Origin of the sequence: Boseongicola aestuarii (assembly GCF_900184815.1) — a bacterium.
GTDB lineage: Bacteria > Pseudomonadota > Alphaproteobacteria > Rhodobacterales > Rhodobacteraceae > Boseongicola > Boseongicola aestuarii.
The window spans coordinates 113868-168739 of the sequence record NZ_FXXQ01000004.1 but is presented as its reverse complement, the minus strand read 5'-3'; the positions used below and the strand labels follow the sequence as shown (position 1 = coordinate 168739).

Genomic DNA, 54872 nt, shown 5'->3' with positions numbered 1-54872 from the left:
CCGTGCCTGCAAGCACCCGGTTCAATCCGGCGCAGCGGATTGCGGGCGAATAACACCGTTAAAATTCAGGGAAAACGGCCCCGCTTCAGGGGCCGTTTTTTGTGTCAGACGCCGGTGGCGGCAATCGCGTCTGCAAGGATCGGCACGGTCGCCTCGTTCAGTCCTGCGATATTCATGCGGCTGTCACCAACCATGTAGATCGCGAACTTCTCGCGCATCTCGACCACCTGTTCCGGAGTCGCCCCTAGCCGCGAAAACATTCCCCGGTGGTCGGCAATAAAGTCGAACTGATCCGAATTGGTGCGCTGGCGCAAAGCGTCCGCTAGTTGTGTGCGCAGCTTCAACATGCCGGCCCGCACATCTTCCAACTCTGCCTGCCAATCGGCCCGCAACTCGGCGTCATCGAGAATGGTCGTCACAACACGCGCACCATGATCCGGCGGGAACGAATAATTCTGACGGTTCAGAAACGCCAAGGTCGCCTGCGCCGAAGCCTTGGATTTTTCCTCAGGCGCAATCGCCATCAAAAGTCCCGTCCGCTCGCGATACACACCGAAATTCTTCGAACAGCTCGCCGCTATGATCATTTCCGGCAGTTTCGACGCCAAAAGCCGCGTGCCATAGCCATCCTCTTCCAAGCCGTCGCCAAACCCCTGATACGCAATATCGACAAAAGGCACTGCGCCCGTGCGCTCCAGCAATTCAACCACTGCGTCCCATTGCTCTGCCGTCAGATTTGCGCCCGTCGGATTGTGACAACAGCCATGCAACAGCACCAGATCACCGGACTTCACATCCTTCAGATCATCCATCATCCCGGCGAAATCGACACCGCGCGTCTCACTGTCGAAATAGCGGTATTCGCGCATCGGCACGCCCAGATACTTGATGATCGAAGGATGGTTCGGCCATGTCGGATTGGAAATCCAGATCGTCGACGCGCGGTCCGCGTATTGCATCAACTCAAGGCCCTGACGCACAGCGCCCGTGCCACCGGGCGTCGCAACAGCCGCTACCCGTCCCGCATCCACGCTGTCGGCCAGGATCAGCTTGCGCATCGCGCTGGAAAACGCAGGGTCACCCGCCAATGACGTATAGGCCTTGGTCTCCTGACTTTCCAAGATCCGCCGCTCGGCCGCCTTGACCGCGCGCATCACCGGCGTGACACCCTCGGCATTCTTGTAGACGCCGACCCCAAGATCGATCTTCGTCTCGCGCGGGTCGTCCTTGTACATCTGGACAAGCGCGAGAATCTTGTCTGCGGGTTGCGGCTTGAGATTGGTCAACATGGGTCAGATCCTTAAGATGGAATGCGCGACAGATCACGGTCGCGGGTCAGAACTCGGGTGCGATCTTCGCGCCGTACAGGCGTGAAACCGCTTTTTTGGTAGGTTTGCAAGGCGCGCGGATGGTCCAGCGTGCAGGTATTCACCGTCAATTTTTTGGCTCCGGGCCGATCCCAGGCCGTCAAGATCGCCGTGCGCAGCAGCCATTTTCCAAGCCCGCGCCCGATCGCTTCGGGAACCAGTGCGAAATAGGCAATGTCCACAACGCCATCACCCTTGTCTTCCAACAGGAAAAAACCGTGCGGCCAGCCATGCCCGTACAAAACATACAAAGACATCGCATCCGCCGTCAGCCATTCCTGAATTTCGGCGTGCTCGCGCTTGTGGATATCCTCCCACGCATAATCCCGCCCCACGGCATCATAGAGCGACAGGAAAAACCAGACCGGAGGCTTTTCTGCTTGCATCAGAGACACTTGCGCGCCCACCGGAAGATGAGGCCAATCCCAACTCGGGCGCTTGTCCATCTCGAGATAGGTGACCGTATAGGCGACTTCGGTGCCGGCGCACTGACGCGTCATCCGGTTTCGACCTTCAGACCGTGATACATGCCCCATTCGGACCACGAGCCGTCATAGAGCGCGTGCTGCCGATGCCCCATGCGCTCCAGAGCCAGAGATAAAACGGCAGCCGTAACGCCCGATCCGCAGGTCGTGATCGCCGGTTTGGCAAGATCAACACCGGCCGCCTCGAATATCTGGCGCAATTCCTCGACCGGCCGCATGGTCCCGGCTTCCGTCAGGAGAGACTGGAAATGAACGTTCTTCGATCCCGGAATATGTCCGGACCGCAGGCCTGCGCGTGGCTCGGGTGCTTCGCCCTTGAACCGCGCAGGCGCGCGCGCGTCGATGATTTCGTGATCCCCCAGCTTAGCCGCCGCCGCCACTTGCGTGACATCTCGCACAAGGTGGTTCTGGCGGGTCACAGTGATATGACGATCTCGCAAGATCGGGGCCATATCCTCGGTCGGGCGGCCCTCGGCGATCCACTTTGGATACCCGCCGTCCAGAACCGCAATGTCCGTCTTGCCCATCAGCCGGAATAGCCACCACACACGCGCCGCCGAAAAGAGCCCCGCGCCGTCGTAAACCACAACCTGATGTCCGTCACCGACACCCATCGCCCGCATCCGCGAGATAAACTTCTCAACCGGCGGCGCCATGTGGGGCATTTCCGAACGCTGATCGCTGATCTCGTCAATATCGAAAAATCGCGCGCCGGGAATATGGCCGCGCTCGTATTCCGATTTCGGATCGCGCCCGGATCCCGGCAAATACCACGATGCATCGAACATGCGCAGATCGGGATCTTTCAGGTGCTGTTCCAGCCAGTCTGTGGACACAAGAGTCTGCGGATCGTCGGTCATCTCTTCCCCCAAGGAATGGTCTCGCTTTGTGCTACGCCTGCATCCCGCCCTTGGCAAGGTTTGGCCCCTCGAAGTCGAACGCTTGACCATACTTCTCGCCCGCGCAATCGTGGCTCCCAGAGTTCGGAAAGGGACGTGATGATACCTCAGACGATGCGTGGCGTACAACTTACGGCACACGGCGGCCCCGAAGTTCTAATCTATAATGCGCAGATTCCAACACCTGTTCCTGCCCCCGGCGCCGTCCTGATCAAAGTCGGAGCGGCCGGGGTGAACAACACCGACATTAACACCCGTGTCGGTTGGTATTCCAAAGGCGACAATGACGCCGACGACGCAAGCTGGGCCGGACAGCCACTTCGTTTCCCCCGGATTCAGGGCATAGACGCCTGCGGCCAGATCGTGGCTGTCGGGACTGGCGTTGACCCGGCCCGCATCGGCGAACGCGTTCTTGTCGAACCCTGCCTCTACGAGCACGACGGCCAGACGCTCGAAACCCCATGGTTCTTCGGCTCGGAATGCGACGGCGCATTTGCCGAATACACAACCGTGGCGGCGCGCCATGCACACCCGGTTTACAGCACCCTTTCGGACGTCGAACTGGCCTCGTTTCCTTGCTCTTATTCGACAGCCGAGAACATGCTGACGCGCGCAAAAGTATCAAACCGTGATCGCATTCTCATCACCGGTGCATCCGGCGGTGTCGGCTCTGCCGCCATCCAGCTTGCCGTGGCGCGCGGTGCCGAGGTCATCGCCATCACCAGCCCGGCCAATGCCGCCAGCCTCAAGGCGTTGGGCGCGGACCAAGTGCTGCGTCGCGACGACGATCCGGTGGCCGTGCTTGGCACCAACAGCGTTGACGTGGTCGTGGATCTCGTCGCCGGCCCCCAGTGGCCCCGCCTTTTGGACATTCTGCGCCCCTATGGCCGCTATGCTGTTGCAGGGGCCGTCGCTGGTCCCATTGTCGCATTGGACGTCCGCACGCTTTACCTGAAAGACCTCAGCTTTTTCGGATGCACCGCTCTGGACGCAGAGGTTTTCGGCAATCTGGTCTGGCTTATCGAAGGCGGTAAAATAAAACCGCTGGTGGCGGCGACATTCGACCTTCGCGACATCGCCAAAGCGCAAGAGGTGTTCAAAGATAAAGGCTACACCGGCAAAATCGTTCTGAAGGTCGCAAAAGACTAGCCGTTCTCGCGCAGAACGGCCCCCGCCAGATACAAAGACCCGCAAATCAGAATTCTGGCCTTCGGATCATGGGCCACGATATCTGCCATCGCATCGTCCAGCGAAGCTGCAACATGAGCTTCCAGACCCACCTCCTGTGCGGCTTCTGCCGTCACTTCCGCAGGCAAGGTCGCAGCCTCGCCTGGAATGGCAACCGCGTGCAGCGATAACGCCTGACCTGCCAAGGGGCGCAAATACCCGACCACATCCTTCGTCGACAACATCCCGCAAATCAGATGCGTCGCGCGTTTTGGCATTGCGGCCAATGTATTCGCCAGTGCTTTTCCAGCCGCAGGATTGTGTCCTCCGTCCAGCCATAACTCGGCGTCCGGCGCTCGTTCGACCAGCACGCCTTTGCGCAAACGCTGCATCCGCGCAGGCCAGAACGCCTGAGTCACAGCACCTTCGCAGGCTGCCTCGTCGAACCCGAGGTGACGCAGCGCGGCAATCGCCATACCCGCATTTCCGATCTGATGGGCGCCCCGCAAGTTCGGCATAGGAAGGTCCAGCAGGCCGCGTTCGTCCTGATAGACCATCCGGCCATTTTCCTCACCGATATGCCAATGCTGGCCATAGACAAGCGTCGGCGCGGAATACCGCATCGCTTCCTTTTCAATGACCTCCAACGCGTCTTCATGCTGTGGGCCGACTACGACAGGCACACCCTGCTTTATGATCCCGGCCTTCTGAAAAGCGATTTCGGGTATTGTCTCGCCAAGAAACTGCTGATGATCCAGATCGATCTTTGTGATGATCGTCAACGCGGGCTTCGCGAAGACATTCGTTGCATCATGCCGCCCGCCCAGACCGACCTCAAGCAAGGTCCAGTCAGCTGGCTGACGCGCAAACGCAAGAAACGCCGCGACAGTGGTGATCTCGAAATAGGTGATCGAACCGCCACCATTCGCCGCATAAACCTCGTCCAGATACTCAGTCAAAAGCTCTTCACTGATGATCTCGCCCGCGACCCGGATACGCTCGTGAAAACGCGCCAGATGCGGCGAGGTATAGGCATGTGCGCGTTGCCCCGCCGCTTCAACTCCCGCCCGGATCATGGCCTGAGTCGAGCCCTTGCCATTGGTGCCCGCGACATGGATCACCGGCGGCACGTTCAAATGCGGATCCCCGACCGCCGCAAGGCACCGCCACATCCGATCCAGAGTCAGATCAATGATCTTCGGATGAAGCGCCATCATCCGGGCAAGGATGGCGTCGGACGTATCTCGCGTCATGGGCAGCAATTCCAGCAGCGTCGGTTAAGGATGTGTAAGACAATTCCAGCGGTTTCAGCACCACGAAGGCGAAGCGACATGGTCCGAAAACGTCAGGTCTTGGTTTTCTCGTCGGACGTTTCGGCACCCATTGCCCCGGGCGACGGCAAATCCCCCATGACTGGCGGGCTCATACCCATCAACATGCGCAGAATCGACACCAACTCGACCTTCATATCCCGACGATGCGTCACCCGGTCAAGCATCCCGTGATCCAGCAGATACTCAGCCCGTTGAAAGCCCTCCGGCAGTTTTTCGCGAATGGTCTGCTCGATCACGCGTGGCCCGGCAAAACAGATCAGTGCGTTGGGTTCCGCAATATGAACATCTCCCAACATGGCATAAGACGCCGTCACGCCGCCCGTTGTCGGATGCGTCAGGACCACAATGTAAGGAAGCCCCGCCTCTTTCAGCATTTCTACCGCGACCGTCGTGCGCGGCATTTGCATGAGGCTCAAAATCCCCTCCTGCATCCGCGCGCCACCCGCGGCCGAAAACAGGATCAAAGGACGCTTCAACTTCACCGCACGTTCGGCCGCCGCGATGATCGCATTGCCGACATACATCCCCATCGACCCGGCCATGAAGCCGAAATTCTGCGCCGCCGCCACAATCGGCGTGCGCCCCATCTCGCCCTCGGCCACCAGCATCGCTTCGGCCTCACCGGTGCCGCGCTGTGCCATTTTCAGACGTTCGGGGTATTTCTTCTGGTCGCGAAACTGCAGCGGATCGCTGATCGGGGCCGGCACCGGCACCTCGACGAACACGCCTTCGTCGAATAACGCATGAAAGCGATCCCGCGGCGTGATTCCCATGTGGTGATCACAATTCGTGCAGACATTCAGGTTTTCAGCCAATTCGCGGTGGAACAGCATGGTTCCGCATTCTTCGCACTTGGACCAGAGATTCTCCGGCACCTCTCTGCGCGAAAACAGCGAGTTGATCTTGGGCCTGACGTAGTTGGAGATCCAGTTCATGCGGCGCTCGTAACCTTTATGGGTTTTCTCTCAGATAATTGGCGCGGGCGGTGAATGCAATCAGTCAAGCACTCGGCGCAAAAGCAGCCAAACCAGAACCAAGGCCCCGAGGTCGGCAAGAATCCAGGGACTAAGCTCGGACAGACGCTCGATTCCAACGGTCGAACGGAACAACCCAAGGCCGGTAATCGTCCCGTCCACCGCGATTATCGCCACGGCAATCGTGTTGTTTGCAAAGTGAAATCCCCAGCCAGCCCCGATGCTCCCGGTGCGCGCGGTCAAATCCCCTGCCAGCAGGCCGAAAAGCGAGGCAAATCCGACATAGGCCCATGCTGTCTCAGGCGGAAGGGCCGGTGAAAAATGTGCAAGCCCAAAGGCAAATGCGGGAAATGTCAGCCAGATCAACGGCCTGGCGAACCGCGCCGCAATCTGAGACTGCAGATACCCGCGAAAGAACACCTCCTCCGCACCGGTCTGCGCAGCAATCGCGAACAATGCAAAAGGCAACCAGCCAAGCCATACACTCAGCTCCATATTGCGCTCGATAGAAACATCCTGCGGACCTGGGATCACCATCAGAACCGCGGCCACGCCAAGAGTCAGAGCCGCCGCGATCACGAAGTGGCGCAGCGTGCGCGCGGCAGGCCCGGTCAACGACAGCGCGCCACGCCCATGCCAAAGCCGTGCGGCCAAAAGCGTCGAAAACCCAAGTCCCCCAACGATCAATAAGTATTTCAAAGCACCTTCTGGCGTCTCCGGGTCGCCCTGCGTCACAGCTGACAGCGCGCGCGAAACCGTAGTGTCTTCCGTCAATGACAACACCAGCGCGATGGCAAAAAGCCACGCGATCAAAAGCAGCGCCGCCGAAGCACCCCCGGCAACCAACCGCCATATCGCCGGCCTTTCGGACGCTGCGGAAATCATCGGAGCAAAGCGTGCATAGGCCATCGAAGGCTGCGCTCCCTCATACCAAAACCCAGAATGCTGCCCGAAACTAAGGCAAAATTAACCAAAACCCGTCATCCGAACTTGGAAAGGACGAGGTTCAAAATGTCCACCCTGGTGAGGCCCATCTTGAGAGGAATGGTGCTGTGGCTCCTTTTTGCGCCGACGGCACTTCTTGCCATGCACCCGGATATGGGCCCCACCAGACCATCTTTCGGCAGGTTCTCCGCCGACGGCGCAAACGATGCATGGGCGGACCACATTCGCCCGGCGACATGCAATTTGACCCATGCGTGTCCGGGCAAGTCACGCCGCCCCAGACCCGTGATTTGCCGACCCGACAAACCCTGCATCCCGCTCTCGCCAGCATGGTCGCCAAACGGCCCGCGCGCGATGAAATCGCAAAAACCGGGCGGCTTTCCGGGAATTGACGCGACGCCCCCTACGCCCATCCCAACGCCGATGTCGGGTCTCTTGCTGGCCTCGGCGCTGACCGCGATCGGTCTGGCGTCGCGATGTCGGTTCCGACGACACCGGAAATAAATCACCTGTCCACCGCAAAAATGCGCGCCAAGCCTTGCCGAGAACCGACGCCTCGCCTATCCCTCGGGACGTTCGATCTCGAGAGGCAATCCCAATGACCACATACGACAAATCCCATCTGCCCAGCCGCCACACCACCGAAGGTCCGGCCCGCGCGCCGCACCGGTCGTATTACTACGCGATGGGGATTTCGGAAGAAGAGATCAAACAACCCTGGGTCGGCGTCGCCACCTGCTGGAACGAAGCAGCGCCCTGCAACATCGCCCTGAACCGCCAAGCGCAATCGGTCAAAATGGGCGTCAAATCTGCCAAAGGCACACCCCGGGAATTCACCACGATCACCGTCACCGACGGCATCGCCATGGGCCACGAAGGCATGCGCTCGTCGCTCGCCTCCCGTGAAGCCATCGCCGACACGGTCGAATTGACCATGCGCGGTCACTGCTACGATGCGCTCGTCGGCCTCGCAGGCTGCGACAAGTCCCTGCCCGGCATGATGATGGCCATGGTTCGCCTCAACACACCCTCGGTGTTCATCTACGGCGGCTCCATCCTTCCCGGTCGCCTTGACGGCAAGGACGTCACCGTTCAGGACGTGTTCGAAGCGGTCGGCCAGCATCAGGCGGGCAACTACTCCGACGAACAACTCGCCATCCTCGAACGCGTCGCCTGCCCGTCCGCCGGGGCCTGTGGTGGCCAGTTCACCGCCAACACAATGGCTTGCGTCTCCGAAGCCATCGGCCTTGCCCTGCCCAACTCCTCGGGCGCGCCCGCCCCGTACGAAAGCCGCGATGCCTACGGCGAAGCCTCCGGCGTCGCCGTGATGAACCTCATCGAAAAGAACATCCGCGCTCGCGATATTGTCACGCGCAAATCCATGGAAAACGCTGCCCGCATCGTCGCCTGCACGGGTGGGTCCACCAACGCCGGCCTCCACCTGCCCGCCATCGCCCACGAAGCCGGAATCGACTTCGACCTCGACGACGTTTGCGACATCTTCCGCGACACGCCCTATTTCGTCGACCTCAAACCCGGCGGCCAGTACGTCGCCAAGGACCTCTACGAGGCAGGCGGCGTCCCGGTCGTGCTGAACGAATTGCGCAAGGCAGGCCTGATCCACGAAGACTGCATCACTGTCACCGGCAATTCGATGGGCGAAGAACTTGACCGCATCACTCGCAAAGCCGATGGCCGCGTCATCTTCCCGGTCGAAAACCCGATCACCCCCACAGGCGGCGTCGTCGGCCTCAAAGGCAACCTTGCCCCCGACGGAGCCATCGTGAAAGTCGCCGGCATCCCGACGCAGCACCAGCGTTTCGTCGGCCCGGCCCGCGTCTTTGAAAGCGAAGAAGAAGCCTTCGAGGCCGTGAAAGCCCGCACCTACGAAGAAGGCGAAGTCCTCGTCATCCGCAACGAAGGCCCCGCCGGTGGCCCCGGGATGCGCGAAATGCTCGCCACCACGGCAGCCCTCTCGGGCCAGGGCATGGGCAAGAAAGTCGCCCTCATCACCGACGGCCGCTTTTCGGGCGCGACCCGCGGCTTCTGCGTCGGGCACGTCGGCCCCGAAAGCGCGCATGGCGGTCCGATCGGCATGCTCAAGAACGGCGACGTTGTCACAATCGACGCTGTAAAAGGCGAACTGTCGGTCGATTTGACCGACGACGAACTAGCCGAACGCAAGGCGGCCTGGGCCGGTCCAAAGGAAACGATCTATGCTTCGGGCGCGCTCTGGAAATACGCACAACTCGTTGGATCCGCAAAGCTGGGTGCTTGCACGCATCCCGGAGCCAAAGAGGAAAAGCATGTCTACATGGACCTCTAAGGTCTGCGCTCTGGTCGCGGGGAGTCTCCTCGCGGCCTGCGGAGCTGGCGTCAGCGTGACACGGAATGCACCGATGCAGGTGCAACTGGCCGATGGCCTGATCGTCGCTGGCGCGCGTGGTTGGTGCGTGGATCAGACAACCTCCAAAGCCCGCGAAGGCGGTGCCGTCGTGGTCCTCGGAAGCTGCGCCGCCATTGCCAATAACGCGCTTCTGCCCAGCCCGCGCATCGACGGCGTGGTGACGATCTCGGTCGAAACCCCAGCGAGCGTGGCCCCGCCGGTCCGCGATGTCGCGGCGTTCCTGTCGACCGATCAGGGCCGCGCTGCCCTTGCACGCGACGGTCGCGCAGAAAGCGTCGAGCTTCTGGAAGTCGCCGCGCAGGACGACACCATTTTCCTGCATGCTCTCGACACCAGTGGCGGCCCGCTCAACACCGGCGCCGACTACTGGCGCGCCCTGTTCGACATTGACGGGCGCTTTGTCTCGGTATCGCTCGCGCCGAATGACCCCGACCAGACCAGCCGCGCACAAAGCATCGCGGCACTCGATGCGCAAATCGATCGGCTGAAAGCCGCAAACGCCCGTTAAGCCGCAAAGCCCAACCAAAGATTTTGCAGGTCAGGCCAACTGCGATCTTGCCTGCATATAGCGGCCAAGGCTACACTCGCCCCAAGATCGTGTGGCTCGAGCAGGGTACCCAACGTGTTACTGAAACTGGCAGATCGGCGCGCCCGAAGGCGCTGGAGCCGCGTCGACGGCTTTGCCAACGCGCCCGAGCCGCTCGCCCTGAACTTCATCGAAACCGAGACAGCCCGCCTGACACAACGCGTCAATCAGGCTCTGCGTGCGGCACAAACCCGCCTGTCGAACTCGCTACACGCACCCGCGAACAAATCGACCCCGACACAAACCGACTGGAACTGGCGCCCCGACCCCGGCACCGACACGATCCCACTGGGCGGCATGGCCGCTGTAAGGCCCGGAACCCGCATCACACCCGACACTGCGCTTTTCCATGACTGCCACCGCCGTGAAGTCACCTTTCTTGCGACACCGCCCGCGCATGACGCCAGTGATCTGCCGTCCACAACCATCAAAGTTCAAAACTTCGAAGGCACTTACCTCAGCCTTGCGACAGACCTTCCGAACGAAGCGCTTGCGGGCTTGTCACGACATCACATCGTGGCGCTTGATATCAGCCTCACCCGCGACTGCCCTCTGGACGCCTACGCGCGCCTCAACCTGCGTCACGGACCCAACACCGATCATATCGTCGCAAAACTGGCCGATGGAAACGGCGCGCAAAGGATCGAATTCGACCTCGGCTGCCTCCGGCTCGACGAAACCCGCCTGACACAAGCCTGGCTTGATCTCATTTTCGACTCTCCCGCCCAAAGCCGAATTACGCTCGAGCATATGGCGCTCCATCGGCGCCCCCGCGCCGAGATCTGACGCCTTCACCCTTTTTCAAATACCACCGCGGCGCCTGCAAGGCGGCGCAATCCCTACTCGCCGCGTGGAAACCTCTGGCTTTCCTCCAGAACATTCAAATCCATATGATTGCGCATGAAACGCTCGGACGCCCTGCGCAAAGGCTGGAAATCCCACGGATAATACCCCCCTTTGCGCAACGCTTCATAGACCACAAGGCGACGCGCCTGACTGGAGCGCACATCCGCGTCAAACTGCGCAAGATCCCATTGCGCATCCGCCGCGCGGCGACACCCCTCAAGCACCTCAGCATAAGCCGCCTCCGCAGCCAGGTTCACCCGCTCGTACGGATCACTTGAAACGTCAAAAAGCTGTTCAGGATCAACGAGGCAGCGTACATACTTGAAGTCCCCTTCCCGCAACGCAACAATCGGTGCAATGCTCGCTTCCGCAGCGTATTCAATCGGCACCGCACCGCCACGCGCGCCGCCGGATACCAGAGGCAACAGGCTTTCACCGTCCGTCCAGTCCGCGATCTCGCTCAGATCGATCCCTGCCAACTCCGCCAGTGTCGGCCCCAGATCCAGCGTCGACACCGGAGCCGCGATGCGTCCAGGCGCCAGTCCCGCCATCGAGATCATCAGCGGCACCCGCGCCGAACCTTCGAACATGCTCATCTTGAACCACAACCCGCGCTCGCCAAGCATGTCGCCGTGATCCGACACAAAGACCACAACCGCCTCTTGGCGGGTGTCTTCAAGAACCGTCAAAATCGATCCGATTTTGTCATCCAGATACGAGATATTCGCGAAATATCCGCGCCGCGCCCGCCGAATGTTGTCTTCGGTGATGTCGTAGCTGCGCCAGTCATTGGCATCGAAAATCCGCTTTGAATGCGGATCATGCGCCTCGTATGCCAGTGCCGGAACCTCTGGCAGCAGATGCGCGCACTCCTCGTACAGATCCCAATACTTCCGCCGCGCCACATAGGGGTCATGAGGATGCGTGAAACTGACTGTCAGGCACCAGGGCCGTGCATCACCGCCGCGCGCCAGATCGTAAAGCTTGGCCTCTGCCAAATGCGCGACCTCGTCGTCATACTCCATCTGGTTCGATATTTCCGCGACACCCGCCCCCGTCACAGACCCCATATTGTGATACCACCAGTCAATCCGCTCACCAGGTTTGCGATAGTCTGGCGTCCAGCCAAAATCCGCCGGGTAGATGTCCGTCGTCAGCCGTTCCTCAAACCCGTGCATCTGGTCCGGTCCGACAAAATGCATCTTTCCCGACAGGCAAGTACTGTATCCGGCCCGCCGCAAATGATGTGCGAATGTTGGAATATCAGCCCGAAACTCGGCGGCGTTGTCATAAATACCGGTCCGCGAAGGCAACATCGACGACATGAACCCACCGCGCCCCGGCGCGCAAAGCGGTGACGCAGTATAGGTGTTTGCAAACCGCACTGATCGCGCCGCCAGCGCCTTCAGGTTTGGTGCATGTAACCAGTCCGCCGGCCCGTCCGGAAAGAACGTGCCGGCCAGTTGGTCGACCATAACGATTAGAATGTTGGGTTGTGCCATGATGAATGCCCCTCGCCTCGCTTCTGGCGACAGCACCCTATCGGTATGGCCTGGTCAATCCCGCAAAGCGCGTTTTACAGTCGACGGACCTTTGGCAGGGCCTTTTTCGCCGGAGCATCGCCGCCCTCTGTTTCCACGCCTGCGGCAGGCGCGGCTTCTTCCGCGACCGTCTCTTCAGCCTGTGGTAAAACGGTGAAATAGTTCCCACGGAAATAGATCGATCCTGGCTCGGAATACGCCACCACATCCTCGGCCCATTCCTCCGAGAACAACGCACCAAACAGACCCGGCGCCGAATGCACCATATTGTGCATCGTTCCGATCATAATCGCGATCCCGACGACCAAAGCGGCCTTGACCGGATTGTCGCCAAGATTGTTCAGACTGAGCATGCTTCCGCGTTCCGCACGGTTTGCATCGCGCATCGTCAAGCCAGCAGCCGAATAGATGACAAAGGCCGCAACGCCCGCCAAAGCTGCATCGATGAACATCGTGAGGTCGGCGTCATTCCCAGCCAACGTGCCGCCCATCAGATGAAACCGCACATAGCGCACGACAAAAACCGCGAACATGCCCAAAAGAGCCATGCCCACCAAAGTCGCCGGATACCTGATGTTTTCCTTCCAGTCAGGTAAGACATCGACTTTCGGTCGTGCAGCCTCGATCGGCGCGCGCCGCTCCTGCATGCGATTGATGCGATCCTGAAAACCGCTGTTCGGGGTGCCTGCGCCGGGTCCGCTCATGTCAATCCGTCCTGATAAAACCGTATCGGTTCCTTCAATGGCGGCGGAAAATGGCAAAATGATGTGAAAACCTTGGCGAGACAGGCGCTACGCTAAAACCCGCCAAACCTCACAAGGTCGACGCCGCTTCCCGTCGGCGCTTCAACATCGCCTCGCGGATCGTGATGAAAGTCACCGATGTCATGATGATCAAGCCGCCCAGCAACACCCATCCGTCTACCGGCTCGCCAAACGCCCAAAGCCCCAAAAGCGTCGCCCAGATCAGCTGCAGATAGGTCACGGGCTGCGTCACGGTCACCGGCGCCGCCGCAAACGCCAGCGTCATCGTGTAATGCCCCGCCGTCGCGAACAAAGCCACCAGCGCCATCCATCCGACCTCCGCCATCGTCGGCGTCTGCCACACCGCAAAGGCAAAAGGCGCAAGCCCGATCGTGCAAAAGATCGACAACATCCCTACCACAACTGACGCCGAGACCTGCCCCGAGAACTGTTTGGCCATCAGGTAACTGATCGCAAACAGCACGGCCGTCGCCAGCATGGCAAAATGCCCGGGACTCAGCTCCCGAAACCCGGGACGCAAAATGATCAAGGCCCCCACAAACGCCAGACCAATCGCCAAAATCCGGCGCACCGCCAGCGTCTCGCCCAGAAAAAGTGCAGCCCCAAAGGTGATGTAAATCGGCGCCATGTAATTCATCGCCGTCACCTCAGCCACGGTGATCCGCGTCATCGCAAAGAACCACAGGATCACGCCGATGGAATGCGCCACACCGCGCCAGCCAAACAACACGACCTGCCGACGCGACAGACCCGCCGCCCGGATCGGCTTGATCAGCGGCGCCAGAAATACCAACCCGATCGCATAGCGCATGAACGCCGACTGAGCCGCCGGCAGGTCCTGCGCGCCGTGCTTCACCAACGCCGTCACAGCCACGAACAGCACACCCGTCACCAGCATCCAGAAGATGCCAAGGCCGGGACGGTGAATGGGCAATGCAGAGGTCGTGGTCATCGCTCGCTTATGCGCCCCTTGTCAGGCCCGCTCAAGGCAAGATCAGATAAACCGCCAAGGTCCACATCAAAGCGCCCACACAGACATCCAGCAGCCGCCAGGCACCCGGACGCGCGAAGACCGGCTGCAATGCCCTCGCACCATACCCGAGACTTAGGAAAAACGTGGTCGACGCCGCCACAGCGCCCAAGGCGAAAACCCATCGTGCCTTCCCGAATTGCGCACTGACCGACCCCAGCAGAACAACCGTATCCAGATACACATGCGGATTGAGCCAGGTCAGCGCCAGAACCGTCGCAATCGCCGCTTTCAGACTTTGTCCAGTACTCCCATCGACCGCCAGCGCCTCATCGCCCGTAAACGCTTTCCAGAATGCCAGCGCTCCATACCCCAGCAAAAATGCCGCCCCTCCCCAGCGCATCACGGTCTCGAAAACCGGAACAGCCTCGCTCAGGGCCCCAAACCCCGCAACCCCGGCAAGGATCAAAAGCCCGTCTGAAACGATGCACACCAGAACAACAGGCCCGACATGCTCGCCCCGAATCCCCTGCCGCAAGATGAACGCGTTCTGCGCCCCAATCGCCAGGATCAGAGAAAACCCCAGCGCAAATCCCGATAGCAGCGCTGTCATACCCGTCGTCCTTCACCCTTTTTGCAGCCATTGACCACGCAGGCCCACATCATGCAAATTAAAGAAAAAATATATGGATTAGTGATACTAATGTTCGAACATCCCCACCTCGCCGCCCTCACCGCGATCCTGCGCACCGGTAGTTTCGAGGCCGCCGCCGCCCACCTCTCCGTCACGCAATCGGCGATTTCACAACGCATCCGCGCGCTGGAAGACCGCGTCGGAGCCCCCGTCCTGCAACGCACCACCCCACCCAAAGCAACACCAATCGGCAAAAGACTGGCCGCCCACGCCGATGCGCTCGCCCGCCTGAATGCCGAACTTGACGCCGACCTGGGCCACGACCACGCCCTTGCACTGCGCCTTGCGGTTAACGCCGACAGTGTCGATACCTGGTTCCTGCCCGCACTTCAGGACCTACCCGACCACCGCTTTGAAATTCGCATTGAAGATCAGGACCACTCGGCCGATCTTCTTCGAAACGGCGAAGTCGCCGCCGCCGTGACCACCCGCGCGACAGCAGTACAGGGCGCCGACGTGACACCCCTCGGCGCCCTGCGCTACATCGCAACCGCCAGCCCTGACTTCAAAGCCCGGCACTTCAAGGACGGCCTCACCGCCAAGGCGCTCGCAACCGCACCCGCACTCGTGTTCAACGAAAAAGACAAACTGCAGGAGAGTTGGGCGCGCGCGGCAACCGGGCAAACTCTCACCCTGTCCGCCCACTACCTCCCCTCAACGCGCGGCTTCGTGGAAGCCGCTACCCTCGGCATCGGCTGGGGCCTGAACCCCGAACCCCTCGTGCGCGACGCCCTCAAGGACGGTGACCTCGTCGCCCTCAAAACAGAGCTACCGTTCGACACACCGCTGTACTGGCAAACCAGCCGCATCGGCCAAGGCGCCCTCGCCGCCCTGACGTCAAACGTCAGAGCGGCTGCAAAACGCCTGCTTCACCAGACGCCCGGCCCTTCACCCTTTTGAAAATACCATGGGGTGAGGCCCCGACAGGGGCCGAGGGGCAAAGCCCCTTGAATCGCTCCGTTCAGAGCTGCGCCATGATCTCGTCGGAAATCTCGAAATTCGCCGTCACGCGCTGAATATCATCGTCGTCTTCCAGAACTTCGATCAACCGGAACAGCTTTTGCGCGCCTTCCAGATCAAGCTCGGTCGTGGTGGTCGGCTTCCAGATCAGCTTGGTCGATTCTGCCTCGCCCAGGCTCGCCTCAAGCGCCGTCGACACCTCGTTCAAATCGGTATCGCCGCAATAAATCGTATGACCCTCGTCGCCACTCTCGACGTCCTCGGCCCCCGCCTCGATGGCCGCCATCATCACCGTGTCCTCGTCGCCAACCGACGCGGGATAAACGATCTCGCCCTTGCGCTCGAACATGAACCCGACCGACCCGGTCTCGCCAAGGTTGCCGCCGTGCTTGCCAAAGGTCGAACGCACAGTCGAAGCGGTGCGGTTACGATTGTCGGTCATCGCCTCGACGATCACTGCAACGCCGTTCGGCCCATACCCCTCATAGCGAATTTCTTCATAATCATCGCCCTCGCCGGCCTGGCTTTTCGAAATCGCGCGATCGATCACGTCCTTTGGAACCGAGTTCGACTTGGCTTCCTTTACTGCCAGACGAAGACGCGGGTTCTTCTCGGGGTCCGGGTCGCCCATTTTTGCGGCAACCGTGATCTCCTTGGACAGCTTCGAAAACAGCTTCGAACGCATGGCGTCCTGACGGCCCTTGCGATGCTGAATGTTTGCCCATTTTGAGTGACCGGCCATGCCACGACTCCCGATTTGATAAGATCGGCCCCTTCTAGTCGCGCGCCATACGGACCTCAAGACCGCGCGCGCAAGTTCTCTGCCAGCACAAAATTACAAACAATTTATCATAGATCTGCCTCAAATCGCCGAATCGCATCGTTAGAGTATTGGCAAGTTCACTAGTAATCCTTGTTTGGCGAGTATCTGACATGAAATCGAATTTCCTCCTGCCCGCTGTTATCCTTTCTGTCGCATCCTTGGCAGCGACCGCTCCGACGACAGCTTTCGCAAAATCACCAAGCTGCGCAGCCTTCCAGTCACAGCAGACCTGTGATCGCCATGACCGTGCCGACCGCAGAGATGCCGCCAAGAAAAGCCCCGCGCGCGCAGACGCCGCCAAGGCCGAAGCCGCCGAGAAAACAAAAGAAAAAGTTGAAGACAAAACTTCAGACAAGACTGAAGACAAGGTCGAAGAAAAAGCCACCAAGTCCGACAAGGCAAATAAGCTGGAAAAGAAAGCCGCTAAAGCCAAAAAGAACGCCGAGCGCCTTGAGAAAAAGGCCGCAAAAAAAGCCGCCGCCGCTGAAAAAGCGGCCGAGAACGCCGAGAAAGCCGCAGACCGCGCCGAAAAGGCACAAGCCAAAGCCGACAAGCTGTCCGACAAGGCCGAAAAAGCCGCGGAGCGCGCTGAAAAGCTGGAAAACCGCGCTGAAAAAGCGGCCGATACCAGCGAAACGGAAAGCTGATCCTGAACTGGCCGCCTCAGAGCGGCCAGATCACCGGGATCAGAAAGGACGCCAAAAGCCCGATGCTCAAATTCAGCGGTATCCCTACTTTCAGGAAATCGCTGAATTTATACCCCCCCGGACCATAAACCAGCATATTGGTTTGATAGCCGATAGGCGTCGAAAACGCCGCCGAGGCCGCAATCATGACTGCAATCACCAAAGGCCGCGGGTCTATCCCCAGCGCCCCCGCCAAGCCGATGGCGATCGGGGTCACTACAACGGCAACGGCGTTGTTGGTCACCAGTTCCGTCAGCACAGACGTCAGCAGATAAATCGCCCAGATAATCGCCCAGGGCGGCAAAGCTCCGAGTGAAGGCGCGACCGCGTCGACGATCATCGCCACCGCCCCCGTTGCTTCCAGCGCCGCGCCGATGGCCAGCATGGCGAAAATAAGCGCCAGAAGTCGGCCGTCGATCATCTCGAACGCCTCTTCGGCGTCCACGCAACCCGACAACAAGACAACCGCAACCGCCAGGATCGCCAACAGAAAGATCGGCGCAACTCCGAAGGCCGCCAACGCCACAATCCCCAACAACGCAATCACCGCGACAGGCGCCAGCTTGCGGCGATAAGCGCGCTCCGTCGGGTGGCTGACGTCCGCCAACTGCATATCGGCTGCCACGCGCTGAATATCGGCGGGCGCGCCTTCCAAAAGCAGCGTATCGCCGACACGCACCACAAGGTCGTCCAGCTTGCGTCCGATATTCTGCGCGCGCCGATGCACCGCCAACGGATAAACCCCATACCGCCGCCGAAGCCGCAAAGACCCAAGCGACCGGCCCACCATCCGGCACCCCGGAGTGATCAGAACTTCGACCGTGGTCGTCTCGACCGACCCAAGCTTGTCGATTGTGCGCAGTTCTTTCGACTGCTGAAGGCCCAGCGCTTCGGCCATGGGTGTGCGCAAGACAACGCGGTCCCCCGGCGCCAGTTCGACCGACTCCAGATCCCGCCGTAGCGACGCATCCCCCCGCAAGACGTCGATCAACCGTACTCCATCCCGCTTGAACATCTCCACGTCGCGTACAGGCCGACCGATCAGGTCGCTTTCCTCGGGAATGGCCACTTCGGTGAAGAACTTCATTTTCGAACGGTCCGACAAGACCATCGCCATCGAGTCCCGGTCCGGCAGCAGCCTCGGCGCGACATAGCGCAAATAGATCATCCCCCATGCCACCAGCACGACGGCCAAAGGCGTGACCTCGAATATCGTGAAGGCCTCTAACCCCTGCGCGCGCGCCACGCCGTCCACCAAAAGGTTCGTAGACGTGCCCAGCAGAGTCAGCGTGCCGCCCAGAATCGCGCCATATGACAGGGGGATCAACAGCTTGGACGCCGACACGCCCAGCTTCGACGCCAGTTGCACGAAAACCGGGATCATCACCACGACCACCGGCGTGTTCGAAACCACCGCCGAGGACAGGACCACGAACCCCATCAATCCCGCCGCAGCAGCCCAGGGACGTACGCCCGCCTGCCGCTCGACCTGGCCCGTGAACCAGCTCAACGCGCCCGTGCGCACCAGCGCGCCCATGACGATAAACATCGCTGCAATCGTCCAGGGGGCGGGGTTTGACAACACTTCCAGCCCTTTTTCATAGGGCAAAAGCCCAAGGACCAGCATCAAGGCAACACCACCGATCGCGACGACCTCGGTGGTCCATTTCTCCCATAGGAACATGCAGAACATGCCTCCCACGACCGCCAAAGCGAGAATGGCGGACGTCTCCTGCGAAAAGGTGAAAAGCGGTGTCATGTCACGTCAACTCTTGCCTCTTTCGTCCAACTCCACAAGGGCCGCGCGCGGACTGGGTTGGACCAGAAAAACCCCGGTCAGAATGACGCCCATCGCGCCCCAGACCCACACAGAATAGCTTTCGTCCAGGATCAGCATCGCCCACCCCACTCCGAACCCGGTGACCAGATAACTTACCTGAACCGCAAAGACCGGTCCCGCGCGTCCGACCATCCAGACATAGGCCGAATAAACCAGAACATGGATCGCCGATGACAGCATCAACGCGAAATCAGGCCGCCCCCAGGGGCCGCGCGGATCAATAAATTGCCCCGATGCCAAGGCAATGGGCAAAGCGATCATGGCACCGACAACCGACGCACCGTACAGCACCTCGACCGGCTCCAGACCCGCCGTCCCCCAGCGCGCCACCACATTACCCTCCAGCCCGTAAAACAAAGGTGCAATCAACGCGAGCGGGATGAACACAATAGCGGCACGTTCCGGCAGGCTCGCTTCCGGTGCCACGATCAGCAAAACGCCGAATAGCCCCAACGCCAGCCCTCCGAACCGCACCCATTGAAACCGCTCGTTCCCCATCACGATCGCAAACGGAAACGCAAACAACGGCACCAGCGACAACAGAATCGACACGACCCCGGCGGGCAAATGCCGCGCCGCCTCATAAGACGCCGAATTCGGCAGAATCGTCCCAATCATCGCGATAATCACGTAAATTCGCAATGCGGGCCGTGAGAGCGTCAAAGGACGGCCGCGAAGCGTCTGAATCACCCCCATCACCATGGCACCAATGGCCAACTGCCAGAACACCAGCCCGATATGGCGATAGCCTTCGCTTACTGCGATCTTGGCCAAAGGCTGCGTGGACCCCCATCCTGCCCCCATCGCAACCAGACATACGATCAGAAAGACGCGCTCGCTCACTCCGGTCCCGACGCCTGAAGGCGTCCACCATCACGGATCATCTGCACATCCGTCGCCTTGCCCGTGCGATCATCCGTCACCACGAACAGCCCCGACAAGGTCGCCTCGCCACTCGCAGGCTCGAACCGCCCCTTGCCCATGCCGGTCACGAACCGGCGCAACGGCTCGGCCTTGTCCATGCCGATGACCGAATTGTAGTCCCCGCACATCCCCGCATCCGCCTGAAAGGCGGTGCCGCCCGGCAGAACCTGCGCATCCGCCGTCGGGATATGCGTGTGCGATCCAACGACCATGCTGGCACGCCCGTCGCAGAAATGGCCCATGCCCATCTTCTCGCTCGTCGCTTCGCAATGCATATCCACTAAGATCGCCTGCACCATGCCGCCCAAAGGGTGCGTGCGCAGAATATTGTCGACAGCTGAAAACGGATCGTCAAAGGCGCGCTTCATGAAAACCTGCCCAAGGACCTGCGCCACCAGCACCTTGCGCCCGCCCGGAGCCTCAAAGACCCGCGATCCCACACCCGGCGCCTGTTTGGCGTAATTCACCGGGCGAATGATACGCGGCTCGCGCTCGATATAGGTCAGCATGTCCTTTTGATCAAAGGCATGGTCCCCAAGCGTCAGCACATCGGCGCCGCTCTCCAGAAGAAGCTTGGCATGATCGCCTGACAGCCCGGCCCCCGAAGTGGCGTTCTCGCCGTTGACCACGACGAAATCCGCCCGAAGGCGCGCCCGCAATGGCTTCAACCGCTCGCGGATCGCCGTCCGCCCGGACCGCCCAACAACATCGCCAAGGTAAAGAATTCGCATGACTTCGGACTATCCTTGGCCCGAAAGCAAAGCAAGCACCGTCACGAAGTCACCTGAAAGCGACGGATGCCAGTTTCCGTGACGATCGCATCCAAAGGCTGGTCCGTCGGCTCGATCGGCAGCGTGTCGGCCAATTGCGCCTCATAGGCAAATCCGACAGCGGTCACCGGCCCCTCGGGCCGCAACTTGTCCAGTGTTCGATCATAATGCCCGGCACCATAGCCCAGCCGATGACCGCGCTCGTCGAACGCCAGCAAGGGCACGACCAGAACCTCCGGGATCACTTCCGTTTCATCGGCAGGCACCTCGACCCCGAAACTGTCCGCAACCATCGCCGCCCCCGGCGACCACGCGCGGAAAATCAACGGCTTGAACCCCGTCGTCACAGGCAAACATACCTCCCTGTGGGCGCAAAGCTTCTTCAGCAGGGGGCGGGGGTCAATCTCGGTTCGAATTGGCCAGTAAAACGAAATCCGGCCCTCGGTTTCGCCCAAGACCTTTTCCAGATTTGCCAGTGCGGGTGCAGGATCAACGACCCCATGCGCCGCCGCACGCCGGTCTCGCGCGGATTTGCGCAAAGCGGCCTTGTCCATCACAGCAAAACCACGGACGCCAACCCGAGAAACGCAAAAAACCCGACCACATCGGTGACGGTGGTCACAAAGGTTCCCGAAGCCAGCGCCGGATCAATCCCGACCTTATCAAGCGCCAAAGGCACCAGAACACCCGAAAGCCCCGCGACCAGCAAATTCACGATCATGGCAACCGCAATGACAAAACCGATCATCGGAGAACCGAACCAGATCACTCCGACAATTCCCATAACCACCGCAAAGATCACGCCATTCAAAAGCCCGGCCACGGCCTCGCGTCGCACAACCCGAAACGCGTTCGACCCGGTCAGGTCCCGTGTAGCCAATGCGCGCACCGCGACTGTCATCGACTGCGTCCCCGCGTTGCCGCCCATCGAGGCCACAATCGGCATCAAGACCGCCAAAGCCACGACTGCCTGCAAGACATCCTCGAACAGGGAAATCACGATCGACGCCAGGATCGCGGTCGCCAAATTGACCCCCAGCCAAGGGAAACGCCGCTTCACGATCTCAAGAGTCGAGTTCGACAGGCTTTCATCGCCCACGCCACCCAGACGCAAAACGTCCTCCTCGTGTTCTTCGTCCAGAACCGCCATCGCGTCATCAATCGTGATGACACCGACAAGCCGTCCGTTCTCGTCGATGACCGGCGCGGTGATCAGGTGATACTGGTTGAAAGCATAAGCGATGTCGCCTTCGTATTCGACGGCATCAAACACACGGAAACTGTCTTCGGTGATGGATTGCAACGGCATCTCGCGACGCGACGACATCAAACGACCCAAAGTCACGTAAGCCGTCGGCCGGTGGCGCGGGTCGACAAGAACCACATGGTAGAATTGCTCGGGCAGATCGGACTGCGCGCGCATATGGTCAATCGCGTCCCCGACCGTCCAGTGTTCCGGCGCAATCACAACCTCGCGCTGCATCAGTCGCCCGGCCGAGAACTCCGGATAGGCCAATGCCTGCTCGACCGCGATCCGGTCCACAACGTCAAGCGCCTCAAGAACGGCCTCTTGCTGGACATCCTGAAGATCTTCAAGGATGTCGACGACATCGTCGGACTCCAGCGTACGCATGGCTTCGGCCAAAACCGACGGCTCAAGCGTTTCGATCACTTCATTGCGGATATCTTCATCGATTTCTGAAAGAATCTCTCCGTCGATGTAATCGCCAGCAAGTTGCAGGATTTTCGTGCGTTCCTGGACGTTTACCTGCTCAAGAAGGTCGGCGATATCCGCCGGGTGGAGCGGCTCGAAAACCTCCAGAAGTAGCGCGCGATCCCCGTCATTCGCGGCCTGTATCGCCGCAGCCACGACCCGGTTGCGCAGCGCATAGTCGTCTTCGGTCTCGTCCTCGGGCTGCTCAATCGTTTCGGTCTGATCGTTCATTTTTGAAACACCTTCGCACGCGGGACGGGGTGAACATTTTCACACCCTGCTCTAGAAACCAGAATTGACTATAGTTGAGTAAATGCGCCAACCCTAGAGGCTGCGATGACAAAAGAAACATTGCTTATCGGTCAAACGCTCGCTTTCGAGGCAGATCCCTTTCAACAGGGCATCGATGCGGCAAGATACGATTCGCGCGGCGGCATCCTGATCCGCGACGGCCTGATCGCGGCGACGGGAACCGCCGACGATCTGCGCCGTAAACACCCCATGGCCGAGGTAACCGACTACGGCGACGGCTTCATTCTGCCAGGCTTCATCGACGCGCACGCCCACTATCCCCAAACCGCGATGATCGCGTCCTGGGGCAAGCGGCTGATAGATTGGCTGAACGGATATACTTTCCCGGAAGAAATGAAGTTCTCGGATCCGAAATATGCATTCGAGATCGCCAGGACCTACTTCGACCTCACACTGGCCAATGGCACGACAACGGCAACCAGCTTCACCACGATCCACCCCGAAAGCGTGGACGCCTATTTCACCGAAGCCCAAAGCCGCGGCCTGCGCGCCATCGCGGGCAAGACCTGCATGGACCGCAACGCACCCGAGCGCCTCACTGACACGGCACAATCCGCCTATGACGACAGCAAGGCACTGCTGGAAAAATGGCACGGGCAAGATCGCCTGATCTACGCCATCACACCCCGCTTTTCCCCCACCTCGACCCGCGAACAATTGAACGCCCTAGGCGCACTTTGGGCCGAACACCCGGACTGCCCAATGCAGACGCACCTCAGCGAACAGACCGAAGAAATCGCCTGGGTCCGGGACCTCTTCCCGGAAGCGCGCGACTACCTCGACACCTACGAGGCCGCCGGTCTTGTCGGACCGGGCGCACTTTTTGGACATGCCATCCACCTGACGGACCGTGAGCGCGCCAGACTGAAGGAAACCGGCGCCAGCCTCATCCACTGCCCGACTTCGAACACCTTTATTGGCTCTGGATTGTTCGACATGGACGGCCTGATGCGCGAAAGTCAAACCATCGGCCTGGCCACGGACACGGGCGGAGGGTCATCGTTTTCCATGCTTCGCACCATGGCGGCGGCCTACGAGATAGCGCAATTGCGAGGCCGCGCGTTGCATCCGGCGGAACTTCTCTGGCTGGCCACGAGCGGTTCCGCCCGCGCACTGAGGCTTGAGACGAAAATCGGAACCCTCGCGCCGGGCTTTGAAGCGGATCTGGTGATCCTAGACCTCGCCTCGACCCCCGCGATCGCCCAACGCGCGACACGCGCGCAATCGATCTGGGAAGCCGTGTTCCCAACAATCATGATGGGAGACGACCGCGCAATCCAGGACGTCCGGATTTCAGGCAAACCGGTGCGAGTCTGATTTTTTTGCCTCCGGCGGTGGTATTTCGGAAAGGGTGAATAGCAAAGCGCGATCCACCCCGCTTTCAGCCCGAAGACCAAGAAGCGGGGCTTCACCCTTTGCGGTCATCGGCTCCACAGCCTGTACCGCAACAACTTGATACAAGCTTAAAGTTAAGGCTTCCTTGCAAGGAAAGCGCCGCGCGCCAATACTTCACCCTTTCAAAAATACCAGATTGCACCATTTGCCGCTCCGCAATCCCTTGTCATTTGAAGCGCATCCGTCATTCTCGCCGGAATGCTGACCTTTGCCCTCGCCGTCTTCTTTCTCATCATCACACCTGGTCCGGGCGTCCTGTCGCTTGCCGGCGTCGGAGCGGCCTTCGGGTTTCGACACGGCAGCCGATACCTCGCAGGGCTCTTTGTAGGTACCAACCTCGTGTCGCTTGGGGTCATTACCGGCCTTGCCGCTGTGATGCTTGCTGACCCCCGCGTTCGAACCCTCTTCTACCTGATTTCTGTCGGATATCTGCTTTACCTTGCCTTCCGTATTGCCTTTGCGGGTTCTAGGCTCGCCTTCATCGAACGCGCCGCGCCCCCCGGCATCAAAGGCGGTATTCTGCTGCAGGCCGTTAATCCCAAAGCCTACGCGGTCAACACGGCGCTGTTTTCGGGCTTTGCCTTCCTGCCCGAAGCTCCTGCGCTGGAGATGGCGCTTAAACTGTTGATCCTGAACCTGATCTGGATCGCCATCCACTTCTTCTGGCTATGGATCGGGATCACCTTGAGGCGCCTCGAACTTGCGGAAAAAACCCAACGCGCGATCAATATCGGGATGGCCACATCCATGCTGATCGTCGTCGCACTGGCCGCGTTCGCGCCTCACTAGGCCATCAGCCGCGCAACCAGCTTTTGCCCTTCACGCAACGCCGCCCCAAGATCGAACGTTGCCATTGCGCCCGCTTCGACCACCCGGCGACCTTCCACAAAGAGATCTCGCACCTGCCTCGGCCCGGCCAGCACCATCGCGGCCGGATCCCAACTACCGGCGCTTTCGATGCCTCCGACGTCCCAGATTGCGATGTCGGCGCGCATCCCCGGCACGAGACGACCGATGTCGTCACGCCCCAGAACCTCGGCTCCTCCGACGGTCGCGATCTCCAAAGCTTCGCGCGCCGACATCTTGTCGGCACCACCAACGACCCGCTGCATCAGCATCGCCTGACGCGCCTCGCCGATCAGGTTCGCGATATCGTTCGAAGCCGACCCGTCAACACCAAGCCCGACCCGCACGCCCGCGTCGCGCATTGCACGCACCGGAGCAACGCCCGACCCAAGCCGGCAATTCGAACAGGGGCAATGCGCAACCCCCGTGCGACTGTGCGCGAACAGATCGATCTCTTCCGCATCCAGCTTGACGCAATGGGCATGCCAGACATCGTCCCCCGTCCACCCCAGATCTTCGGCATACTGACCCGGACGGCACCCGAACATTTCAAGCGAATACGCGATATCCTCGACGTTTTCCGCCAGATGCGTGTGCAGCCGCACCCCCTTGTCGCGCGCCAGCAAAGCCGAATCCCGCATCAACTCGCGGCTCACCGAAAACGGCGAGCATGGTGCCACGCCGACCCGCACCATTGATCCCGGCGCGGCGTCGTGGAACGCGTCGATCACCCGGACGCAATCGTCCAGAATGGCGGCCTCTGCCTCGACCAGATGATCCGGCGGCAACCCCCCGGCGCTTTCACCGATCGACATCGACCCGCGTGTAGGATGAAAGCGCAAGCCCACCTCTCCCGCTGCCCAGATCGTATCGTCCAGCCTTGCACCATTCGGAAACAGATACAGATGGTCTGAACTCGTGGTGCAGCCCGAAAGCGCCAACTCCGAAAGGCCCAACACAGTCGACACCCGCATCTCATCGGGACCAAAACGCGCCCAGATCGGATAAAGCGTCTGCAACCAGCCAAAAAGCAGCGCGTCCTGCCCGCCCGGAACCGCCTTGGTGAGCGTTTGAAACAAGTGGTGATGCGTGTTGACCAGGCCTGGCGTCACAACGCAGCCCCGCGCCTGGACAACCCGTACGCCCGGCGCATCGAGGTTTGCGCCGATCTGCTGAATAACGCCGCCTTCGATCAGAATATCGCTGCCCGACAGGTCATCACCCGCCATGGTCATGATTGTCTCGGCGCCTTTTATAAGTGTTTTCGACATGATCTCTCCTGGTCCTGTCGCTCTCTTCGGACCAGGTTAGGTCGGCAGGACGACAGAAGAGAGCGCAAAAGGACTCGTCCTGCTTGCGATCTTAATGTGCCAAATTCACCGCGTCCATCACAGGCTGTCAGCCATCAGCGCCAAAGCTGCACGATGAAGCTCGGGCGTGGCAGCCGCGATGACCTGACCACCCTTGTGGACCGGCCTGCCCGACCAGTCCGTCACTATCCCGCCCGCCGCCTGAATGACGGCAATCGGAGCCTGCACATCATAGGCTTGTAGACCGGCTTCGATCACCAGATCGATTTGTCCCGCCGCCAACAGCGCATAGGCATAACAATCACACCCATAACGCGTCAGACGCACCCGGTCCGCGACGCGCCGAAAGGCGCGAGCCTCGTCAACCGTGCCAACCTCGGGAAATGTGGTGAACAGCGTGGCCTGCGCCAAATCCGTCGTGCCCCGGACCTTCAAAGCGCGCCGGCCCATTGGCCCGATTACTTCCGCCCGCCCCGGCCCGCCATAAAACCGTTCGCCGATATAAGGCTGATCGATCGCCCCCAGCACCGGACCGTTGGCATCCGAGCACGCAATCAAAACGCCCCAGGTCGGCGTGCCGGAAATATAGCTCCGCGTGCCATCGATAGGATCGAGAACCCAGGTCAAACCGGTTGTACCCTCCTTGGCGGCAAATTCCTCGCCCAGAATTGCATCGTCGGGCCGCTCTGCCGCCAGAACCGTGCGCATTGCAGCCTCGGCCCCCTTGTCAGCAACCGTCACGGGGTCGAAATCAGCGCGCTTGCTCTCGGTCTGCAAATCCGCCTTGCGGAAATGGCGCAAAGTCTCGACGCGGGCCGCGTCTGCCAGCGCATCGACCACCGACCAAAGTTCGTTCACATCGAAATCAGACAAAAGAAAACCCCCACGCCGACAGGCATAGGGGTTTGCGTATCAGACCCGCTGTGCGGGTCAAGCAAAGGAACTCTTAAGCGACGTCGCTCAGCACACGCGCCAGTTCGAACAAGCGGCGGCGTTGCGTTTCCGGTATGGCGTAATAGGACCGCACAAGTTCCAGAGCTTCTTTGTCGGCAAGGATATCACGCGGTATCTTCTGATCTTCGACTGTTGCTTCAGACTCGCTGTCAAGTCCCTCGAAGAAAAAGCTGACTGGAACACTCAGTGTCTCGGCAATGTCCCAAAGGCGGGAGGCCGAAACACGGTTCATGCCGGTTTCATATTTCTGTATTTGCTGAAATTTGATGCCGACGTGTTCCGCAAGCTGTTGCTGGGTCATGCCAACCATCCAACGGCGGTGCCGAATGCGTTTCCCAACATGTACGTCAACGGGGTGTTTCATATGTATTTCCTTACAACCATGGATATACATGACCTCAATCCATACAACTTTGATAGCTGTCTTTTTAGTCAGGTCATCGGGTTCACGTCAAATGATTGACCATCACGTCAAGGTCAACTTGAACACAGTAAAGCGAAAACCCTTCGAAACAGTATATTGCAGACACCAACTGGTTCATCTTGTCGATCATTCCGGGCACACATACTATAAGCGGCAGACCGCGCGATACGAAAACGCAGAGTGGGAAACGAACAAAATGTACGCGGCTTGCGCATGATTCTTCTGTCCGTGAGCGAACCGAACGCAACACCCACTCTCATTTCAGCGCCGATTCCCACGCCTTCCGACACGCAAATTCAGGTCAGGATCGCCGCCACAGCCCTTAATTTCGCGGACCTTCTGCTGATCCAAGGCCGATATCAGGACACACCCGACTTTCCTCTTGTCCCGGGCCTCGAAATCTCCGGCACCGTCACCGCGGTCGGCCGCAAGGTCACAACCCATCGGATCGGCGACCGCATTGCCGCCATCACCGGCCACGGCGGCCTTGCTGAGTATGCCGTGCTCGATGCGCGGCGGGCCATTCCCCTTCCGGACGCAGTTGACTTCCACACATCTGCCGCCTTTCAAATCACCTATGCAACCGCGCATCTCGCGCTGGTCCGCCGCGCAAGACTGGCCGCTGGCGAAGTCGTCGTCATCCTCGGGGCCGCCGGAGGCGCAGGTCTCGCCGCCATCGAAGTCGCAAAGGCCGCAGGCGCCAAAGTGATCGCCGTCGCCCGCGGCGCAGACCGCCTCAAGGTCGCAACCCGTGCAGGCGCGGATATCTCAATCGACAGCGCCGCCACTGGCTTCGCCGACCTCCTGCACTCCCATGCGCCGTTCGATATCGTCTACGATGCCGTAGGGGGCGATGCGGGAACAACCGCCGCCCGTCGCTTGCGCCCCGAAGGTCGTCACCTCCTCATCGGCTTTGCCAGTGGCGACCACCCCACGCTGAAGCCAAATCACCTGCTGGTGAAAAACATCGACGTGATCGGCTTCAACATCTCGGCCTACCCGGGCCTGAACCCGACCGCGATGACCGACAGCCTGACCACCCTGCTGCGCTGGCTGGAACAAGACAAGATCCGCCCGCACATCGGCCACACCTTCCGGCTTCAAGACGCAAATCAGGCACTCGACCTGCTGAAAAGCCGCAAAGCCACCGGCAAGATCATCGTCACCCCGTAAGAGCCAGCTTCGGCGCGCCATAGGACCGCCGCACCAACTGCGCCAGATGATCCTTGACCGTGCTTTGCGCCACGTCCGAAACGTACATATTGATCAGCTTTTCTCCGACTGCAGGCAGCGCGCCGTTGTGGTTCACTTCCTCAAGCTGGGGTGCATTGGTCCCCTCGATCTGCGCGAACACTGCCAGATCGGCCGCCACCACGGCCTCCACGGTTCGCGTCGATTCCGAATCCACGGCCATCTCCCATGGCAATCCGGCCCGGTCCAAAGCCTTCATCATCGACTTCCTGAACTGACAATGCGGCTCGGACGCCAATGGCAAGGGCCGCCGCTGCCACGCCGACCCGCCAGGTGCGCCGTACCAGACCATCGGCTTTGTCACCAAAGTCTCGCCGTTCGGATCGACGTGATCTTCCGTTGTCAGAATGATGTCGCACTGGCCGTCCGCAAACAGCTCTTTCAGCCGCGCCGTCCACGATGACAACAATTGCACACGCATCCGGGGATACTCGGCAGTGAAAATCTGCAGGATCCGCGGAACGCCCGGATAAATGATGTCATGCGGCACACCCAGAACCAGAACGCCCTCATAGGCCTGATCCGTCATCTGGCTGAACACCTCGTCATTCATTGCGATCATCCGCCGCCCATAGCCCAAAAGCTGCTCACCCTGAGGCGTGACCCCGATCGTACGCGACGTCCGGTCCAAAAGCGCCACCCCAAGCGATTCCTCAAGCCGTTTCAACTGCATCGAAACAGCCGATTGCGTCAGATTGAGCAACCCCGCCGCTTTGGTGACGCCCCCCATATCAGCCACGGCAACGAACGAGCGCAAAGCAGTCAGATCCAAATTTCTCGGCATATCAAAATCCTTGATGACAAACGTCAAAAACATTCGTTTCACTAAAGTATCGTGACATGGCAAATACATCAAGCTTGTTGATGCAAGCGTGGCGAACCATCATATTTTAAAAGGAAATCCCCATGTCTACGACAACTCACACCGCCCGCTTTGTCACAACTCCGTCCCGCCGGACCGGCTTTGTGCAGTGGCTCCTCACGCTGAACGCGGCGCATAAATCGCGGATTGCTCTTGCAAATCTGGACGAGAAAGCACGCCGCGACGTTGCTCTTACGCAAAGTGATGTGCAAATCGAACTGTCGCGGCCGCTCTGGGACGTTCCAAGCGCTTGGAAATGCCAAAAGCGTACCTGACAAAAAGACTCGTTTTTCAGGGCTTCGGCCTTGAAAAACAAACGAACCCAGCCAATATTCTTTCTTGGGAATGTCCGGACTGTCCGGACATGTGGAATTTCGTCAAGGAGACCACCTCTTATGGCACAGTATCAGACCGTCCGCACCGCACCCGGTGTCCGCACGGCCGAGATTGATGCGGGCCTTCGCGCCCACATGAACAAAGTCTACGGCACTATGTCCGTGGGCATGCTTATCACCGCACTCGCTGCATGGGCTATCGCTGGCCTCGCCGTCACATCCGATCCGTCGGCGACCGGCATCGCGATCCGTGAAGGCGAATACCTGTCCGGTCTCGGCGCCGCGATCTACACAACGCCTCTGCGTTGGGTGATCATGTTCGCGCCTCTGGCGTTCATCTTCTTCGGCTGGGGCGCATTGATGCGCCGCGCATCGGCCGCTGGCGTGCAACTGGGCTTTTTCGCCTTCGCCTCCGCCATCGGCCTGTCGATGAGCTCGATCTTCCTCGTCTTTACGGACTTCTCGATCGTACAGACCTTCGTCGTCACCGCTATCGCCTTCGCGGGCCTCTCGCTTTGGGGCTACACCACGAAAAAGGACATCTCCGGATGGGGCACATTCCTCATCATGGGCGTGATCGGCCTCATCGTGGCGATGATCATCAACATCTTCCTGGCCTCGCCTGCGATGATGTTCGCGATCTCGGCGATTGGTATCCTGATCTTTGCGGGCCTCACCGCCTACTACACTCAGGACATCAAGAACCAGTACGTCCAGCACGCCGCCCACGGCGACCAGGAATGGCTCGACAAAGCGGCCTACGACGGCGCCTTGAGCCTCTACATCAGCTTCCTGAACATGTTCCAGTTCCTGCTGATGTTCATGGGTCAGCAAGAATAGCGACTGAGCTAAAGACAAAGGAAAAGGCCGGCCTCAGCGCCGGCCTTTTTTGTTCCCGTGGCTTGCACGCAGGCGGCTCATCGTAACCGGCGTGATCCCTAAGAACGACGCAATCGACGCATGGGTGAAGATATCTTCATAGCAGGGAAAAGCCTGTCGAAACCAGGTCAGCCGTTCCGCTCCACCAAGCGCCGCCAGGCACCACTCTCGTTCGGCCTTTTCGCTCAGAGCATGTCGCAAAACACCATTCGCCCAATTGCGTATGGACGGTGATGCGATCATCCGATCCGATAACAAACCACTATCGATCTGAACCAGTGACGCATCCGTCGTTGCTACAATCGACACAAGCGACAAACCCTCCCGCGTGCGCGCAATACTCGGCGTGACAACGCAGGGCCCCACGTAAAACCCCACACAAATCTCCTTGCCCTCCGGGTCACAAATACTGCTCGTCAGACACCCTTCCAAAAGGATGAATTCAAGTGCTTCGGGTTGCTCCTGCCAAGTCAGATGGGCGCCTTTGCCAAGGCGCACCTGCTTCCAATCTGACGCAAAGTCATCCGCCCAATCGATATCTGACACATCAGGCGACTGCGTCAGAAACGTCCGTAAATCCATCTTTGCGGGCCTTATCATATGATAATGCGGGGCGCTTCGCCTGAGCGCATGTATGTCACAAATCAAGGAGTTTACAAAATGGCGAAACATATTGCTTCAAGCCACATCGCAGCGGTAGCAGTTACCGCCGGACTGTTGGTCACCATGATCTATCTTGTGATGATCAATGTCACACTCGCTCATATCGAAACTGCCTCAGGCCTCGTCCCCTTCGACATGCGCCCCCTTGGATATGGCCCAACAGACGCGGCCGCCCTTCTCGACGCGCTCGGCGCAGACGGACGCTGGTATTATCTCAGCCGCCAGATACCACTTGATACACTCTATCCAGCCCTGCTCGCCCTCACCCTGATCGCCACGATTTACTGGCTTTCACAACGCAGGCCAGATCGAATGCTCACCCGAGCCGCCATTGCCCTTTCTATTGCCTGCGCTCTGCTCGATTACCTCGAAAACCTTGGCATCGCGGTCATGATCTCGAACTGGCCCGATATTCCGACTGCTCTGGTATACGCCACAAGCACCGTGACAATTGCAAAATCCCTTGCAACCACATTGGCCGTGCTCCTGACGATCTGCATAGCAGTGGTACGAGTGCGCCAGCCCAAAGCGGACCCTCGCAAACAAGCAGTCCATCCCGAGGCAAGCACAACCCGGGCTCCTTCACCCCTTTAAAAAATACCAAAAACTTGGGCCGCGCGACGCCAGTCGCACGGCCCTAAAAAATTCGAACGTCTGACCGCAGGTCAAACCCCGCTACCCTACGGCAGCTTTCTCTTCCGCCGCATCGGCCAAAGCCTCGGCCCGCGCGGCCAATTCGGCAAGCGTCTGCGTCACCTCGTCGGGGATCACTGCGACCTCGACCCGCGTGGGCTCCGGCTGCGGACGGCTCTGCAATTCCTCGATCCAAGCCTGCTGCTGGGCCATCTTGTCCTCCAGCGCCTTCATCTGATCATCCGTCCCAGCAGCCTTGTCGGCCAGCATCAGACCTGCCATCAACAGCATCCGCGCTTCGGGAAGGCGCCCGATCTGATCCATCAGAATGCTCGCTTCGTTGTCCAGCAGTCCGGCCGCCGACTGCAGGAAATGCTCCTCGCCTTCCTGACAGGCCACCTGAAACGGGCGACCGCCGATATTGATCGTCACTTCCGGCATCTTACGCCTCCTTCAATATGGGGTTGAGCGTAGCAAGCACATCGTCGATCTCCGCACGATCCGCCGCCCGTGCCGCGCGCAAAGCGTCAAGCTCACTTTGCAGCGACGCATTTACCAAACCTGCATCAGGCAAGGAACTCGCATTCGCCTCGCGCAGCACCTGATTGGACCGCCGCAATTCATCGCCAACAGCTTTCAGCCGCGACAATTCCCCGTCCCGGCTTTCAACCTGGGCCCGCAAACGCGCGACCTGAGCCTCAAGCCCGGCCACCATCGTTTCCTGCTTTTCCTTTATCGCCCGGACCCGCTCTTCCAGTTGCGCATTGGCGACGCGTTCGGCCTCCAACTCGTCCATCAAGGCGGCCGCATCCGCTCCACCTTCGGAACCACCTGCCACGCCAAGTCGGTCCATCGCCTGCGCCGCCCGGTCCAATGCCGCCGTGATCCGCCGTTCCAGTTCGGAAATGTCGCTCATCTGACTGTCCGCTCCCTCATCACTTCGGGGCTGTAAAACGGTACACGAATCGCACCAAACCCCACCATTCCCTCAGTCATACGAAGGAAGCGCGGGGTTTTCACCCCCTTTCGGCGCTATCGGGGCCTCGGCACGCTTGAACTCGCCCGCCTGCCTGCTATCACCGCACGAAATCATAACCGCATTTCGCGAACACGACTGACAAGGGGACAGACCTGTGGACATTGCAACCTTAAAAGAGCTTCACCCAGACCACTTCGCCCGCGCCACCGCGATCCGCGCGCTGTCGATGGACGCCGTGCAAGCCGCAAACTCGGGTCACCCAGGCATGCCCATGGGCATGGCCGATGTTGCTACCGTCCTGTTCGAAAAGCACCTGAAGTTCGACGCCGCCAACCCCGACTGGCCCGACCGCGACCGTTTCATCCTGTCCGCAGGTCACGGCTCGATGCTGCTCTACTCGCTCCTCCACCTCACCGGCTACGAGGACATGACGCTTGAGCAACTGAAGAACTTCCGCCAGCTCGGCTCGATTACTGCGGGTCACCCCGAATACGGCCACGCCAAAGGCATCGAAACCACCACCGGTCCCTTGGGCCAGGGCATCGCCAACGCTGTCGGATTCGCAATGGCCGAAGAAAGCCTCCGCGCCCGCTACGGCAAAAAGGTCTGCGATCACTACACCTACGTCATCGCCGGCGACGGCTGCCTCATGGAAGGCATCAGCCACGAAGCCATCGGCCTCGCGGGCATGCAGAAACTCGGCAAACTCATCGTGATGTGGGACGACAACAGCATCTCTATCGACGGCGACGTCGGCCTCTCTGACATCACCGACCAGAAAAAGCGCTTTCAGGCTGCCGGCTGGCAAGTCGTCGAATGCGACGGCCACGACCCCGAAGACATCGACCGCGCCCTGACCCAGGCCAAATCGTCGAAGAAACCCACGATGATCGCCTGCAAGACCCACATCGGCTTCGGCTCACCCAAACAGGACACCGCTGGCGCGCATGGCTCGCCGCTCGGTCCCGACGGGATCAAAGCCACTCGTGAAGTCTACGGCTGGCCCTACGGCCCCTTCGAAATCCCGCAGAACATCCTCGACGAATGGCGCGCCATCGGCGCACGCGGCGCCGCCGACCGCGCTGAATGGTCCGACCGCTTCACGTCCCTGTCACCCAACCGCCAAAGCGAGCTCACCCGCCTCTGGCAAGGCGAAGCGCCAAAGAAACTGGCCTCGACCATCCGCAAGCTGAAAAAACAGATCTCTGAAGACGCCCCGAAAATGGCGACCCGGAAGTCCTCCGAACTGGTGCTGGAACACGTGAACCCCGTCATGCCCGAAAACATCGGCGGCTCGGCGGACCTCACCGGCTCCAACAACACGCTGACCCCCGACCTCGGCATCTTCAACCCGTCAAACCGCAAAGGCCGCTACGTCCACTACGGCATCCGCGAGCACGGCATGGCAGCCGCCATGAACGGCCTCGCCCTCCACGGCGGCATCCGCCCCTATGGCGGCACGTTCCTCTGCTTCACCGACTACGCACGCGGCGCGATGCGTCTTTCGTCCCTCATGGGCGTGCCCGTGACCTACGTCATGACCCACGACAGCATCGGCCTTGGCGAAGACGGCCCGACCCACCAGCCCGTCGAACACGTCGCCATGCTGCGCGCCTCGCCAAACATGAACGTCTTCCGCCCGGCGGATACGGTCGAAACAGCCGAAGCCTGGGAGCTGGCGCTCACGTCCAAAAACACCCCAAGCACCCTCGCGCTCACCCGCCAAAACCTGCCCACGGTGCGCACCGAACACAAGATGCGCAACCTCACGGCACAAGGCGCCTATGTCCTGCGTGAAGCCGAAGGCAAACGCCAAGCCATCATCATGGCCACAGGCTCGGAAGTTGAAATCGCCGTCAAAGCCCGCGATCTTCTCCAAGCCCAGGGCATCGGCACCCGCGTCGTCTCTATGCCCTGCTGGGAGTTGTTCGAAGAACAAGACGAAGCCTATCGCCGCAAAGTCCTGCCCGCAGGTCCGGTGCGCGTCGCGGTCGAAGCCGGCATCCGTTTCGGCTGGGACCGCTGGTTGTTCGGCGAGCGCGGCAAGCGCGAAAAGTCCGGCTTCATCGGCATGCACGGCTTCGGAGCCTCCGCCCCCGCGCCAGAACTCTACGAGCACTTCGGCATCACGGCGGAAGCCACAGCCACCAAGGTCAAAGACCTGCTTGGCGGCAACTGGGCGCCCGACCCACGGACCTGATCCGATCTGGCAATTTTAGAGAAAGGGCGCACTTCAGCGCCCTTTTTCATGCACCGCGCCCCAGACCCCGCAAGGAAATAGTGTCGTATCCCGCTAAGGTCCGGATCTTGTCCGAACCGGCAGTTCCATTAATCAAGCGCGATACGATCCGCGACCAACTTCTGAAGCTCCCATAGTCCTTCATCATGCATGCCCCTGCGTTCAAGCTGCGTCACGGTATTCAGCAAATAGTCCGCTCCAGTCCCAAGGTGGCCGCAACTTTGCGCCAAAATATCCGCAACGTCTTCAGGCGGCAGATCTCCGGCATACTGGGGACACTCCTTGTTCATGACAAACACCAAAGCGTTCTCTTTGCCTGTAGAGGTTTCCACTTCAAGCCATGTCGGAATGTTCGTTATGGGCTTCAGGGTAAACTCGCGACGGAAAAGCTGATTGAAGCGTGTTTCCAAGTCCCCCTCTGGCAACTCAAACATGACACCCTGACAGTGACCGCCGCGATCTAGGGACATCATCAATCCGGGATACTCGGGAGAGCCGCGAAACCGCCACTGTTTGAGGCAAAAGGATCGATGCCATCCGGTCAATGACGCCTCCCGCTCACCACGATGCTCAATTTCCGGCCTCCAGATCAAAGAGCCATAGGCGAACAACTGTGTGGGTCGGTCTGGAGCCGGGTGCGACGCGAGAACTTTTTCAACCCATTCAGCATAGTCCTCGTCCGTCTGCGGGGTCAGCCCCGCCGGCGGTCCACCGTCCACCATGTCTTTGTGGACCTTCGCAACATGTTCGGATGTAAGTGAAATTGTTCTCGGTTCTGACGCCATGAATTTGCCCCTGATTGGTCTTGGAACCATGAAGTCCGAAAACAGATTGAGCAACTCCCAACTATTTAGAACGGATGTGAACGGGAATTCACAGATCCGCTCCAAGACCGCAGTGTACCGGCTCAAATGCCGCCAATCTCACTGAACGATCCGCCCGCTTCAAGCGCCCCTGACCATCCGCGCCATCGTCCCGTCCTTACGCATTACCGCCCCCGCAATATGCAGCACGACACACAAGGCCAAAAGCTTCGTCGCCACGAAATGCACCGCGAACGCCGCCTCTTCCCAAGCCTCCGACACAGGAGCCAATGGCGGCAAGGTCACGCGATTGAACACCAACACATCCAACCCCGTCGCCCCGCTCCCGATCCAACCGCTGAGAGGCACCACGATCAAAAGAACGTAAAACGCCCGATGCACCCAGACAGCCGCCCGATCCTTCCAGCCCACCCCCGACGGCAAACTCTCCGGCACCGGCGACACAAAATGCCAGACAATCCGCACCGCCAAAAGCGCAAACAACACGATCCCAATCGACTTATGCACCCCGAACATCCAGATGTTCGACATGCCCACTTCCATCCGCGCGATGTACGAGCCAAACCCCAACATCGCGAGAACCCCAAACGCCATCGCCCAATGCAACGTCCGGGTTACCCAGCCAAAAGAAACATCCGTATTCCGCGCGCTCATGATCTACTCCACCAGATCGATCCGCAGCATCAGATTAAGCGAAACCTCGTCGCCGACAAGATCATCCCACCCGCTCGCCCCAAAAGCCGCCCGACTGACCGCTCCCTCAAGACGTACGAACAATTGCTCCCGCTCTCCCAACGCGCGCCCCGCTGGGCGAAATAACTCGGCATCCAGCGTAATGGGACGCGTGACGCCGCGAATGGTAATATCCCCCGTCAACAGCGCCTGCGAAGGTGCATCCGCACGGACTTCAATCGTATTTGAGACAAACGAAATATCCGGAAACTGGCTCGCATCCAGCACCCGTGGCCCACGCAGCGCCTGCGTGGCAAATGGAAAATTCGCCTGCGCATTACCCACATCCAGAACCACCGAAATCCGGCTGTTCGCGGGCCGCTCGAAATCCAGCGCTATGTCCGCCGAACGCACCGGCATCGTGCCCGTGATCTGATCCGGCCCAAAAGGAACCTCGAACCCGACGCGGCTTTCACTCTCATTCAGCGCATAGGTCAAAGGCATGGCCCAACCGCAGACGGCGGCTGTCAGCCAGACACACAACGAGGCAAGAATGATTCTCATAAGGATCAACCTAGCCCATCTCAGGCCTTAGGCGCGTCTTAACGCTGCGAACGGTCGCACCGACGCGATACCGACGTGATACCGACGTAGCACCGACGTTGGCGTCATCGCCTTGCGCGCACTTCAAGGTAGTCGCGCAAGGCCTTGTTAAATCAGGAGCAATCCAGAGTATAGACTGCCGCATCCTCCGACCGCAGCGGCCGCGGATCCACAAGGCATCCGGTCCGCGCTCTGATAACGCTCACCAACGACGCCACTGGCGCATCGCCTTCGGAAACCACATAAATATTGTCGTTCAATTCCACCTGCCGCATGAAATACGTCCGGCTTTCCTGAACAATCTCAAGGTTTTGCTCGGCCTGCCGCAAACGGTTCCCGCCCGCATTCAAAGCATCCGCCGGCGTCGCCGCCGCCGCGAAACTGAAGCGATAGATCGGCAAAGGTGTCAGCCCCGCCATCTCGAACTCTGTCCGCGTGTTCTGCGGCAAATCGGAAACATCGCTCCCCATCGGCCCCAGCCCCACACCCTGCGGCTGCGCACAAGCCGAAAGGGCTACCGCAACTCCCAGAAGTAAAAGCATCTTCTTCATCATTCCAAATCCTTCATTCAATCGGCCTTGAGAAACCGTCGCATATGCACCGCAGGAAAGTCGATACCCCCTCGCAAGGCAACTGTCATCGGTCCAAGGGTCGAAAATCCACAGGCGGCGTAAAACGGCACCGCCGTAAGTGTCGAGAAACATTCATATTGTTGGATACCCGCCGCTTCCGAGGTGCGAAAGATATGACCCATCAACCGCCGCCCGATCCCTTCCCGCAGCCGCCTGTGATCGCAAACCACATGGCGAATATGCGCAACCCCGCGCGCTTCCTCACCAAAACCAGGCGGGGCCATACGCGTCCAGCCCCCCGCACCCACGATCACCCCATCGCCGTCCTCAACAACGAAATACGTCCCCGACATCACCAGCCGCGGCTGCGCCTTCGAGATCAAAGGAACGGCCGTCACCAGGACAGACGGCGGATAATCCGCTTTGAGAATAGCAGGATAGGACCGGGCCAGCAGCGCATCGACAGCGCCGAAATCCACCGCCAAAGCCGTTCGAACTGTCAAAGCCTGTTGCTGCATAATCCCAAATCTGCCCTATCCGAATAGAGATTGCCAAGCCGATCCGCACGCCAGAAACGAAAAAAGCCGCGCAAATTGCGCGGCTCGTTTCCGAATTGTTAAGCAAAATTATTTAATTTTGCCTTCCTTGTATTCGACGTGCTTGCGCGCAACCGGGTCGTACTTCCGTACAACCATTTTCTCGGTCATGGTGCGAGCGTTCTTCTTGGTCACATAAAAGTGGCCAGTATCCGCGGTCGAATTCAATCGAATTTTGATCGTGGTCGGCTTCGCCATGGGTCGTCTCCTGAATAGCCACACCTAACGAGAAGGCAGCAGCCCAATAATCCTTGAAGCCCGCGTTCTAGCGATCACCCCGCCCCTGTCAAGCCGATTCCCGAGGATCAGACAAACCATTTTTCTGTTCATAAATATCCCCCGAGGGGTCTGGGGACAGGATGTCCCCAGTGGATCGGCTCCGCAGGAGACGAAAGGTTAACAAATCGTTAACGAAAAAAGGTAAGCGCGGAGAGCCTGTAAGCCGGATTCTGTTCCCCGCGTTACCACGGTTCGATGACCATTCCTCTGGCCCCGCCGTTACCGACGGGATCAAGCTGCCAACCCGGGCCTCTCGGGCTGAAACGACCCTGCGTGGCGGTATCCCCGAAAGGACCGACCCCGCACGAGACCCCTATTTGGCATTGCTCCCGGTGGGGCTTGCCGTGCCGTCCCTGTTGCCAGGTCCGCGGTGGGCTCTTACCCCACCGTTTCATCCTTACTTCGGCGGACCGAAGCGGTTTGTTTTCTGTGGCGCTTTCCCTCGGGTTACCCCGGCCGGGCGTTACCCGGCACCGTTGTCTCATGGAGTCCGGACTTTCCTCCCGGCCCGACCCAAGGGTCAAACCAAAGCGGCCATCCGGCTCTCCGCGCAACGGCCCTCCTAGGCCCGCCGCGGGGTTGCGTCAAGGATCAGCTTTCCAGCCCAAGGGGCCGCGATGGCACACGACGCGCAAACCGTTCAGTCACATCCGCCGGATACTGGCGCGCCAACCCCGACATCATCGCCTGATCTGCCGGGTCCAGAGGACCGCTCGCGCCGGGGCGAAACCGCTGACGGAACGCGTCCAGAACCAGCTTTTCTCCAAGTTCAATCGGATACCCAAAAACGGCCGCGTTGCGCATGAAATCGCCCTTCAGAGATGGTTCCGGCCATACAGAAAGCCCTTTTCTTGCAAGGGCTTGCCAGTCAAAGTTTCGACCCGGATCGGACTTGCGTTCAGGGGCGAAATCGGAATGCGCCAAGACCGCTTTCGCAGGCATTGCGTGACGGTCCAGAATATCGCGCAACAGCTCTTCCAATGCCTCCATCAACGGCGCTTCAAACGCACAAGTCCCGTCGTTATCAAGTTCGATCCCGATCGAGCGCGAGTTGATATCCTCACGGCCGGCCCAGCGCCCCTCGCCCGCATGCCAGGCCCGATGCGCCTCATCGACAAGCCGATACACCGCACCGTCTTTCCCAATCAGATAATGCGCAGACACCTCCGCGTTTTCGTCGCAGAGCTTCTCAAGCGCGGCCTCGGCGCTCTCCATCGCCGTGTAGTGGAGGACCACCAGAGACGGCGCAAGACCACCCCTCCGCGCATTGCAATTTGGTGAGGGACGATCTTCGATGCGCATGGGCTCAGCCTCCGCGAGCAGTCCGAAAGGGGGCCGGATTCCAAAAGCATGCATACCCGTCACCATCCGGGTCCATTCCCCGCCGGTCGCGCTGAGGGCCTCCGAATCCAAGGAACGCTTCTTGCGCCCGATCCGCTGACGGGTATTTCGCGCACTCTCGGTTGAACCGATCAATACTGGTCCCGCTGCGGCGATAAACCTGCGTGCCAACCGGATGCGACGTGGCAAGCGCGAAGGCGACGACATTGGGGCGCCCGGTGGAAGAACGCTCAGGAACAGCCGTCGGCGCAACAACTTGAAAAGTCTCGCGATTTCGCTCGATCCGCTCGGCATCGCTCTCGATGGATTCGCGTGACGCAACGGCGTCGAAACTCTGCTCGTCCGAGATGTTCGGATTGTCAGGCACAGGTGCCGCGTCAAGTGTGGCCGTTTCCACCGCGACCGGCGACGTCGCCATGGCCGTGGAGGTCCCGAGGGTGCCTTGCACGGTCGAGCCACCCACTCCACCAACCGGAGACTGACCCCCTATGGTTCGGCCTGTTTGCAGGACCGTCAATGTCTCCGCCGCAATCACCTGACCATCGGGCACGGGACGTGGCCGCATTGCCTGCAGCTCGGCGTCACGGCGGGCGCGTTCGGTCGAAAACTGATCGTAGTCACTGAAGCCAACGCCGGTATTTGGATTGCTGTCAGGGACTTGCGCGCCACAGGCGGCCAGAAAGCCCGCCGCGCCAAGAGTCATAAGTCGTTTGATCATCTGCTGCTCTGCCAATTTGTTTTGACGTTTTGAGACAGCTTACCACCATTTCGATGGCTTGGAAACAAACCCTGCACGGTCCTCAAGGGCCTGCGCGACATTCATCAACGCGCCCTCTTCCCAAGGCTTGCCGATCAGCTGAAGCCCAAGCGGCAGCCCTTGCATGTCCAGACCCGCTGGAACCGCAATCCCTGGCAACCCGGCAAGGTTCACCGTAACCGTGAAAACGTCATTCAGATACATCTGTACCGGATCGTCGAACTCCTGCCCCAAAGCGAAGGCAGACGACGGTGTCGCTGGTGTCAAAATCGCGTCCACACCCGCAGCAAAGACGTCCTCGAAGTCTTTCTTGATCAGTGCACGAACCCGTCGCGCACGGTTGTAATAGGCGTCATAAAAGCCCGCCGAGAGCACATACGTTCCGATCATGACACGACGTTTCACCTCAGCACCAAACCCTTCAGCGCGGGTCTTTTCGTACATCTCCGTCACACCGTCACCGTGCGAAAGCTTGGCCCGGTGTCCATAGCGCACACCATCGTACCGCGCGAGGTTCGACGAAGCTTCAGCCGGTGCCACAACATAATAGGCAGGCAACGCGTACTTCGTGTGCGGCAACGAGATATCAACGATCTTCGCGCCCGCATCTTCCAGCATGGCGCGCCCCTCGGCCCACAAGTCCTCGATCTCTTCAGGCATCCCGTCCATGCGATATTCTTTCGGGATTCCAATGGTCTGACCCTTGATATTGCCCGTAAGCATCGCCTCGAAATCCGGCACGGCCAGCTCAGCACTGGTCGAATCCTTCGGGTCATGCCCCGACATCGCCTTAAGCATGATAGCACAGTCGCGCACCGACTTGGCCATCGGCCCCGCCTGATCCAGCGAGGACGCAAACGCCACCACGCCCCAACGGGACACCCGACCATAAGTCGGCTTCAAACCGGTAATCCCGACAAATGCTGCAGGCTGTCGGATCGAGCCGCCCGTATCCGTGCCCGTAGCCGCAAGACAAAGATCCGCCGCCACAGCAGAAGCCGATCCACCAGACGAACCACCAGGCGTCAAAGCGGTCTCGTCATTGCCGCGACGCCAGGGGTTGATCACATTGCCATAAACGCTGGTCTCATTGGACGAGCCCATCGCGAACTCATCCATGTTGAGCTTGCCGATCATCACCGCGCCCGCATCAAAAAGCTGCGTCGTCACGGTGGATTCATACTCGGGCTTGAACCCCTTAAGAATGCCACTGGCCGCCTGACTGGCGACCCCTTTGGTGCAGAACAAGTCCTTGATGCCCAACGGAATACCGCACATATCGGGCGCATTACCCGACGACAGTCGCGCATCCGCGGCTTTCGCCTGCTCAAGCGCGATCTCGGGCGTGGGATGCACAACCGCATTCAAAGCTTTCGCCGCATCGGCCGCCTTCAGGCAGGCTTCGGTCAATTCGACAGATGTTATTTCACCGGCGCGCAGCTTTTCGCGCGCATCCGCGATGGTCAGTGCGTTCAGATTGCTCATCTCTATTCCACCACTTTCGGGACTGCGAAAAAGCCTTCGCGCGCATCGGGCGCGTTTGACAGAACCTTATTCTGCTGATCACCGTCAGTAACCTCATCCGCGCGCCGCTTCAGTCGCATCGGCGTCACCGAGGTCATTGGCTCAACACCTTCGATATCGACCTCATTTAACTGCTCAACAAAGCCCAGAATACGGTTAAAATCCTGCGCCAACGCAGGCAAATCGGCCTCCTCGACCTTGATGCGGGCAAGCTTGGCCACGCGACGAGCGGTTTCTGTGTCGATCGACATCGAGCAGTCTCTCCATGCTAGAACGCGGACCATGTAACCCGTGCGGACACGGCCCGCAAGAAGTCGCTCGCTTGCCAATTCGCGCACAGAGTATACGATACCGTCACGCGCCTCGAAGACCTCCCGGATTTTGCACGATGACCGTAGCCATAGCGATCCTGCCCATCGCGTTCGCTTTTCTTGCGGGCTGGACTGCAAAAGTGACCGGCATTCTTAAACCGGAGCATTGGGCCGGCATCGAACTGCTGAGCTTTCGCGTTCTGATACCTGCGATCCTGATCAACTCTATTGCCAATGCGGACCTCTCGTCGGATCGCATCGGTTCCCTTGCAGGTGCTCTCGTTTGTATGGTGTTTATTGCCGGGCTTCTTGGCCTGAGCGTCCGACTGATCCTGCCGGTCGAGAAACTCTCCGCCGCCTCGCTGTCGACCATGTTTCAAACAACGACGCGCTGGAATGCCTTCATATCGCTCTCGGCGGCTGAACTTTTGGGAGGGCCCGAGGTTCTTTTGCTGATCGCGGTTGGCATGTCGGTTCTTATTCCACTGATCAATGTCGGCAATATCCTAGTGCTGGCATGGCTTTGCGGCCAGGCAACCGGACCGCGCCGCGTGCTTAAGACGGTTCTGACAAATCCCCTTGTGATCGGCTGTGCTATTGGATTGTCGATCAATGCCGCCCCCTTCGACTTGCCTGTGCCTATCTCTGAAACGCTTGATATCATTGGACGCGCAGCCCTAGGCATCGGCCTATTGGTCGTTGGAGCGGGTATCTCGTGGCAACGATTGAGACGGGTGACGGCCCCCGTGATGATCGGGGCTATTCTGCGTCCTTTCGCCATTCCACTGGTCTTTCTCGGACTTGCCAGCCTGTTCGCCCTTTCGCCGACCGAAACTCTTGCAGGGATTTTGGTTGCCGCCGTTCCAGCAGCCTCAAACGGCTACGTTGTCGCCCGCACGATGGGCGGCGATACCGAGCTTTACGCCGACATCCTTGTGTTCCAGACCCTGTTTTCGATTGCCGCGATCCCGATTTACGCGTCTTTCGTCACGTGACGCCGCCAGACTTCGATCATCCAGCCCAGCATCACACCATTTAGCAAATGCCACACAAAATGCGTCCCGGTTGGGATATGCGCGCAAAGCATTTCATCGAGCGAGCGAAAAACAAGCGACAGACTGAGCAACCCCGCTCCGATCAACAGACCTTTGCCCGTTTCGGGCGCACGATTTCGCAGCAAGGCGCCGTAAACTCCAATCAAGACTGGCAACACCCAGTAGACCGAAGAGATCGAGAAAAACGGCAACCCACCGAAAACGGGCGTCAAAAGCGCGGCGTACGGAATGAACGCCAAAGTCAGCAAGGTCGCACCCCAAAGCGGAAGCTGCCAAAAATCTCGGTTAGCCAAAAAAATGAAGCTAAAGGTGAATACCGCGATCGGGATGACGTCCAGCGTCGCTGACCACGCCGTCGCATGGGTGTGAAACAAATACGAGCCGATACCGATCGCGAACAACACCACCGATAGCCAACGTCCGGCTGCCAGCCCGCCCGTTCGCCGCCACATGATGACGGCGACCAGAACGAATGCGATATTCGTCACCGCGTTCAGAGGCTCAGCCCAATAGCTGGCATCGCCTCTCTCACAATAGGCATCGATGGCGCGGCTCCAGTCCATCAATCACGCCTTGAAGCAAAAAAAGCCTTCAGCAAATCGGTCGATTCCTGTGCTGCGATACCGTCATAGACCTCAGGCACATGATGCGACTGTGCATGTGAAAACACCTTTGCTCCATGCGCGACGCCACCGGATTTTGGATCGCTTGCTCCGTAGTACAGCCGCTCAATGCGTGCCGCCGACGCCGCTGCCGCACACATCGCGCATGGCTCCAGCGTTACATAAAGATGGCAACCCGACAGGCGCTCGGATCCCAAGACCTGCCCCGCTGCCCGTATGGCAAGTACTTCCGCATGTGCCGTCGGATCGCAAAGCTCACGCGTGCGGTTTCCAGCGCGCGCGATGACTTCACCGTTCCTGTCGACCACGACGGCACCCACGGGCACCTCTCCCCGCTCGCCAGCCAGTTTGGCCTCGGCGATAGCAAGCGACATATAGCTTTTGAAAGTCATACCTCGTGATGCCGCGTCAAATCCCGCAGCGCAAGAGATGCTCGCGCTTCCCAATTCCACTTCTGCGCGCTATTGCGACCCCATGAGCAAATCACCCGTTCCCGGCGAGCGTATCGCCAAAGTCCTTGCCCGCCGGGGCGTCGCCTCGCGTCGCGAAATCGAGCGCATGATCGAGGCGGGTCGAATCTCGCTGAACGGCAAGACACTGACAAGTCCGGCACAGAATGTCGTCCCGAGTGATCGGATAATCGTCGATGGCAAGCCTGTCCGAGAGGCAGAGCCGCCACGGCTTTGGCGCTACAATAAACCTTCGGGCCTTGTGACGACCCAAAGCGATGAAAAGGGCCGCAAGACAATATTTGACGAATTGCCGGAAGACCTTCCGCGCGTCATGACTGTGGGACGGCTGGACCTGACATCCGAGGGGCTTTTGCTGTTAACCAACGACGGCGAGATCAAGCGCAAGCTTGAATTGCCCAAAACGGGGTGGCTTCGAAAGTATCGTGCGCGCTTAAAAGGCTCACCCGACGACGCAACCTTTGATCCCTTGCGGCGCGGCGTGACTCTCGACGGTGAGCGGTTTCAGCCGATGGAAATTACTCTGGATCGACAGCAGGCAAGCAACGCATGGGTGACTGTCGGTATCCGTGAAGGGAAGAACCGGGAGATCCGGCGCGCGATGGAAAGCATCGGCCTGATCGTGAACCGTCTGATCCGCGTCAGCTACGGCCCTTTCCGCCTTGGCGAACTGAAGCCTGGCGAAGTCGAAGAGGTCAAAGCGAAGGTCTTGCGCGACCAGTTGGGCCTTGCGCCTGACCCCGAGGCCCCTTCCGCGGCCAGGTCCAGAAATGCGCGCGTCACACGCCAGAGGCGCAACAACACGCCGTGATCGGCGCATTCTCCCAAGCTGGTCTTTCAAGCAGTTGACCAAGCGCCTATATCAAGTCGCGTTCGTTCAGGGTGATGGGTATGATACCGAAGATCGCATTACTGGTCCTGATATTCGCCGTGGTCGCGGGCGCTGTCGCCATGCTATTGAAGGGCGCAGCAACGGTCAGCCAGCGCCACAGTGATCACGACGGAGGTCGCGCAGAAAACATGCAAAGACTATCATTCTTTCTTCTTCTGGCACTTATCGCTTACGTCGCAGCGACCGGGGCATCCTGATGGCCGAGCGCTTCAGCGGCAAGTACAGCCCGGGCGGCACCTCAAAAACGCCCCCGCCGCCCCAACAACGGCGCCGGCGTGCCGGAGCGCGGGTGAACTTGCTGTTCATCGTACCAGGCATTCTTGTTCTGACGGCCTTTCAGCAAGAGCCAGTTGGTATGGCGCTTGACCTCGCGGGGTTCGGCACACTCATTCTTGCAGCTTGGCTAACGCGCGAAGGACTACGGGCGGAAGACGCCTATGAAGTGCGCCGGGTTGCAAAACGGCCGGCCATCCCACGCAAGATTTTTGCCTCGGTCCTTACAGGCATCGGCCTTGCGATCGCAGGCCTTGATCCGGCGACCTTCTATCCGCCGAACCCTCTATTATTCGCGCTGCTTGGTGCCGGGCTTCACTTTATGGCGTTTGGCCCGGATCCGCTGAAAGACAAGGGCGTCCCCGAAGGCAGTGCATTCCAGACCGACCGCGTGGCAAAAGCGGTAGATGAAGCCGAGCGCCACCTCACCGCGATGCGGGAGGCTATTAGGGGTGCAGGCGTGCCCTCTTTGTCGCGACGCGTCGACCGCTTCAGCGAGACCGCCCGACAGATGTTTCGCGTTGTAGAAGACGATCCGCGTGATTTGACAGGCGCGCGCAGATACCTTGGCGTCTATCTGTTGGGAGCCCGTGACGCGACATCGCGGTTTGCCGACCTCTATTCACGCAATAAAGACGAAAGCGCACGAACGGACTATGAAGCTTTGCTTGATGACCTCGAAACGACATTTGCTGCGCGAACTGATAAGATGTTGCTTGATGACAAGTCGTCGCTTGACGTTGAAATTGAAGTTTTGCGCGACCGATTGGCGCGCGAAGGTGTGAACCGAAATTAAAGAACGCTTTTCAAAACGAGGAAAAATTCCATGTCCGACACCGTGCGCCAGAAGGCCCAGGAATCTGAACCGCTCGTCGCCGAGGTGACATCCGTTAACTTGCCCGCGCCCAGCACCGAGATCGTTGCCCTGGCCGCTGCCGATCCGGCCACAAGCGCCGAGATCGAACGCCGGATTGATGAAATTGACATGGGCGATACGAACTCGATCGTCTCTTTCGGCTCAAATGCACAGGTGGAATTGCAGGAAATCAGCCAATCGATGCTGGCGGATGTGCGCAACAAGGATGTCGGTCCCGCCGGAGACAGTCTGCGCGATATCGTTTCAACAATCCGAGGATTTTCGATCAGCGAGCTTGATGTCCGCCGCAAAAGGTCATGGTGGGAAAGGCTTCTGGGCCGCGCAGCGCCGATTGCCAATTTCGTGGCGCGCTTCGAAGAGGTCCAGGGTCAGATTGACGGGATCACCGACAACCTTCTTCATCACGAGCACAAACTGTTGAAAGATATCAAATCGCTTGATCAGCTCTACGACAAGACCCTCGCTTTTTATGACGAACTTGCGCTCTACATCGCTGCCGGCGAAGAAAAGCTCACGCGTCTGGACGGTAGGGAAATCCCCGCCAAAGAAACCGAAGTCGCGAATGCTGCCGAGGAACAAGGCGTCATGAAAGCCCAGGAGTTGCGCGATTTGCGCGCCGCACGCGACGACCTCGAGCGTCGCGTTCACGACCTCAAGTTGACGCGCCAGGTCACGATGCAGTCGCTGCCCTCGATCCGTCTGGTTCAGGAAAACGACAAGTCCCTGGTCACCAAGATCAACTCGACGCTGGTCAATACCGTACCGCTTTGGGAAACGCAGCTGGCACAGGCTGTCACCATTCAGCGTTCTGCCGAAGCCGCGGAAGCCGTGCGCGACGCCAATGACCTGACAAACGAGCTTTTGACTGCCAACGCAAAGAACCTGCGGGAAGCCAACAAGACGATCCGCGAAGAAATGGAACGCGGCGTGTTCGATATCGAAGCCGTCAAACAAGCCAACGCTGACCTGATCGCGACCATTCAGGAAAGCCTTCAGATCGCTGACGAGGGCAAGGCAAAGCGCGCCGTTGCCGAGCAGGAACTGAAGAAGATGGAAAACGAGCTGAAGACCACGCTTGCATCCGCCAAGGCGCGCAAAGACGGGATCGGCTCGAATTCTGGGGAAAGCGTGCCTACCTGAGAAATGCGCAACTCGTTCGCCGCTTTAAGTGTGCTTTTCGCACTAACTGCCTGCGACGCCTTTCCCGTCGCGGGCATTGATGGACCCATTTCGTCACCGGTCTCGGAAACGCCGGCAGTGTTTCAGCCACGCACTGCCGAAAGTCTGGAAATCGAAGCGCTCTTTCAGCGCGTCTCCGACAACCTGATCGCACGCGGTCTGCTTCGGATCGACGGCGGCGGCCCTGACGTCCCTTTCACTGACGAAATGGTCGCGCGAAACTTCAATGCACTCGCCTTCAGTGAGGAATTCAGCGGGCGTGGTGGGCAATTGGTAAGAGCTACCCGCGAAAGCACGCTCCATAAGTGGGACCAGCCGGTCCGGATAGAGACGTTCGTTGGACCGTCCGTCGACCTCGTCCAGGCGGAACAGGACACGGCAGAGATCGCGGAGTTCGCCGCGCGCCTTTCCCGTATCACCGGCCACCCGATCCGGCGGGTAGAGCGCGACGGGAATTTCCAGGTGTTCGTGCTCAACGGTCAGGAATTACGCCGTTCCGGCAAGCTTTTAAAGCAGTTCATGCCAGAGTTGGCACTACCGCAAATTCGCTTCGTCGAGGACATGACTCCGGACACCTATTGCGTCGTCTTTACATCCGATCCGGAACAAGATGGAGCAATCCAGCGCGCCATCGCCGTAATCCGCGCCGAATTGCCGGATCGCCTGCGCACATCCTGCGTACATGAAGAGATCTCGCAAGGCTTGGGTCTTGCCAATGACAGTGCTCAGGCCCGACCTTCGATATTCAACGATGATGATGAATTCGGACGACTTACCTATCACGACGAGTTGCTGCTACAGATACTATACGATCCCAGGCTTAAGCCGGGCATGAGCGAGGCTTCGGCCGCAGCTCTCGTACAGAGCATTGCTACAGGGCTTTTGTCGCCCTCAACCTGACTTTCCGGAAGGAGACCCACAATGGGCATTTTTGATTTTCTAAGTGGTGAGTTCATTGACGTCATCCACTGGACAGACGACACGCGAGACACCATGGTCTGGCGGTTTGAACGCGAAGATCATGAAATCAAGTATGGCGCCAAACTGACCGTCCGTGAAAGCCAGGCAGCCGTCTTTGTCCACGAAGGGCAATTGGCCGACACCTTCATGCCCGGTCTCTACATGCTTGAAACCAACAACCTGCCGATCATGACGACGCTTCAGCATTGGGACCACGGTTTCAAAAGCCCGTTCAAGTCCGAGATCTACTTCATTGCGACGCGCCGGTTCACTGATCTCAAATGGGGTACCAAGAACCCAATCATGCTGCGCGACCCCGAATTCGGCCCGACGCGCCTGCGCGCCTTTGGCACCTATTCGGTGCGCGTTTCGGATCCCGGCAAGTTTCTGGTCGAGATCGTCGGCACCGACGGCGAATTCACCATGGACGAGATCAGCTACCAGATCCGCAATATCATCGTGCAGGCCTTCAGCCGGGTCATTGCAAATTCGGGCATCCCGGTCCTGGACATGGCCGCGAACACCGCCGAACTTGGCCGGATACTTGCGGACTCGATCACCAAGTCCATCGCGGCCTACGGTCTTGAATTGCCTGAGCTTTACATCGAAAACATCTCGCTGCCGCCAGCCGTCGAAAAGGCTTTGGACGAACGCACCTCGCGCGGGGTCGTCGGCTCGCTGGACGAGCACCTGCGCTACAAGGCCGCCGAGGCGCTTGGCACCGAAGCCGGCGCGGCCGGCGCCGCCATGGGCACCGGGTTCGGTGCGGGCATGGGTATGCAGATGGGGAGCATGATGATGGGCCAGCCCGGCCCCTGGGGCCCACGCCCCATTGCGCCCGCGCCGCCGCCCCCGCCGCCGGTCGAACACGTGTGGCATGTCGCAGACGGCGGCGAGACCACCGGTCCGTTCTCGAAAGCACGAATGGGCAAGATGGCAGGCGACGGCAGCCTCAAACGCGACAGTTGGGTCTGGACACCCGGACAAGACGGCTGGAAACACGCAGAAGACACCGAACTGGCCGAGTTGTTCACCGTTTCACCGCCACCCCCGCCGGGGGCATGAGGAGATCGCTATGAAACTTATCTATCTCATACCGCTCGTTGCTTTGCTTGGGTGTTCGGCAAGTCTCAACCGACCGGCCGAAGGTGCGGTGAAAGCCGACTTTCTGGCAGAGCAGGCCCTATTCATCGAACAGAACCCAACAGCGCGTGGTGCGGCGCTGTTGAACGCAAATGGCAAGGGCTTCGAGTTCTACGACAATGGGCGCGCGGTGTTTGTCTCATTCGGTGCGTCCACTAACTTGCGCACGGAAACGCTGTGGTTGAGCGTCATTTCTTCCTGAACGGAAAATGTCCGGTGCATTCAAAATGGTGGCCTGATGAGCGCTGAGGAGCATCGTTTCCCTTGCGAGACCTGCGGATCGGACCTGCGGTTCGACCCCGGTGGCGATCGATTGATTTGCGACCATTGCGGTAGCGTGGAAAGCATCGACCACGGACCGTGGGACCGCACCGAGGCCATAGCCGAACAGGACTTCTACGCTGCGCTGCGCGCGATCGCATCGGACGTCGAAATGGTAGAAGCTCGGATTTCACAATGTCCGAATTGCGGCGCGCGCATTGAATTCGACAGCGCATTGCACGCCAAGGAATGTCCATATTGCGCAACACCTGTTGTGACCGATACCGGCTCGGAAAGGCAAATCAAGCCGCGGGCAGTCGTGCCATTCGCGCTGACCGAAGAAGAAGCCCGGCAAGCGATGAGCAACTGGCTTGGCAGCCTTTGGTTCGCCCCGAATGGCCTGACCGAATACGCTCGCAAGGGGCGCAAACTCAGTGGAGTCTATACCCCTTGCTGGACATTCGATGCCGATACCAAAACGCGCTACACTGGTCAGAGGGGCATTGAATACACGACAACACGCACGGTTACTCGAAACGGGAAAAGACAAACGCAGTCTCAAACGAAGGTGCGTTGGACCTCGGTTTCAGGCCGTGTTAGCCGGTTTTTTGATGATGTACTTGTCGTGGCCTCAACGGCTCTGCCAGAGAAATTCCGCGCTGGAATCGGCCAGTGGGACCTGACGCGGCTCGAACCCTACCTGCCGCATTATCTCGCAGGCTTTCGCGCCGAGGCTTATACGGTTTCGCTCAAAGAGGGTTACGAACAAGGCCGTGCCATCATGGATCGTCAGATCCACCGCGATATCAAATTCGACATCGGCGGAGATCGTCAGCGCGTCCAAAGCGTCGAAACACGAGTGAGCGATGTCACATTCAAGCATATTCTGGTGCCGGTCTGGTTGGCCGCGTACAAGTATCGCGGGGCGTCTTTTCGTTTTGTCGTCAACGGGCAAACCGGTCAGGTCGTCGGAGAACGACCATGGTCGATCTGGAAACTTGCTTTCGCAGCGATCATCGTGGCACTCATTGCCGGCGTCGTCGGTTATACGGCGGCTGTAAACCAAGGATAGCCGCTTGGTGGCTGGCTTGCGACTGGCGTGACCTGCGATTAGACAACGCAAAAGCGAAAGTTCTGGGGAAAGACGTATGATCCTGTGTTCCGGCGAAGCCTTGATAGACATGCTGCCGCGCGAAACGGGCGCTGGCGAGCGCGCGTTTGCACCCTTTCCCGGAGGCGCTGTGTTCAACACGTCTATCGCCCTCGGCAGACTGGGTGTTGCCACAGGTTTTTTCAGTGGCCTGTCCTCGGATCTTTTTGGCGATATCCTCACCAAGTCGCTCTCGAAGGCCAAGGTCGACAGTTCGATGGCGGCGCGCTCATCACGCCCAACCACGCTTGCATTCGTGACGCTTACAAATGGTCAGGCAAGCTATGTGTTTTATGATGAAAACACAGCCGGTCGAATGCTTGGGCTCGATGACTTGCCCACCCTCTCCGAGAACGTATCAACTTTGTTTTTCGGAGGAATCTCATTGATGGTAGAGCCCTGCGCACAGGCCTATGAGGCGCTGTTGCTGCGGGAACAGGAAAACCGCGTCATTATGATCGATCCGAACATCCGCCAAAGTTTCATCAGTGACGAGGCCACCTATCGCACACGGATCTCGCGGATGATGGCGGCGAGCGATCTCGTCAAGGTTTCGGACGAGGATCTGGCTTGGCTGACCGGTTGCGACGATCTTCAGAAAGGTGCCAGCGACGTTTTGGAAGCCGGGACAAAAGTCGTTTGCGTGACCGAAGGAGCGGAAGGCGTCACGGCTTTCAGTGCCATGCACACGGTAAGAGTCCCCGCAAACAAGGTCGATGTCGTTGACACTGTTGGTGCTGGCGACACGTTCAATGCCGGTTTCATGGCCGCCCTGTCGGATGCAGACGTCCTGACCAAGGACAAAATCGCCACTCTCGACGAAGCGACAATTCATGCGGCCCTTACACTGGGCGCACGCGCCGCAGCCGTCACCGTAAGCCGAGCAGGAGCGAACCCACCGACGCGCGCTGAACTCTGATGCGTGCTCTGATCCAACGGGTCAGCCGCGCGGACGTGCGTATTGACGGCGTCCTTGAGGGCGAGATTGGCGAAGGCGCGCTTATCCTCGTTTGCGCGATGGCCGGAGATCAGGCCGAAATGCCACAGAAGCTTGCCGCGAAAATCGCTAAATTGCGGATCTTTCGCGATGAAGCGGGACGTATGAACCGCTCGCTGCTAGATACCGGCGGAAGCGCCTTGATCGTTAGTCAATTCACGCTTGCTGCGGACACACGACGGGGAAACCGTCCGGGTTTTTCAAGTGCTGCTGCCCCCGATGAGGGCAAAGCGCAGTATCTTCAGTTCGTTTCCGCGATTGCCGATCTCGGAATTCCGGCTGCGACAGGTGTATTCGGCGCTGATATGTCGGTGTCACTGGTCAATGACGGGCCAGTCACGATATGGCTGGATACTGACGACTAAAGCTCCCATGAAATAGCGTCCTATGGTCCTTTGAGTCCCCCGCGCTGCGATCAACTCACGCGCGGCGTGCAGAAATGGAACCCGTTCTGCATCGACGAAAATCCGCAAAATACTTTCTGGCATCTCCTTTTCGTCACGAACCAAGACGGCGGCGCCGGTTTCCTGAAAGCCCTCTTAAGTCTCTGAGAAAACGGCAACGGAAGAGCCGTGAGTGATGGCCGATTGGAACGCAGCTGCTTCGCATGCGTTCTGGCCTCCAAGCGGCATTCCTTCTGGACCTAGCGAATGACCGATGAAACTGACCGGCGCTAGCCGATACCAAAGGCCTATTTCGCCGATGGTGTCGGCAATGTTGATTTGAATGCGATCATCCGGGAAGTCGTCTTTGCAGCGGCGCGCAATCCTGTCCAGAGCCAGACGAGATTCGGGTTCGATGACGTCTGCGCTTTGAAGAAACGAGGCACGACAATGAGCTGCGCGTTGGGCACGAATCGCAGGATTTTCAATTGCGTGGATTTTTGCGGACTCTTCCACGTCTCGCGTCCGCGCCAAGCTCCTTGAAGCTTTCGGTGTCCGGCACCACCAGTTGATCGAAGAGCCGCAGGATATCGCGCACCATTCCCCGCGTTTGCCCGACTTCTAAGACTCTCAAACGACATCTGATTGCTGGCGGCGATCATAGGAATTTGGCGGTGATGGGTTTCGAACATTCGCCGGGGTCAGAAGTTGAGCTCGGCAAAAACTGCGGCGCTTGGCCTCCAGTGATAGAGAAAACGGCGTACGACCTTCGGTGTGTCGATTGGCAAAAGGGCTGGGCTGCACGGTTTGGCAAGCCAGCCTTTTCAAGTGCGACGACGGACGCGAGCGTTGACGTCATTATGACAAGTGTCGCAGCCTCGTCTTCCGCCAGAGCGCGGTCAACCGGCACCAACAGCGCAAGGCTTTCGCCGACTGACAGAACTTGGAACCAAAAACAGTGCCGTCAGGACGTGCGCAAGGCGGAATTCCATATTTCTCTTAAACCCGCTTCGGGTCGTTCTTGCCTTTTTGCAACCTTCTGTGGTGCTAAAGTCCCCAAATCGGCTCGGAGACTTGTGAATAGGCGAGATAGTGACGCGTCAGCGGCGACATCTGTCAGGCCGCACCCCGATTGAGGAGCCGCAGCATGGTAATAAGTCCGACGGGTTCTCCTTCGTCCATAACGAATGCCGCCGAAATGCGTTTGGTTTGTAGGATCCTCAACGTTTCCCCCAAAAGCAAGCTCGGCTTCAAGACAACTGAGCCTTTCGTCATGACGGCGGATGCCGGTGTTTCATAGAGCGCCGATTTCATCGTGGATGAGGCGTTTCTTTCCAGATACCGACGGATAT

Annotated in this window: 63 protein-coding genes and 1 other RNA gene (2 of these 64 cut by a window edge); 25 read left to right on the top strand and 39 right to left on the bottom strand. The window is 59.4% G+C overall.

Annotation, left to right across the window (positions count from 1 at the left end; genetic code table 11):
• On the top strand, positions 1–53 hold the 3' end of the coding sequence (locus BOA8489_RS08100) for a hypothetical protein (protein ID WP_093973507.1). Its footprint begins 1873 nt before the window's first position; only the last 53 of its 1926 coding nucleotides appear in the window; its start codon lies off the left edge, out of view; its stop codon occupies positions 51–53.
• A 51-nt stretch (positions 54–104) separates the two neighbouring features.
• Here BOA8489_RS08100 and BOA8489_RS08095 read toward each other — a convergent pair whose 3' ends face one another.
• Genes BOA8489_RS08095 through sseA form a run of 3 tightly spaced genes read right to left on the bottom strand, consistent with a single transcriptional unit; the run spans position 105 to position 2712 of the window.
• Complete coding sequence (locus BOA8489_RS08095; protein WP_093973506.1) at positions 105–1289, bottom strand: amino acid aminotransferase; 1185 nt, start codon at positions 1287–1289, stop codon at positions 105–107.
• 11 nt (positions 1290–1300) lie between these two features.
• Complete coding sequence (locus BOA8489_RS08090; protein ID WP_176440236.1) at positions 1301–1867, bottom strand: GNAT family N-acetyltransferase; 567 nt, start codon at positions 1865–1867, stop codon at positions 1301–1303.
• The gene (sseA, locus tag BOA8489_RS08085) at positions 1864–2712 is read right to left on the bottom strand and encodes a 3-mercaptopyruvate sulfurtransferase (RefSeq protein WP_093973505.1); all 849 of its coding nucleotides are present in this window, start codon (positions 2710–2712) and stop codon (positions 1864–1866) included. Before sseA ends, BOA8489_RS08090 begins: the two co-directional genes overlap by 4 nt.
• A gap of 138 nt (positions 2713–2850) precedes the next feature.
• Between sseA and BOA8489_RS08080 the strand changes: the two genes are divergently transcribed.
• Positions 2851–3900, top strand: a complete 1050-nt coding sequence (locus BOA8489_RS08080) for an alcohol dehydrogenase family protein (RefSeq protein WP_093973504.1) — start codon at positions 2851–2853, stop codon at positions 3898–3900.
• Here BOA8489_RS08080 and BOA8489_RS08075 read toward each other — a convergent pair.
• From BOA8489_RS08075 to BOA8489_RS08060, 4 genes are all read right to left on the bottom strand, one after another.
• Positions 3897–5171: a bifunctional folylpolyglutamate synthase/dihydrofolate synthase gene (locus tag BOA8489_RS08075; protein WP_093973503.1), complete on the bottom strand. Its 1275-nt coding sequence runs from the start codon at positions 5169–5171 to the stop codon at positions 3897–3899. The genes BOA8489_RS08080 and BOA8489_RS08075 overlap by 4 nt on opposite strands.
• A 92-nt stretch (positions 5172–5263) precedes the next feature.
• Entirely contained in the window at positions 5264–6187 is a 924-nt protein-coding gene (accD, locus tag BOA8489_RS08070; RefSeq protein ID WP_093973502.1) for an acetyl-CoA carboxylase, carboxyltransferase subunit beta, read from the bottom strand.
• A 60-nt stretch (positions 6188–6247) separates the two neighbouring features.
• Positions 6248–7135: a CPBP family intramembrane glutamic endopeptidase gene (locus tag BOA8489_RS08065; protein WP_093973501.1), complete on the bottom strand. Its 888-nt coding sequence runs from the start codon at positions 7133–7135 to the stop codon at positions 6248–6250.
• A gap of 71 nt (positions 7136–7206) precedes the next feature.
• Positions 7207–7680, bottom strand: coding sequence for a hypothetical protein (locus BOA8489_RS08060; protein WP_141138260.1), 474 nt, complete (start codon positions 7678–7680; stop codon positions 7207–7209).
• Positions 7681–7769: 89 nt separating this feature from the next.
• Here BOA8489_RS08060 and ilvD point away from each other — a divergent pair, with 89 nt between their 5' ends.
• The 3 genes from ilvD (at position 7770) to BOA8489_RS08045 (ending at position 10950) form a co-directional block, all read left to right on the top strand.
• Positions 7770–9497, top strand: coding sequence for a dihydroxy-acid dehydratase (ilvD, locus tag BOA8489_RS08055; RefSeq protein WP_176440235.1), 1728 nt, complete (start codon positions 7770–7772; stop codon positions 9495–9497).
• A complete protein-coding gene (locus BOA8489_RS08050) occupies positions 9478–10086 on the top strand; it encodes a hypothetical protein (protein ID WP_141138259.1) in 609 nt (202 codons plus the stop codon). Before ilvD ends, BOA8489_RS08050 begins: the two co-directional genes overlap by 20 nt.
• A gap of 114 nt (positions 10087–10200) precedes the next feature.
• Positions 10201–10950: a DUF6478 family protein gene (locus tag BOA8489_RS08045; protein WP_093973498.1), complete on the top strand. Its 750-nt coding sequence runs from the start codon at positions 10201–10203 to the stop codon at positions 10948–10950.
• 53 nt (positions 10951–11003) lie between these two features.
• Here the strand turns inward: BOA8489_RS08045 and betC are convergent, their stop codons facing one another.
• The 4 genes from betC to BOA8489_RS08025 all read right to left on the bottom strand — a co-directional run bounded on the left by betC (position 11004) and on the right by BOA8489_RS08025 (position 14898).
• Positions 11004–12512 carry a choline-sulfatase gene (betC, locus tag BOA8489_RS08040; RefSeq protein WP_093973497.1) on the bottom strand — a complete coding sequence of 503 codons (1509 nt, stop codon included), beginning with the start codon at positions 12510–12512 and terminating at the stop codon, positions 11004–11006.
• Positions 12513–12586: 74 nt separating this feature from the next.
• On the bottom strand, positions 12587–13255 hold the full coding sequence (locus BOA8489_RS08035) for a hypothetical protein (protein WP_093973496.1): 669 nt from the start codon (positions 13253–13255) through the stop codon (positions 12587–12589).
• A 109-nt stretch (positions 13256–13364) separates the two neighbouring features.
• Positions 13365–14267: a DMT family transporter gene (locus BOA8489_RS08030; protein WP_093973495.1), complete on the bottom strand. Its 903-nt coding sequence runs from the start codon at positions 14265–14267 to the stop codon at positions 13365–13367.
• Between the two features lie 31 nt (positions 14268–14298).
• Positions 14299–14898: a LysE/ArgO family amino acid transporter gene (locus BOA8489_RS08025; RefSeq protein WP_093973494.1), complete on the bottom strand. Its 600-nt coding sequence runs from the start codon at positions 14896–14898 to the stop codon at positions 14299–14301.
• Positions 14899–14988: 90 nt separating this feature from the next.
• Here BOA8489_RS08025 and BOA8489_RS08020 point away from each other — a divergent pair, with 90 nt between their 5' ends.
• Entirely contained in the window at positions 14989–15879 is an 891-nt protein-coding gene (locus BOA8489_RS08020; protein ID WP_093973493.1) for a LysR family transcriptional regulator ArgP, read from the top strand.
• Between the two features lie 61 nt (positions 15880–15940).
• Here the strand turns inward: BOA8489_RS08020 and BOA8489_RS08015 are convergent, their stop codons facing one another.
• Positions 15941–16681, bottom strand: coding sequence for a YebC/PmpR family DNA-binding transcriptional regulator (locus BOA8489_RS08015; protein ID WP_093973492.1), 741 nt, complete (start codon positions 16679–16681; stop codon positions 15941–15943).
• Between the two features lie 191 nt (positions 16682–16872).
• Here BOA8489_RS08015 and BOA8489_RS08010 point away from each other — a divergent pair, with 191 nt between their 5' ends.
• Positions 16873–17409 (top strand): hypothetical protein, encoded by a 537-nt coding sequence (locus tag BOA8489_RS08010; protein ID WP_093973491.1) that lies wholly within the window; start codon positions 16873–16875, stop codon positions 17407–17409.
• 16 nt (positions 17410–17425) lie between these two features.
• Here the strand turns inward: BOA8489_RS08010 and BOA8489_RS08005 are convergent, their stop codons facing one another.
• The 5 genes from BOA8489_RS08005 to mgtE are packed head-to-tail and all read right to left on the bottom strand — an operon-like array spanning position 17426 to position 22927.
• Positions 17426–19207 carry an SLC13 family permease gene (locus tag BOA8489_RS08005; RefSeq protein WP_093973490.1) on the bottom strand — a complete coding sequence of 594 codons (1782 nt, stop codon included), beginning with the start codon at positions 19205–19207 and terminating at the stop codon, positions 17426–17428.
• A 6-nt stretch (positions 19208–19213) separates the two neighbouring features.
• The gene (locus tag BOA8489_RS08000) at positions 19214–20131 is read right to left on the bottom strand and encodes a DMT family transporter (RefSeq protein ID WP_245813733.1); all 918 of its coding nucleotides are present in this window, start codon (positions 20129–20131) and stop codon (positions 19214–19216) included.
• On the bottom strand, positions 20128–20943 hold the full coding sequence (locus BOA8489_RS07995) for a TIGR00282 family metallophosphoesterase (protein ID WP_093973489.1): 816 nt from the start codon (positions 20941–20943) through the stop codon (positions 20128–20130). Before BOA8489_RS07995 ends, BOA8489_RS08000 begins: the two co-directional genes overlap by 4 nt.
• Before the next feature lie 41 nt (positions 20944–20984).
• On the bottom strand, positions 20985–21536 hold the full coding sequence (locus BOA8489_RS07990; protein WP_093973488.1) for a 5-formyltetrahydrofolate cyclo-ligase: 552 nt from the start codon (positions 21534–21536) through the stop codon (positions 20985–20987).
• Positions 21536–22927, bottom strand: a complete 1392-nt coding sequence (gene mgtE, locus BOA8489_RS07985) for a magnesium transporter (RefSeq protein ID WP_093973487.1) — start codon at positions 22925–22927, stop codon at positions 21536–21538. The genes BOA8489_RS07990 and mgtE overlap by 1 nt, the downstream gene beginning before the upstream one ends.
• A gap of 105 nt (positions 22928–23032) precedes the next feature.
• On the opposite strand from mgtE, the gene guaD reads away from it, so the two are divergent.
• Both guaD and BOA8489_RS07975 read left to right on the top strand, forming a co-directional pair.
• Complete coding sequence (guaD, locus tag BOA8489_RS07980; protein ID WP_093973486.1) at positions 23033–24325, top strand: guanine deaminase; 1293 nt, start codon at positions 23033–23035, stop codon at positions 24323–24325.
• Positions 24326–24601: 276 nt separating this feature from the next.
• Complete coding sequence (locus BOA8489_RS07975) at positions 24602–25192, top strand: LysE family translocator (RefSeq protein ID WP_093973485.1); 591 nt, start codon at positions 24602–24604, stop codon at positions 25190–25192.
• Here the strand turns inward: BOA8489_RS07975 and BOA8489_RS07970 are convergent.
• From BOA8489_RS07970 to BOA8489_RS07960, 3 genes are all read right to left on the bottom strand, one after another.
• Positions 25189–26520 carry an 8-oxoguanine deaminase gene (locus BOA8489_RS07970; RefSeq protein WP_093973484.1) on the bottom strand — a complete coding sequence of 444 codons (1332 nt, stop codon included), beginning with the start codon at positions 26518–26520 and terminating at the stop codon, positions 25189–25191. The two genes, BOA8489_RS07975 and BOA8489_RS07970, sit on opposite strands and share 4 nt — an antisense overlap.
• Before the next feature lie 117 nt (positions 26521–26637).
• Positions 26638–27432 (bottom strand): histidinol-phosphatase, encoded by a 795-nt coding sequence (hisN, locus tag BOA8489_RS07965; RefSeq protein WP_093973483.1) that lies wholly within the window; start codon positions 27430–27432, stop codon positions 26638–26640.
• 73 nt (positions 27433–27505) lie between these two features.
• A complete protein-coding gene (locus tag BOA8489_RS07960) occupies positions 27506–27877 on the bottom strand; it encodes a helix-turn-helix domain-containing protein (protein WP_093973590.1) in 372 nt (123 codons plus the stop codon).
• A 273-nt stretch (positions 27878–28150) separates the two neighbouring features.
• On the opposite strand from BOA8489_RS07960, the gene BOA8489_RS07955 reads away from it, so the two are divergent.
• Positions 28151–29110, top strand: coding sequence for an NADPH:quinone oxidoreductase family protein (locus BOA8489_RS07955; RefSeq protein WP_093973589.1), 960 nt, complete (start codon positions 28151–28153; stop codon positions 29108–29110).
• Here BOA8489_RS07955 and BOA8489_RS07950 read toward each other — a convergent pair.
• Positions 29100–29972, bottom strand: coding sequence for a LysR family transcriptional regulator (locus tag BOA8489_RS07950; RefSeq protein ID WP_093973588.1), 873 nt, complete (start codon positions 29970–29972; stop codon positions 29100–29102). The genes BOA8489_RS07955 and BOA8489_RS07950 overlap by 11 nt on opposite strands.
• 122 nt (positions 29973–30094) lie before the next feature.
• On the opposite strand from BOA8489_RS07950, the gene BOA8489_RS20160 reads away from it, so the two are divergent.
• Together BOA8489_RS20160 and BOA8489_RS07945 are read left to right on the top strand one after the other, a co-directional pair.
• Positions 30095–30325, top strand: coding sequence for a hypothetical protein (locus BOA8489_RS20160; protein ID WP_141138258.1), 231 nt, complete (start codon positions 30095–30097; stop codon positions 30323–30325).
• 120 nt (positions 30326–30445) lie between these two features.
• Positions 30446–31225: a Bax inhibitor-1/YccA family protein gene (locus tag BOA8489_RS07945; protein WP_093973482.1), complete on the top strand. Its 780-nt coding sequence runs from the start codon at positions 30446–30448 to the stop codon at positions 31223–31225.
• 33 nt (positions 31226–31258) lie between these two features.
• On the opposite strand, the gene BOA8489_RS07940 is transcribed toward BOA8489_RS07945, so the two are convergent.
• A complete protein-coding gene (locus BOA8489_RS07940) occupies positions 31259–31846 on the bottom strand; it encodes a Crp/Fnr family transcriptional regulator (protein ID WP_093973481.1) in 588 nt (195 codons plus the stop codon).
• Between the two features lie 78 nt (positions 31847–31924).
• Here BOA8489_RS07940 and BOA8489_RS07935 point away from each other — a divergent pair, with 78 nt between their 5' ends.
• Entirely contained in the window at positions 31925–32521 is a 597-nt protein-coding gene (locus tag BOA8489_RS07935) for a hypothetical protein (protein WP_141138257.1), read from the top strand.
• Positions 32522–32602: 81 nt separating this feature from the next.
• Here the strand turns inward: BOA8489_RS07935 and BOA8489_RS07930 are convergent, their stop codons facing one another.
• Together BOA8489_RS07930 and BOA8489_RS07925 are read right to left on the bottom strand one after the other, a co-directional pair.
• Positions 32603–33001, bottom strand: a complete 399-nt coding sequence (locus tag BOA8489_RS07930; protein ID WP_093973479.1) for a cell division protein ZapA — start codon at positions 32999–33001, stop codon at positions 32603–32605.
• 1 nt (position 33002) lies between these two features.
• A complete protein-coding gene (locus tag BOA8489_RS07925; RefSeq protein WP_093973478.1) occupies positions 33003–33476 on the bottom strand; it encodes a hypothetical protein in 474 nt (157 codons plus the stop codon).
• A gap of 217 nt (positions 33477–33693) precedes the next feature.
• On the opposite strand from BOA8489_RS07925, the gene tkt reads away from it, so the two are divergent.
• Entirely contained in the window at positions 33694–35739 is a 2046-nt protein-coding gene (gene tkt / locus BOA8489_RS07920; RefSeq protein WP_093973477.1) for a transketolase, read from the top strand.
• Positions 35740–35867: 128 nt separating this feature from the next.
• Here the strand turns inward: tkt and BOA8489_RS07915 are convergent, their stop codons facing one another.
• The 11 genes from BOA8489_RS07915 to gatC all read right to left on the bottom strand — a co-directional run bounded on the left by BOA8489_RS07915 (position 35868) and on the right by gatC (position 43197).
• Entirely contained in the window at positions 35868–36563 is a 696-nt protein-coding gene (locus BOA8489_RS07915; protein WP_093973476.1) for a gamma-glutamylcyclotransferase, read from the bottom strand.
• A gap of 159 nt (positions 36564–36722) precedes the next feature.
• Positions 36723–37256, bottom strand: coding sequence for a cytochrome b (locus BOA8489_RS07910; protein WP_093973475.1), 534 nt, complete (start codon positions 37254–37256; stop codon positions 36723–36725).
• Between the two features lie 3 nt (positions 37257–37259).
• A complete protein-coding gene (locus BOA8489_RS07905; protein WP_093973474.1) occupies positions 37260–37838 on the bottom strand; it encodes a YceI family protein in 579 nt (192 codons plus the stop codon).
• Between the two features lie 152 nt (positions 37839–37990).
• Positions 37991–38431, bottom strand: a complete 441-nt coding sequence (locus tag BOA8489_RS07900) for a hypothetical protein (protein WP_093973473.1) — start codon at positions 38429–38431, stop codon at positions 37991–37993.
• 14 nt (positions 38432–38445) lie between these two features.
• A complete protein-coding gene (locus BOA8489_RS07895) occupies positions 38446–38967 on the bottom strand; it encodes a GNAT family N-acetyltransferase (RefSeq protein WP_093973472.1) in 522 nt (173 codons plus the stop codon).
• Positions 38968–39075: 108 nt separating this feature from the next.
• Complete coding sequence (gene rpmG, locus BOA8489_RS07890; RefSeq protein WP_012179442.1) at positions 39076–39243, bottom strand: 50S ribosomal protein L33; 168 nt, start codon at positions 39241–39243, stop codon at positions 39076–39078.
• 224 nt (positions 39244–39467) lie between these two features.
• Positions 39468–39874, bottom strand: an RNA gene (gene rnpB, locus BOA8489_RS07885) — RNase P RNA component class A.
• 41 nt (positions 39875–39915) lie between these two features.
• The gene (locus BOA8489_RS07880; protein WP_093973471.1) at positions 39916–40626 is read right to left on the bottom strand and encodes an N-acetylmuramoyl-L-alanine amidase; all 711 of its coding nucleotides are present in this window, start codon (positions 40624–40626) and stop codon (positions 39916–39918) included.
• A gap of 4 nt (positions 40627–40630) precedes the next feature.
• A complete protein-coding gene (locus tag BOA8489_RS07875; protein WP_093973470.1) occupies positions 40631–41383 on the bottom strand; it encodes a hypothetical protein in 753 nt (250 codons plus the stop codon).
• 39 nt (positions 41384–41422) lie between these two features.
• Entirely contained in the window at positions 41423–42907 is a 1485-nt protein-coding gene (gene gatA, locus BOA8489_RS07870; RefSeq protein ID WP_093973469.1) for an Asp-tRNA(Asn)/Glu-tRNA(Gln) amidotransferase subunit GatA, read from the bottom strand.
• Positions 42908–42909: 2 nt separating this feature from the next.
• Entirely contained in the window at positions 42910–43197 is a 288-nt protein-coding gene (gatC, locus tag BOA8489_RS07865) for an Asp-tRNA(Asn)/Glu-tRNA(Gln) amidotransferase subunit GatC (RefSeq protein ID WP_093973468.1), read from the bottom strand.
• A gap of 137 nt (positions 43198–43334) precedes the next feature.
• Here gatC and BOA8489_RS07860 point away from each other — a divergent pair, with 137 nt between their 5' ends.
• On the top strand, positions 43335–44252 hold the full coding sequence (locus BOA8489_RS07860; protein WP_176440234.1) for an AEC family transporter: 918 nt from the start codon (positions 43335–43337) through the stop codon (positions 44250–44252).
• Here the strand turns inward: BOA8489_RS07860 and BOA8489_RS07855 are convergent.
• Positions 44231–44875: a ceramidase domain-containing protein gene (locus BOA8489_RS07855; RefSeq protein ID WP_093973466.1), complete on the bottom strand. Its 645-nt coding sequence runs from the start codon at positions 44873–44875 to the stop codon at positions 44231–44233. The genes BOA8489_RS07860 and BOA8489_RS07855 overlap by 22 nt on opposite strands.
• Positions 44875–45327 carry a nucleoside deaminase gene (locus tag BOA8489_RS07850; RefSeq protein ID WP_093973465.1) on the bottom strand — a complete coding sequence of 151 codons (453 nt, stop codon included), beginning with the start codon at positions 45325–45327 and terminating at the stop codon, positions 44875–44877. The genes BOA8489_RS07855 and BOA8489_RS07850 overlap by 1 nt, the downstream gene beginning before the upstream one ends.
• 82 nt (positions 45328–45409) lie before the next feature.
• Here BOA8489_RS07850 and BOA8489_RS07845 point away from each other — a divergent pair, with 82 nt between their 5' ends.
• The 10 genes from BOA8489_RS07845 (at position 45410) to dtd (ending at position 53502) form a co-directional block, all read left to right on the top strand.
• Positions 45410–46216, top strand: a complete 807-nt coding sequence (locus BOA8489_RS07845) for a pseudouridine synthase (protein ID WP_093973587.1) — start codon at positions 45410–45412, stop codon at positions 46214–46216.
• An 80-nt stretch (positions 46217–46296) separates the two neighbouring features.
• On the top strand, positions 46297–46494 hold the full coding sequence (locus BOA8489_RS07840) for a hypothetical protein (RefSeq protein ID WP_141138256.1): 198 nt from the start codon (positions 46297–46299) through the stop codon (positions 46492–46494).
• Positions 46494–47366, top strand: coding sequence for a 5-bromo-4-chloroindolyl phosphate hydrolysis family protein (locus BOA8489_RS07835; protein WP_093973463.1), 873 nt, complete (start codon positions 46494–46496; stop codon positions 47364–47366). Before BOA8489_RS07840 ends, BOA8489_RS07835 begins: the two co-directional genes overlap by 1 nt.
• Before the next feature lie 30 nt (positions 47367–47396).
• A complete protein-coding gene (locus BOA8489_RS07830) occupies positions 47397–48587 on the top strand; it encodes a toxic anion resistance protein (RefSeq protein ID WP_093973462.1) in 1191 nt (396 codons plus the stop codon).
• Between the two features lie 117 nt (positions 48588–48704).
• The gene (locus tag BOA8489_RS07825; protein WP_176440233.1) at positions 48705–49526 is read left to right on the top strand and encodes a DUF2927 domain-containing protein; all 822 of its coding nucleotides are present in this window, start codon (positions 48705–48707) and stop codon (positions 49524–49526) included.
• Between the two features lie 21 nt (positions 49527–49547).
• The gene (locus BOA8489_RS07820; RefSeq protein WP_093973460.1) at positions 49548–50651 is read left to right on the top strand and encodes an SPFH domain-containing protein; all 1104 of its coding nucleotides are present in this window, start codon (positions 49548–49550) and stop codon (positions 50649–50651) included.
• Positions 50652–50661: 10 nt separating this feature from the next.
• Positions 50662–50931 carry a hypothetical protein gene (locus BOA8489_RS07815; protein ID WP_093973459.1) on the top strand — a complete coding sequence of 90 codons (270 nt, stop codon included), beginning with the start codon at positions 50662–50664 and terminating at the stop codon, positions 50929–50931.
• Positions 50932–50967: 36 nt separating this feature from the next.
• The gene (locus BOA8489_RS07810) at positions 50968–52062 is read left to right on the top strand and encodes a TFIIB-type zinc finger domain-containing protein (RefSeq protein WP_093973458.1); all 1095 of its coding nucleotides are present in this window, start codon (positions 50968–50970) and stop codon (positions 52060–52062) included.
• A gap of 76 nt (positions 52063–52138) precedes the next feature.
• Positions 52139–53059 carry a carbohydrate kinase family protein gene (locus tag BOA8489_RS07805; RefSeq protein WP_093973457.1) on the top strand — a complete coding sequence of 307 codons (921 nt, stop codon included), beginning with the start codon at positions 52139–52141 and terminating at the stop codon, positions 53057–53059.
• Positions 53059–53502: a D-aminoacyl-tRNA deacylase gene (dtd, locus tag BOA8489_RS07800; RefSeq protein WP_093973456.1), complete on the top strand. Its 444-nt coding sequence runs from the start codon at positions 53059–53061 to the stop codon at positions 53500–53502. Before BOA8489_RS07805 ends, dtd begins: the two co-directional genes overlap by 1 nt.
• A gap of 719 nt (positions 53503–54221) precedes the next feature.
• On the opposite strand, the gene BOA8489_RS21060 is transcribed toward dtd, so the two are convergent.
• Together BOA8489_RS21060 and BOA8489_RS07790 are read right to left on the bottom strand one after the other, a co-directional pair.
• On the bottom strand, positions 54222–54308 hold the full coding sequence (locus tag BOA8489_RS21060) for a glycosyltransferase N-terminal domain-containing protein (protein ID WP_141138262.1): 87 nt from the start codon (positions 54306–54308) through the stop codon (positions 54222–54224).
• A gap of 328 nt (positions 54309–54636) precedes the next feature.
• Positions 54637–54872, bottom strand: the 3' end of a protein-coding gene (locus tag BOA8489_RS07790) for a KpsF/GutQ family sugar-phosphate isomerase (RefSeq protein WP_093973454.1). Its footprint extends 745 nt past the window's final position; only the last 236 of its 981 coding nucleotides appear in the window; its start codon lies off the right edge, out of view; its stop codon occupies positions 54637–54639.

Excerpts from the sequence above, each read along its gene's own strand:
- BOA8489_RS08095 (WP_093973506.1), bottom strand. The coding sequence starts at position 1,289 with ATGTTGACCAATCTCAAGCCGCAACCCGCAGACAAGATTCTCGCGCTT.
- BOA8489_RS08090 (WP_176440236.1), bottom strand. The coding sequence starts at position 1,867 with ATGACGCGTCAGTGCGCCGGCACCGAAGTCGCCTATACGGTCACCTAT.
- sseA (WP_093973505.1), bottom strand. The coding sequence starts at position 2,712 with ATGACCGACGATCCGCAGACTCTTGTGTCCACAGACTGGCTGGAACAG.
- BOA8489_RS08080 (WP_093973504.1), top strand. The coding sequence starts at position 2,851 with ATGATACCTCAGACGATGCGTGGCGTACAACTTACGGCACACGGCGGC.
- BOA8489_RS08075 (WP_093973503.1), bottom strand. The coding sequence starts at position 5,171 with ATGACGCGAGATACGTCCGACGCCATCCTTGCCCGGATGATGGCGCTT.
- accD (WP_093973502.1), bottom strand. The coding sequence starts at position 6,187 with ATGAACTGGATCTCCAACTACGTCAGGCCCAAGATCAACTCGCTGTTT.
- BOA8489_RS08065 (WP_093973501.1), bottom strand. The coding sequence starts at position 7,135 with ATGGCCTATGCACGCTTTGCTCCGATGATTTCCGCAGCGTCCGAAAGG.
- ilvD (WP_176440235.1), top strand. The coding sequence starts at position 7,770 with ATGACCACATACGACAAATCCCATCTGCCCAGCCGCCACACCACCGAA.
- BOA8489_RS08050 (WP_141138259.1), top strand. The coding sequence starts at position 9,478 with ATGTCTACATGGACCTCTAAGGTCTGCGCTCTGGTCGCGGGGAGTCTC.
- betC (WP_093973497.1), bottom strand. The coding sequence starts at position 12,512 with ATGGCACAACCCAACATTCTAATCGTTATGGTCGACCAACTGGCCGGC.
- BOA8489_RS08035 (WP_093973496.1), bottom strand. The coding sequence starts at position 13,255 with ATGAGCGGACCCGGCGCAGGCACCCCGAACAGCGGTTTTCAGGATCGC.
- BOA8489_RS08030 (WP_093973495.1), bottom strand. The coding sequence starts at position 14,267 with ATGACCACGACCTCTGCATTGCCCATTCACCGTCCCGGCCTTGGCATC.
- BOA8489_RS08025 (WP_093973494.1), bottom strand. The coding sequence starts at position 14,898 with ATGACAGCGCTGCTATCGGGATTTGCGCTGGGGTTTTCTCTGATCCTG.
- BOA8489_RS08020 (WP_093973493.1), top strand. The coding sequence starts at position 14,989 with ATGTTCGAACATCCCCACCTCGCCGCCCTCACCGCGATCCTGCGCACC.
- BOA8489_RS08015 (WP_093973492.1), bottom strand. The coding sequence starts at position 16,681 with ATGGCCGGTCACTCAAAATGGGCAAACATTCAGCATCGCAAGGGCCGT.
- BOA8489_RS08010 (WP_093973491.1), top strand. The coding sequence starts at position 16,873 with ATGAAATCGAATTTCCTCCTGCCCGCTGTTATCCTTTCTGTCGCATCC.
- BOA8489_RS08005 (WP_093973490.1), bottom strand. The coding sequence starts at position 19,207 with ATGACACCGCTTTTCACCTTTTCGCAGGAGACGTCCGCCATTCTCGCT.
- BOA8489_RS07995 (WP_093973489.1), bottom strand. The coding sequence starts at position 20,943 with ATGCGAATTCTTTACCTTGGCGATGTTGTTGGGCGGTCCGGGCGGACG.
- BOA8489_RS07990 (WP_093973488.1), bottom strand. The coding sequence starts at position 21,536 with ATGGACAAGGCCGCTTTGCGCAAATCCGCGCGAGACCGGCGTGCGGCG.
- mgtE (WP_093973487.1), bottom strand. The coding sequence starts at position 22,927 with ATGAACGATCAGACCGAAACGATTGAGCAGCCCGAGGACGAGACCGAA.
- guaD (WP_093973486.1), top strand. The coding sequence starts at position 23,033 with ATGACAAAAGAAACATTGCTTATCGGTCAAACGCTCGCTTTCGAGGCA.
- BOA8489_RS07975 (WP_093973485.1), top strand. The coding sequence starts at position 24,602 with ATGCTGACCTTTGCCCTCGCCGTCTTCTTTCTCATCATCACACCTGGT.
- BOA8489_RS07970 (WP_093973484.1), bottom strand. The coding sequence starts at position 26,520 with ATGTCGAAAACACTTATAAAAGGCGCCGAGACAATCATGACCATGGCG.
- BOA8489_RS07960 (WP_093973590.1), bottom strand. The coding sequence starts at position 27,877 with ATGAAACACCCCGTTGACGTACATGTTGGGAAACGCATTCGGCACCGC.
- BOA8489_RS07955 (WP_093973589.1), top strand. The coding sequence starts at position 28,151 with ATGATTCTTCTGTCCGTGAGCGAACCGAACGCAACACCCACTCTCATT.
- BOA8489_RS07950 (WP_093973588.1), bottom strand. The coding sequence starts at position 29,972 with ATGCCGAGAAATTTGGATCTGACTGCTTTGCGCTCGTTCGTTGCCGTG.
- BOA8489_RS20160 (WP_141138258.1), top strand. The coding sequence starts at position 30,095 with ATGTCTACGACAACTCACACCGCCCGCTTTGTCACAACTCCGTCCCGC.
- BOA8489_RS07945 (WP_093973482.1), top strand. The coding sequence starts at position 30,446 with ATGGCACAGTATCAGACCGTCCGCACCGCACCCGGTGTCCGCACGGCC.
- BOA8489_RS07940 (WP_093973481.1), bottom strand. The coding sequence starts at position 31,846 with ATGGATTTACGGACGTTTCTGACGCAGTCGCCTGATGTGTCAGATATC.
- BOA8489_RS07935 (WP_141138257.1), top strand. The coding sequence starts at position 31,925 with ATGGCGAAACATATTGCTTCAAGCCACATCGCAGCGGTAGCAGTTACC.
- BOA8489_RS07930 (WP_093973479.1), bottom strand. The coding sequence starts at position 33,001 with ATGCCGGAAGTGACGATCAATATCGGCGGTCGCCCGTTTCAGGTGGCC.
- BOA8489_RS07925 (WP_093973478.1), bottom strand. The coding sequence starts at position 33,476 with ATGAGCGACATTTCCGAACTGGAACGGCGGATCACGGCGGCATTGGAC.
- BOA8489_RS07915 (WP_093973476.1), bottom strand. The coding sequence starts at position 36,563 with ATGGCGTCAGAACCGAGAACAATTTCACTTACATCCGAACATGTTGCG.
- BOA8489_RS07910 (WP_093973475.1), bottom strand. The coding sequence starts at position 37,256 with ATGAGCGCGCGGAATACGGATGTTTCTTTTGGCTGGGTAACCCGGACG.
- BOA8489_RS07905 (WP_093973474.1), bottom strand. The coding sequence starts at position 37,838 with ATGAGAATCATTCTTGCCTCGTTGTGTGTCTGGCTGACAGCCGCCGTC.
- BOA8489_RS07900 (WP_093973473.1), bottom strand. The coding sequence starts at position 38,431 with ATGATGAAGAAGATGCTTTTACTTCTGGGAGTTGCGGTAGCCCTTTCG.
- BOA8489_RS07895 (WP_093973472.1), bottom strand. The coding sequence starts at position 38,967 with ATGCAGCAACAGGCTTTGACAGTTCGAACGGCTTTGGCGGTGGATTTC.
- rpmG (WP_012179442.1), bottom strand. The coding sequence starts at position 39,243 with ATGGCGAAGCCGACCACGATCAAAATTCGATTGAATTCGACCGCGGAT.
- BOA8489_RS07880 (WP_093973471.1), bottom strand. The coding sequence starts at position 40,626 with ATGCGCATCGAAGATCGTCCCTCACCAAATTGCAATGCGCGGAGGGGT.
- BOA8489_RS07875 (WP_093973470.1), bottom strand. The coding sequence starts at position 41,383 with ATGATCAAACGACTTATGACTCTTGGCGCGGCGGGCTTTCTGGCCGCC.
- gatA (WP_093973469.1), bottom strand. The coding sequence starts at position 42,907 with ATGAGCAATCTGAACGCACTGACCATCGCGGATGCGCGCGAAAAGCTG.
- gatC (WP_093973468.1), bottom strand. The coding sequence starts at position 43,197 with ATGTCGATCGACACAGAAACCGCTCGTCGCGTGGCCAAGCTTGCCCGC.
- BOA8489_RS07860 (WP_176440234.1), top strand. The coding sequence starts at position 43,335 with ATGACCGTAGCCATAGCGATCCTGCCCATCGCGTTCGCTTTTCTTGCG.
- BOA8489_RS07855 (WP_093973466.1), bottom strand. The coding sequence starts at position 44,875 with ATGGACTGGAGCCGCGCCATCGATGCCTATTGTGAGAGAGGCGATGCC.
- BOA8489_RS07850 (WP_093973465.1), bottom strand. The coding sequence starts at position 45,327 with ATGACTTTCAAAAGCTATATGTCGCTTGCTATCGCCGAGGCCAAACTG.
- BOA8489_RS07845 (WP_093973587.1), top strand. The coding sequence starts at position 45,410 with ATGAGCAAATCACCCGTTCCCGGCGAGCGTATCGCCAAAGTCCTTGCC.
- BOA8489_RS07840 (WP_141138256.1), top strand. The coding sequence starts at position 46,297 with ATGATACCGAAGATCGCATTACTGGTCCTGATATTCGCCGTGGTCGCG.
- BOA8489_RS07835 (WP_093973463.1), top strand. The coding sequence starts at position 46,494 with ATGGCCGAGCGCTTCAGCGGCAAGTACAGCCCGGGCGGCACCTCAAAA.
- BOA8489_RS07830 (WP_093973462.1), top strand. The coding sequence starts at position 47,397 with ATGTCCGACACCGTGCGCCAGAAGGCCCAGGAATCTGAACCGCTCGTC.
- BOA8489_RS07820 (WP_093973460.1), top strand. The coding sequence starts at position 49,548 with ATGGGCATTTTTGATTTTCTAAGTGGTGAGTTCATTGACGTCATCCAC.
- BOA8489_RS07815 (WP_093973459.1), top strand. The coding sequence starts at position 50,662 with ATGAAACTTATCTATCTCATACCGCTCGTTGCTTTGCTTGGGTGTTCG.
- BOA8489_RS07810 (WP_093973458.1), top strand. The coding sequence starts at position 50,968 with ATGAGCGCTGAGGAGCATCGTTTCCCTTGCGAGACCTGCGGATCGGAC.
- BOA8489_RS07805 (WP_093973457.1), top strand. The coding sequence starts at position 52,139 with ATGATCCTGTGTTCCGGCGAAGCCTTGATAGACATGCTGCCGCGCGAA.
- dtd (WP_093973456.1), top strand. The coding sequence starts at position 53,059 with ATGCGTGCTCTGATCCAACGGGTCAGCCGCGCGGACGTGCGTATTGAC.